This window comes from Arthrobacter sp. Dra40 (assembly GCF_059091905.1).
Map to the genome: position 1 here is coordinate 56,375 of NZ_JBNHHB010000011.1, position 45,122 is coordinate 101,496.

Here is a 45,122-nt window from a genome sequence, read left to right on the forward strand (position 1 = left end):
GTTCCGCCGCTGCAGTCGCTCGCCGTCACCTACCACCGCGACCCTTCCGGCGGCCGCCGACATCCGCTGGACGAGTTCACAGAACTGGTCGGCAAGCTGGCCGGCGGAAAGTTCTGACCGCGGCGGTTACTTCGGGATACCGTGGGCGTAGAACCCAGCGGAATAGAACCACGTGACCGGAGGTTGTCCCAGCGTGTCAATGAACGACGGCGGTGCCTCCTCCCAGCCCTCTGCCCCCGCCGCTGCGGTTGCCAATGCAGGTGCCCGCCGCGGACTCGGCCGGTTCCGCAAGCAGGGCGGCCGTCCCAGCGAGACTGGAGCCGGCATGGCTTTCGGGCTGGCCGCCTACGGGCTCTGGGGCATTCTCCCGCTGTACTTCACCGCCCTGATACCGGCCGGTCCGCTGGAGATCGTGGCCAACCGGATTGTCTGGTCGCTGCTGTTCTGCTTCCTGCTGATCACCGCGCTGCGCGGCTGGCGCACTTTCCGGGCGGCCCTGACCAACTGGCGCACCTTCGCAACCTTGTCCCTGGCCGCCGGGCTCATCGCGGTCAACTGGTTCACCTACACGTTCGCCGTCCTCAGCGGCCAGGCCATCGAAGCCTCACTGGGGTACTTCATCAACCCGCTGGTCTCCGTGCTGCTTGGCGTCATCCTGCTCAAGGAACGGCTGCGCCCGGCACAGTGGGTCGCGATGGGCGTAGCGTTCATCGCGGTGCTGGTGCTGGCGTTCGGCTACGGCAACGTGCCCTGGATTGCACTGATCCTGGCGCTCAGCTTTGGGTTCTACGGCCTGGTCAAGAATCGCGTCGGCGGCCGCGTCGATGCCGTCACCAGCCTCAGCGTGGAAACATTGGTGCTGGCACCGGTCTCCGTGGTGATCATGCTCATCCTGTTGGCCGGCAGCCAGGCGACCCTGCTCTCCGAAGGCACCGGCCACTTCTGGCTGATGGCTGCCAGCGGCCTGATCACCGCCCTGCCGCTGCTGTTCTTCGGCGCCGCCGCCCGCCGGCTGCCGCTCAGCACGGTCGGCATGCTGCAGTATCTGGCGCCGATCCTGCAGTTCATCACCGCCTTGGTCTTCCTGCACGAGCCCATGCCGCTGGAACGTTGGATCGGCTTCAGCCTGGTCTGGCTCTCCCTGGCCATCCTGACGGCCGACATGGTGGTTGCCCTCAAGAGAGCGCCCAAGGCCGGCGCCGCAACCGCCACTGCCCAGGCACGCTAGTAGCGGATCGCGTCGATGACCTTCACCCGGACGGCCACCAGCGCGGGGATCAGGCCGGCCAGCGCGCCGACGGCGGTGGCGGCGCCGATGCCGATCAACGCCGCCTCCACCGGGAACGGCGGCAGTTCGCTGATGCCCTGGGCAATCAGGTCCTGGATCCACGGGCTCTTCACCACCGCGACGGCGAGCATCACCCCGACCACACCGGCCACGAAGGTCGCGACCACCGATTCGAGCATGACGCCGAAGAAGATGCGGCCCGACGTCGCACCGAAGCTGCGCCTGATGCCGATCTCCCGGACCCGGTACTTGACCGTGACCATGGAGATATTGAGCAGCCCCACCGCCCCCAGCAGCAGCACCAAGCCGGCGATGCCGCCCACCGCCCACTGAATGCCCTCGAACGGGTCGCCCCAGGCGGCATAGTCGCTGCGGTAGGCCTGCACGTGGGCATCGGGGAATTGGGCCTGCAGATCGCCGGCGATCGCGGCCGTGAGGCCCGGTTCGGCGTCGACCGGAAGCCACATCTCCAACGTCGGAGGAGGCCCTCCTGCCCCGCCCAAACCCCAGCGTTCGTACTGGGCGGTGAGCATCATGGCTGCCGGCATGGCGTCCTCGTGGCCGTCCGGCGTGACACCCACGACCGTGGCAGCGATCGGCCGCTGCTGGAAAATCTGCACCACCGGGTTCACCGCCAGATCGGGTTCGCCCAACTGGCGGTGGAACGCTTCGTTGATGATCACCGCCGGCGCCAGCGCCGCGGCGTCCGCCTCGGTGAACCAGCGGCCGGCAGCCAAGTTCACCCGCCGCATCTGGCCGTAGCTTCGGTCCACCACCGTGGTTTCGGTCGCCAGCACGCCATGCGGAAACTGGAAGGAGACCTGGCCGAAGGCGCGCCGGCTCGCGTACTCCACGGCGTAGCGTTCCACCAGCGAGTCGAAGGCGGCTTTGAGCACCGCTGGGTCCTCATTTCCTGTCTCCGTGAAAACCTCAACCGACACAGTGGCCGCACGTCCGCCGGATTGCTCCTGCGCCTGCACCATGCCCTCCCGGGCCATGTTGCCGAGCCCCACGACGGTGGTTAGCGCCGCGACCGACAGCGCCACCCCGATCAGTGCCAAGAGGATCCTGGTTTTGTGGATGCGCAGCTCGGCCCACGCCTCGACCAGCAGGGCCACGACGCCGGTCATGCCGCCAACTCCGGGGCGTTGAGGATGCCGTCGCCCAGCCGGTAGTGCCGCTGGGCCAGTGCCGCAACATTCACGTCGTGGGTGATGGTCACCAGCGCCGCGCCCGACTCCAGCGCCACGTCGTCCAACAGCGCCATCACCCGCTGTCCGGTCTCGATGTCCAAGGCGCCGGTGGGCTCGTCCGCCAGGATCAGCTTGGGCGAACGCACCAACGCCCGGGCAATGGCGATCCGCTGCTGCTCGCCGCCGGAGAGCTTGTGCGGCTTCTCGCGCAGCCGGTCGCCCAGGCCAACCCGCTCCAACATCCTGGCGGCCAGCCGCTCGCGCTGCCAGAACTGTGTGCCGCGCGCATAGAGCAGGGGCGTCATGACGTTCTCCAAGGCAGTGCGGCCGGGCAGCAGGTTGAACTGCTGGAAGATGAATCCCACCTGGGCGCCGCGGGCGACGGCGCGCTGCTTCTCCCCCATTGAGGAAACCGGCCGCCCGTCGAAGTACAGCTCGCCCGTGGTGGGCACGTCCAGCAGCCCGAGGATATTCAACAGCGTCGATTTACCGGATCCGGAACGCCCCTGGATCGAGACATGGTCTCCGGTGCTGATACTCAGGTCGATGCCCTGCAGGATGTGCAGCGGGTCGCGGTCCGGGATCTGCACGCTCCGGGTCACACCGTGCAGTTCGAGCAACGGCGCGCCCGTCACCGCGGCACTCATCCGCCGACCATCCCGAAGCCGCCCTCCATACCGGGCATCATTTGCTCCCCGGGAGCCCCCGGGATGAATTGCAGGACCATGTCGCCTTCGGCGATCCCGTCAACGATCTCCACCTGCATGCCGTCGTTCAGGCCCAGGGTGACGGAGCGCTCGACCGGTGCACCGCCGTCGTTCTCCACCACCCAGACCAGCCCGGTGTCCACTGATCCCTGGACGGCCGTGGTGGGTACAACCACCACGTTTTCCGCGGTTCCTGCGGTGATGTCGATGGTGGCGCCCAAGCCGGCGAATACCTTGACGTCCGCGGGTACCGCGCAATTGACCGTCCCGGTTGCCGCGGCCGGAAGTTCCATCGGCCCGAAGGGGTCCATGGGCTTCCCCTGCACCGGCTCCGCGCCGTCGCCGTCCGGCGCTTCCCCGACCGTCACAGCCTTGCAGTCGAACGGCGCCGGACCGCCGTTGACGGTCACGGTGGCCGAGCTGGGGCGGTCCAGCAGCCGGAACTGCTGGTCGGCGGTCAAGGTCCCGGTGACCGAAAACGTGCCGGGCGAAATGGTGGCGGCGTCGGCACCGACCGATACCTGCTGGTCCACCAACACGGACAGCTCGGTGAGCTTGCCCGCCGCCGGGGCCACCACGTTCAGGTACGTGTACACGGGGGCGGGCGGCGGGGCCGGTTCCTCATCAGGGTCCGGCTCAACCGCCAGCCGGGTGGGGTCCGGTTCCACCAGTTTCTGCACCTGGAACAGGGGGTCGCCCTTGGACACGTTCGCACCGGCGTCGACAAACAGGAAGTTGACCGTCCCCTCGGCGGTGCTGCGCACGGCCACGGCCGCGTCGCTGGTCACCGACCCCTCGATCTGCACCACATTGGTCACCGTCCCCAGCGTTGCCGGGATGCTGGGCGTGACCAGTTGGGCCGTGGGCTGCTCGGTGACCGCCTCGGCGCGCATGCCGTCCACGAAGGCGAGCTTGAAGAGTGCGACGGCGATGACGGCGAAAATCGCCAGCCAGGCCACCGGAAAGACGTAGCGCCGCAGAACGCGCATGCAGGATCCCCCTCTATACGATGCGCGCCGCGGCGCACGAGACTGCGGGGTGTTCAGGACAATGCCTGCGACAAACTCCGCTTGTGACGGAGGTTACCATTCACCGGCAGCGCCGCCGCGCCAAGGACACGGCAGCCACCGGGATCGTTACGGCGAGGCCCGGCCATCCATCAGCCCCTCCTCTCGGGTCGATTGATATTCGATAGGAAAGAAGCGATACTCGATGGATGCGAAAGACATATCTTGCGGTCACCGCCCTCAGGGTCCTGCTGGTGGTGGCATTTGCCCTGCTCCTCTTGTTCCAGGTGATGTCGCTGCCGGGACAATTCGCCCACATGGCAGCGGAATCTCCGCAGCTGGCCTACCTGCAGTGGCCGCTGACGCTGTTCTCGATCGTGGAAGTGCTGTGCGTCCAGACCGTGATCGTCAGCACCTGGAAACTGCTCACCCTGGTCAAGCACGACCGGATTTTCAGCAAGGCGTCCCTGGCCTGGGTGGACGTCATCGTATGGGCCGTGGTCGCCGCCTGGATCCTGCTGCTTGGCGTCTTCCTGTTCGTGGGGTTCAATGCCAACGATCCGGGGCTGCCGCTGCTCCTGTTCTTGTTTGTGGTTGCCGGGGCGGTGCTCGGGCTGCTGTTGGTGGTCTTGCGGGCCGTGCTGCGCCAGGCCATCACCCTGAGGACCGACATGGACGCGGTGATCTGATGCCGATCGTGGTGCGCATCGACGTCGAGCTGGCGAAACGAAAGATGAGCGTCGGGGAGTTCGCCGAGCGGGTGGGGCTCACGCCCGCCAACGTGGCAGTGCTGAAGAACGGCCGGGCCAAAGCCGTCCGCTTCAGCACCTTGGACGCGATGTGCCGGGTGCTGGAATGCCAACCCGGCGACTTGCTTGAGTGGGTTGACGAGTGACCGGCATCGGCGCCGCAGCCGCTGCCCCGCCGCTCGCAGCCCTCCGACGCGCCGCGTCAGCCGTGGTCCAGCTGCTCCGGTTCGCCTGGCTGCAGGTGCAATGCTGTCTGTTCGCCGCCGCGATTTTTGCGGGCCTCGCGGTGAGTACGGCAGTGCATCTGCCGCTCCCCCGCTACGATGCCCTGCTGGTTTACGGGTTGGTTCTCACCGCGGTTTTCTACCTGCTGCGGCTGGAAACGGGCCGCGAGGTGGCGGTCATCTTCGGCTTCCACCTGGTCGGGCTGGCGCTGGAAATGTTCAAGGTCCAGATGGGCTCGTGGTCCTACCCGGAGGACGCGTGGACCAAGGTTGCGGGAGTGCCGCTCTACTCCGGGTTCATGTACGCCGCCGTCGGCTCATACATTTGCCAGGCGTTCCGCCGTTTTGACCTGCGGATCAACAGCTTCCCGTGGGTCCCGGCCGCCGCACTGGCCGTGGCCGCCTACGCGAACTTTTACACCCACCACTACCTGCCGGACCTGCGCTGGGTGATTGCCGCCGGCTTCGTTGTGGTGCTGTGGCGCAGCCGGGCGTCCTTCACCGTGGGGCCGCGCCGCTATGCCATGCCGCTGAGCCTGTCCTTTGTCCTCATCGGCTTCTTCCTATGGGTCGCCGAGAACGCCGCCACCCTGCTGGGCGCCTGGCAGTATCCGGACCAGGCCCAGATCTGGCAGATGGTCCACGTGGGCAAGTGGGGATCCTGGGCTCTGCTGGTCAGCCTCAGCTTCGTCCTGGTGGCTGCCGTGAAATCGCAGGAGGGCCGCTTCTACGGCGGGGCCGGCGCGGTGCCCGCTGTTGAACCGCCACGCTGACGGTAGCCTGTTCACACAGGCGCGCCGCTGAGGGCCGCCCGGCCACCAGGAGGGGCAATGCGCGGGACCGGCGGCATTACTGCTTTGACGTTCGGGGTCATCCTGGCCATTGCCGGCCTGCATGTGTCCGGCCACAAAGACTGGGCCGGGTATGGCATCCAAGGCCTGATGATCCTTGCCGTGGTGGTGACCGTGGTCCGCTTGCTCCGGGGCGGCAAGCGCAAGTTGCCCGCCCGATGGCGAATTCGGGAAGCGTGTTCAACGATCTGTACTTGGGCACCGTCTACAACGGGCCGCGGATTGTCGCGCCGCCGCAAGCAAAGCAAGTCGAGCTGGTCATTGATGACGGTGAACGGCGGAAGTTCTTGAAGGCTCTCGACGACGCGGACCCTCGGTCTGATCCGGGACGCGCTCCTGAGGGCAGGCGCTGACCTGAGAATCACGGCTGGCTTGTCCACCACCGGTTTGGGACGATGAAGCATGGTTGACGTCACTACCGAGCTGATGATCGGCGTTCCACGGGAACGTGTTGCCGAGTATGCTGCCGACCCGGACAACGCCCCCGCGTGGTACCAGAACATCGATTCGGTCCGCTGGGAGACTCCCGGGCCTCTGTCGGTAGGGTCCAGCGTTGCCTTTAAGGCCGCCTTCCTTGGCCGGCGTCTCTCCTACACCTACCAAGTCGTAGAGTTCCGTCCGGACGAAAAACTGGTCATGCGGACGACGCAGGGACCCTTTCCCATGCAGACCACCTAACCTTGCTCCGTTCGTCGGATTCATGATGAAGCAGGCCAACCGCAAGGACCTGGCACGGATCAAATCGATTCTGGAGTCGGGCGGACCGGCCGAACGCTAATCCCGCAGCCCGTCGACTTCGCGCGGGACCACCACCATGGGCACCGGCAGCGAGCGGAGGACCTTGTGCGCGGTGGCGCCGAGGAACAGCCGGTTGTGCTGGGCCAGCCGGCTGGAGCCAACGACCACCAACTCTCCGTCGTCCCAGTCCAGCGAGTCGATGGCTTCCTCGATGTTCCGCCCGTGCGCCACGGTCACCGTGGCCTTGCCCGGGGGCAGTTCGGTGGCGGCGGAGGCGAGCACCGAGTTGGCATGCAAGTGGGCACTGTGGATGGCTTCGCCGCTGTCGGAGTCCTCCCGCGTATCCAGTGAGACCAGGGAGACCAGCCGCAACTGCAGGCCGCGGCGGGAGGCCGCGTTCAGGGCCACATCACGCGCGGCCTGGGCGCCTTGCCGCTCGCCGATGAATGCGGTCAGCCGGGTCAAGGGCTCCGTCCGCTGATACCCGCGCGGCGCCAAGGCCACCGGAATTGGCGAGGCATGCAACAGCGCATTGGCCACGCTGCCCACCGTGAAGCGCTTGAACAAACTGTTGCTGCTGGCCCCGATGACGATCAGCCGGGCACCGGCTTCCTCGCCGGCGGCGATCAAGCCTTCGGCGAAAGAGTCGGCTGACCGCACCTTGAATTCGGCATGCACATCTGACGGAATCAATTTCAGGGCCTCGCGGCGTGCGGTGTTGATTTCCTGCTCGCTGGCGCTGACGCGCGTGCCTTCGGGGTTCAGTGCTGCATAAGGAGCGCTGTCGGCCACCACGTAGACAATGTCCAGCCCGGTTCCCTGGGTCCGGGCGATGGCCACGGCCAGCGCCACGGCATCCGCTCCCCGGTCGTCCGGCTGGTAACCCACTACATAGCGCATGCGACTACCCCTCGTCCGTGTCCATGGAGCAGCGGATGCGACGGCGCCGGCACATCCGCATCCCATGAGGCGACTGTGGTTCCGACTCTAGTCTGCGAGCGCCCGTGGCAACAGGGCGGAAACAGGCTGGAGCCGTACGTCCCGCCCGCGCCCGAAACTGTCTGGAACGACCGCGGGGCGGCCACCGGACGCCCGTCCCGCAGGACGAAGGAATCCGGCAGCCGCCCCGGCGGGACGTAACGAGGGCTAGGCCGCAGCTACCTTGCGGATGGCGGCCTCCAGCACGTCCAAAGCGTCGGCCAGCAGCTCGTCGCCGATGACCAGCGGCGGCAGCAGGCGCACCACGTTGCCGTAGGTGCCGCAGGTGAGGATGATGACGCCTTCCTGCAGGCAGGCCGCGGCGATCTCCTTGGTGGCCTCGGCGTTCGGATCCTTGGTGGTCGCGCCGGTTCCCGGCTTGACGAACTCCATCGCCAGCATCGCGCCGCGGCCGCGCAGGTCGCCGATGATGTCGACTTCCTCGGCCAGCTTCCGCAGCCGGCCCATGACCTGCTCCTCGATGTGGCGGGCCTGGGCGCTGAGGTCCTGGGCCTCCATGGTCTCGATCGCGGCCAGCGCGGCCGCACAGGCCACCGGGTTGCCGCCGTACGTGCCGCCCAGCCCGCCCGGGTGCACGGCGTCCATCAGTTCGGCGCGGCCGGTGATGGCGGACAGCGGCATGCCGCCGGCGATGCCCTTGGCCATCGTGATGATGTCGGGCACCACGCCGTCGTGCTCCGAGGCGAACCAGGAACCGGTGCGGCAGAATCCGGACTGGACCTCGTCCGCAATGAAGACCACGCCCTTCTCCTTGGCCCACTCCGCCAGCGCCGGCAGGAAGCCCTCGGCCGGGACAATGAAGCCGCCCTCGCCCTGGATCGGCTCGATCAGGATGGCTGCCACGTTCTCGGCGCCCACCTGCTTCTCGATCATGGCGATCGCGCGGCGGGCTGCGTCCTCGCCCTTGATCTCGGCTTCCTCGCGGTACGGGTAGCTCATCGGCACCCGGTAGATCTCCGGGGCGAACGGACCGAAGCTGCCGGCCGGGCTGGACTTGTACGGGTTGGCCTTGGCGGTCAGACCCATCGTCAGGTTAGTGCGGCCGTGGTAGGCGTGGTCAAAAGCGACGACGGCGGTGCGCCCAGTGGCGATGCGTGCCACCTTCACAGCGTTCTCAACTGCTTCGGCGCCGGAGTTGAACAGCACGGAGCGCTTCTCGTGGTCGCCCGGGGTCAGCTCGGCGAGCTTCTCGGCCACCGCAATGTAGCCCTCGTAAGGGCTGACCATGAAGCAGGTGTGGGTGAACTTGGCGACCTGATCCTGCACCGCGGCGACGACGGCGGGGTCCGAGGCGCCGACGCTGGTGACCGCAATGCCTGAGCCCAGGTCGATGAACGAGTTGCCGTCCACATCGGTGATGATGCCGCCGTCGGCGTCCGCCACGTAGACCGGGACGCTGGAGGCGACGCCACCGGCCACCACGGCGCTGCGGCGGGCGGTCAGTTCAGCGGACTTGGGGCCGGGGAAGCCCGCGGAGACATCGCGCTTCTGTTCAAGCCGGTACTGGGTCGTCTGAGTGGTCATGGTGTGCCTTTCACGTTGGGGTGGTGATGCCGCCGGCAGCCTGGACGCCCGGCGCACGCGCGTCACAGCCGCGGGGCCGTGGTGGAGGTCGTTCAGCCGTCGGACAGCGCGTGCCAAGGGAAGCCGTGCTCTACAGCGAGATTACGGTTTTCGCCCGAATGCTGCCTATGGCGCCCCGCACAGCCAATGCGCCATCACGCCGTGCAATTGGCCAGAGATGGCGACGGTGGCGCCCTCCGGACCATCGGCCGGAGGACGCCACCGGGGAAACGGCAGGCGGGTCAGAGTTCCGGCGCGTGCTCCGCGGGCATGGCGCCATCGTCCTCAGGGTGGCGGTTGAGGTTGACCAGGGCCAGCGCCAACCCGCCCCACACGGTGATGATGGCGATGATCAACATTACGATTGCTGCGGTGTTCATCGTTGTGCCTCCTGCAAGGTTGGGGAATCCAGTTCCGGATCGTTGGCGGCCGAGTTCCTGCCCCACGGAATCAGCGAGAGCAGGAACGCCACGACGATCAGTGCGCCGGCCATCCCCCAGCCGAAGACGCCAACAAACCAGTCGGGCATGGCCGGATCGCCGTAGCCTTCCTGGATCCTCTTGATCACTTCGCTGATCAGGATGTAGCCCAGCACAATCGGGGAGACGATGCCGACCATGATCCGCCACCACCGTCCCAGCTTGATGGACGACACCTCGCTGACGTGCCCGCCCAGCAGCGGCAACTTGCGGAAGCCATAGGTCACCAGCAGCACGGTCACCAGGGCACATGCCATGATGCCGAAGTTGTTGACGAACGCGTCGGTGACATCCAGCAGGTTCAGACCGGTGGTGGTCGGGAACAGCAGGATGGAAATCAACGCCAGCGGGATGCCCACGCACCAGGTGGTCTTGACCCGGCTCATGCCCAGCTTGTCCTGCACCGCCGCGATGATGACTTCAATGATGCTGATCAGCGAGGTGAAGCCGGCGAACACCAGCGAGCCAAAGAAAAGCACTCCCAGCAGTCCGCCCAGCGGCGCCTCGGAAATGATCGTGGGGAACGCGATGAAGGCCAGGCCGATCCCACCGGCGGCAACATCGCCGACCTCGGCACCGGAGCTGAAGGCCATGAAGCCCACCGCGGCGAAAACACCGATGCCGGCCAGGATCTCGAAGCCGGAGTTCGCGAAGCCCACCACGAAGCCGGAGCCGGTCAGGTCCGTCTTGTGCTTGAGGTAGGACGCGTAGGTGACCATGATGCCGAAGGCCACGGACAACGAGAAGAAGATCTGGCCGTAGGCCGCCGCCCAGACGGTGGTGTTCGTGAGCGCACCCCAGTCCGGCGTGAACAAGGCATTCAGCCCATCAGCGGCACCGGGCAGGAACAGCGACTGGACCACCAGGATCAGGAACATGACCAGCAGCAGCGGCAGGAAAATGATGTTCGCCCGGCCGATGCCCTTCTGCACGCCGGCGGCCAGCACCAGCAGGACCACTGCCCAGACGATGATCAGCGGAATGAGGACCATGGGCACGAAATCGAAGCCGATGTTCACGTCCTCGCTCACCTGCAGGAAGGAGCCGAGGAAAAACCCTGCCGGGTCGTCGCCCCACGCCTCCGTGACCGAGAAGATCATGTACATCGCCGCCCACGCGATAATCACCGCGTAGTAGACGCAGATGACAAAGCAGATGGCCACCTGCCACCAGCCCAGCCCTTCGGCGCCGCGGGCCAGCCGGCGGTAGGCCAGCGGGGCGGATCCACGGTGTCGGTGCCCCACGGCGTAGTCCAGGAACAGCAGCGGAATGCCGGCGGTCAGCAGGGCCACCAGATACGGAATGATGAAGGCGCCGCCGCCGTTTTCGTAGGCGACATAGGGGAAGCGCCAGATGTTGCCCAGGCCGACGGCGGACCCGATCGCGGCAAGGATGAACACCTTGCGGGTGGACCACATCTCGCGCTTGGGCTTGGCGCCCGGCGCGGCCTGCGGTGTAGGGGTACTCATAGATGGACCTCAAAGGTAGGGATTCGGTGCTGTGACGGCTGTTACGCCGCCGACAATCCTAACGGCGCTGCCCCGGCGTCGGAAACCGCGAAGGCCGGGCGGCCGCTGCGGCACGCCTATTTCTCCGAGCGGCCAGCTATTGCCCTGTGCGACGCCGGCCGCGTCGGCCCGGCATCATAGTGCACCTGCACAACGGAGGGCCGTATAGTGGGAGCATGGCTGTCACTCTTGCCAAACTTCTGGCTTCCCCTGCGCTTCACCTGAAACTGGTCGGCACCGCGCAGGGCGACCCGGACGCGCCCATTACCTGGGTGGCTTCCACGGAGCTGGAGGATCCACTGCCCTTCCTGAGCGGCGGCGAGGTGGTGCTGACCACCGGCCTGCGGCAGAAGACCGCGGCCGCGCAGCGCAGGTTTGTGGCCCGTGTCCACGAGGCCGGCGCGGTGGGCATGGGCTTCGCGCTGGGGCTCACACACCGCAGGGTCCCGCCGGGGGTGCTGGCGGCAGCCAATGAGCTTGAACTGCCCGTCTTTGAAGTGCCCTACGAGACCCCGTTCGTGGCGATCAGCAAGATGGTGGCCGACGCGATTTCCGCCGACCACTACAACCGGCTGGAGCATCTGCTCAAGGACCACCAGGCGCTGGCGGCCTCGCTGCTGGGCGGTGGAGGTCTCCCCGCGCTGCTGCGTAAGCTCGCCGCGATGGTGGGCACCGACGTCGTGCTTTCCCAGTACGGCACCCGGCTGTACGGAACCGGCGGCGGGCGCACCGATTGGCACGAGGTTCCCATCGCTACCGGGCTGAAGGACCGCTGCACGCTGGCGTTGGCCGAGCCGTACGAGCGCAACGCCATTGTGGACTACGCGCAAAGCCTGATCAGCCTGGAGCTGAGCAACCAGGCCCACCGCCGCGCGGCCGACCGGCGCTCGGTGGGCCAGGTGCTGCTGGATGTGGTGGGCGGCGTGCTGCAGGGCGGGGACGCCTCGCTGCGGCTGAGCAACGTGGGGATCGACGCCGGACGGCGGCAATTGGTGGTCATGGTCCAGGTGGTCGGCACCCAGCGCCGGGCGCTGCCCACGTTGCCGCTGCCGGCCGCATTCGACGGCGTGGTGACCGGCCTGGTGGACGAGCGGCTGGTGCTGGTGGTGCAGGGCGCCGAATCGGCTGAATCGCTGGGCCGGGAGCTGAGCACCTACCTGCAGAGCGCGGGCCTCACCGCAACCGTGGGCGTGGGCGGCAGCTACGCCCAGGCGAACGGGCTGCGCTGGAGCTACTTCGAGGCCAAGGAAGCCGTGGGCCGGGGCGGTCGGCTGAACGCGCCGCAGCGGTTGTCGCTGACCTCCCTCCTGCTGGCCTCGGAGGACGTGCCGCTGGGTGCTCTGGCGGCCGAGGCGCTGGACCCGCTGGCCGACTTCGACGCCGCGCATGATGCCGCCCTGCTGCCCACGCTGCAGACTTATCTGGAACTGAACGGATCGGTAGCCGCGGTGGCGGAGGAGCTGGGGCTGCACCGGAACTCCGTTCGCTACCGGTTGGCCCAGATTGTGGAGCTGACCGGCTACGACCCCGCGCTCACCGCGGATCGGGTGCACCTGTGGCTGGCCCTGACCGTGCGGCGGCTGGGCTCCGACTCGGGGTCGCAAGGCTAGTCCGGGCGGCCGCTCCCGAACCCTTGTCATAAGTGGGCGCAGGCACAAGGCTGGGGGTCATGGGACACGAGACGCACGAGAGCCGCACGGTGACCTGGCTGGGAACCGATGATCCGCGGCGCGCCGACACCGCCACCATCAACCTGGAACCCGAACGGCTCAGCGCGCACGGCGCCTCGCGCACCGCCGACTACGCCGCGAGCTGGGCCCTGACCACCACCGGCAATTGGTTCACCGAGAACCTCACGGTCTCCGTCCACGGGCGGGGCTGGAGCAGGTACCTGGTGTTGGACCGCGCCACCGACGGCAGCTGGCGGGCGGCAACGAAGGTGTCCGGCGACAGCGACTTGCCGGAGCCGGGCATCGTCGATCCGGCGTCGCTGACCGGGGCGGTGGACTGCGATCTGGGTCTGTGCCCGGCCACCAACACCATGCCAATCCTGCGGCTGGGCCTGGTCCACGACGCCGAAGCGGCCGCAGAGCTGACGGTGGCATGGGTGGAGATGCCGAGCCTGCGGGTACTCGGCCGGCAACAGATCTACAGCGGCTCCCGCGCGTACGACGACGGCACCGGCACTGCCGCTGTCACCTACAGTTCCGGCGACTTCAGCGCCGAGATTGTGGTGGACTCCGACGGCATCGTGATCGACTACCCAGGCCTGGCCACGCGCCGTCGGGACTGACGGACGCGAGGTAGGCACCGTCGTCGTCATCGGTTCGAGCCAGCCGGTGCCGCCACATAGGATGGTAGCCAAGCCCGCCTACCAACCGTTCCAGGGAGAAACCATGCCCGAAATGTTCGTGGACAAGTTCCGTGCCCTCGTGCCCAAGTATCTGGACCGGACGTGGACCGAAGACGACGGCATCTCCTATGACGACCTCGAGGGGCTGCTGGGCGAGCACAAGTTCCAGGTTCCGCAGGCGCTGGTGGAGTTCTACCACGCGCTGGGCGGCTGCGAGGACCTGATGGAGGCCCACGACTTCTTCTTCGACCCGGACGAGCTCGAGATCGAGGACGGCTATATGCTGTTCCTGGACGAGATGGACGAAGAAGCAAACTGGGGTTTCAAATCCGAGCACCTGGATGTGCCCGACCCCATTGTCTGGGTCCGCACGAACAGCCCGAAGCCACGGTGGCAGAGCGAAGAGGCGACCTTCAGCGAGTTCGTCTTCGACATGTTCGAGTGGGTCTTCGGGGACGAGGAAGAAGAAGAGTAAGTCCCCCGAGCCGCCGGATGTGCTCGGCCGCTGCGGTTAGCGGGCCTCCGCCGCCAGCGCCACGCCGAAGCCGACCAATACGGTGCCGGTGATCCGGTCGATCGTACGCACCACGGCCGGGGTGCGCAGCCACTGGCGGGCAACATGCGTGCCCCAAATGATGGCCGAGAAGAACACCAGCCCCTCCAGGTTGTGCACCAAGGCCAGCGCGGTGGCCATCAGGGCCGGCGAGACATCCGGCGGAATGAACTGCGGGATCATCGCCATGTAGAACACGCCGACCTTCGGGTTCAGCAGGTTGGTGCCCACACCAGTGAACCAGGCCTTGGCGTACGACGCCGAAGCCTTCGGCTCTGCCGCACCGGGCAGGTGCGCGCCGGACCTGCGGAACGATTTCCACAGCATCCGGCCGCCAAGCCAGACCATGTAGGCCGCGCCGGCAATCTTCAGCACAATGAACGCCATCTCCGAGGCGGCCAGCAGCGCCGAAGCCCCGACCGCTGCCGCAATCCCCCAAACCAAGGCTCCGGTATTGATGCCCAGCGCGGTGGCGTAGGCCCTGCCCCGGCCTTGGCTGACCGCCGAACGGAGCACGAGCGCGGTGTCCATTCCCGGCACCAGGGTCAGCAGACCGGCCACCAGGGCAAAGGACAACAGTGCCTGTTCTACGCTCATCGGCTCACCGGCCGGTCAGAGCGCGCCGCAAGGGTTAGACCTCGCGGTCCACGACGGCTTCGGCGAAGGCCGTCAGCGCAAACTTCACCGTGCTCTCCGGCAGCGGGTCCAGGGCCGCCTTGGCGGCGTCGGCCCATTCGCCGGCGATGGACCAGGCCTTCGCGGTGACCGGGTGTCCGCGCAGTGCGGTGACCGCCTCGGCCAGGGCTTCGTCGGAGGTCAGATCGGCGTCCACCAGTGCCAGCACCGAGGCGGCGGAAGCATCGCCGTCGGCCGCGGCCTGGCGCAGCAAGAGCACCGGCAAGGTGGGCACGCCCTCGCGCAGGTCCGTTCCCGGGGTCTTGCCCGACTTGACCTTGAGCCCGGTCACGTCGATGACGTCGTCGGCCAGCTGGAAGGCAACGCCCACCTTCTCGCCGTATTCCAGCATCACGTTGACAGCCTGCTCGCCGGCGCCGGAGAACATGGCGCCCAGCTGGCCGGAGGTGGCAATCAGCGAGGCAGTCTTGTCCGCGATGACGGACAAGTAGTGTTCCACCGGGTCCTCGTCGTCGCGCGGGCCGACGGTTTCGTGCAGCTGACCCAGGCAGAGCCGTTCGAAGGTCCGGGCCTGGATGCCCACGGCCTCCGGGCCCAGCTGGGAGACCAGCAGCGAGGCGCGGGCAAAGATCAGGTCGCCAGCCAGGATGGCCACCTGGTTGCCCCACACCTCGTGCGCGGTCGGAGCGCCCCGCCGGTACGGGGCGGAGTCCATCACGTCGTCATGGTAGAGCGTGGCCAGGTGCGTCAGTTCAACCACGACGGCGGCCTGCACCACGTCGGGGACCGAGCCGTTGCCCAGCTGCGAGGCGAGGATGGTCAGCAGCGGACGGATCCGCTTTCCGCCGGCTTCCACCAGATGGCGGCTGGTGGCATCGGCGAACGGATCGGAATGCGCAATGGCCGCGCGCAGCTGCTTTTCCACCCGGGCCAGAGCGGTGGAGACCTCGGGACCGAGCACGGCGTCTTGCGCCACCGGGTCGAATCCGACCGGCAGGTTCAAGCTGGTGGCAAGGGCGGCGGTTGCTGTATCCAGCTCCGGCGACTCCGGCGGGTTCTGGCCGGCAGGAGTCCAACTCGGTTTAGCGTCAGTCACGGTTCAACACTAACTAATCGTCGGGGCGGTGTGGCTGGTCGGCTTGCTGCCGCCAGTCTGGTTGGATGCAGGCGGCGTGAGCTGCTCCAGCAGATGAATAACTCTATCCTCAAATCCCTTGCCGCCTGAGTCTGTCAGATTAGCCAGCATCCGCACCACAAAGCGCATCAGCGGCGGGACCGGCATTCCGGTTCGCAGCGCCAGCTTCATGACGGCCGGTTTGCCGATCAGCTGGGCGAAAATCCGGCCCAAGGTGAAGTGGCTGCCCCAATGTCCGCGGATGATTTCCGGGTAAGCGGACAGCGCGGCGTCGAACCCGGCCCGGCTGAGCAACTGGCCGCCGGAACCGGACAAGCGGGCGTGTGCGTCGGCGATCAGTTCCGCGGCGTAGCGGGCCGACTCCATCGCGTAGGAAATGCCCTCGCCATTGAAAGGGCTGACCATGCCGCCGGCGTCGCCCAGGAGCAGCAGACCGGGGCTGTAGTGCGGGGTGCGGTTGAAGCCCATCGGCAGGGCGGCGCCGCGGATCTCGCCGACCTGATTTTCCTCGGTGAAGCCCCAGTCCTCGGGCATTCCGGCGGTCCACTCGCGGAGCACCTGCTTGTAGTCCAGCTTGCCGAAGGACTTGGACGAGTTCAAAATGCCCAGGCCCACGTTGGAGGTGCCGTCCCCCACGCCGAAAACCCAGCCGTAGCCGGGCAGCGGATTACCGGCGGCGTCGGGCAGTTCCAGCCAGCCTTCCATCCAGTCGTCGTCGTGCCGGGGCGAGTTGAAGTAGGTACGGACGGCCACGCCCAGCGGGCGGTCGTCGCGCTTTTCGATGCCCAGGCTCAGCGCGGTGCGGGTGGAGTTGCCATCGGCGGCGAGCACCACGTCGGCGAAGAAGTCCTTGGTCACGCCGGTCTTGCGGCCGCGCTCATCCAGCAGGTTGGCACGCACGCCGATGACCCGTCCGGCGTCGTCCCTTAATGCGGTGGAGACTGAATGGCGTTCCAGCACCACGGCCCCGGCCGACTCGGCATGGCGCGCGAGCGCCTCGTCAAAGCCCAGCCGCGTGCGGATCAGGCCGTAGTCCGGGAAATCGCTCAGCTCCGGCCAGGCCAGCTCAAGCTGCCGGCCGCCGGCAATCAGCCGCAGCCCCCGGTTCCGGCGCCATCCGGCCGATTCCTCGTGCGGCAGACCCAGCAGCTGCACCTCGCGCACGGCGCGCGGCGTCAGCCCGTCACCGCAGACCTTTTCGCGCGGGAAGGCGGTCTTCTCCAGCACGGTCACGTCCACACCGGCCGCGGCCAGGTAGTGCGCCGCGGTGGCTCCTGCCGGACCGGCCCCAACAATCAGAACTGACATGGCTACAGGGTGCGCCGGCTGCTTTGGTGCTTCAGCGCAGCCTGGGCATCGGTGTTGGCCACATCTTCCCGGCCGGGTTTGGTGGCCCGGTGGACGGCCACGATGCCGCCGGACAGGTTGCGGTAGGCCGCGTCCTGCCAGCCTTCGCCGGTAATCCATTCCGCCAACTGGTCCTGGTTCGGCCAGGCGCGGATTGACTCGGCCAGGTAGACATAGGAGTCCGGGTTGGATGAGATCTTGGAGGCGATCGCCGGCAGCGCCCGCATCAGGTATTCGGTATAGACGGTCCGCCACGGCGCGAAGGTCGGCTGCGAGAACTCGGCGATCACCATCCGGCCGCCGGGCTTGGTGACGCGCAGCATCTCGCGCAGTGCCAACTTCGGATCGCTGACGTTGCGCAGGCCGAAGGAAATGGTCACCGCGTCGAAGGAGTTGTCCGCGAACGGGAGATTGGTGGCGTCGCCGGCCACAAAGTCGATGTCCGGGCGGCGGCGCTTGCCCACGCGCAGCATGCCCAGCGAGAAATCACACGCCACCACGTGGATGCCGGCGTCGGCATACGGCTCGCTGGAGGTGCCGGTTCCGGCGGCCAGGTCCAAGACCTTCTGGCCACGCTCGGCGCCCACCGCATCCACCACGATCCGGCGCCACCGGCGGGTCTGGCCCATCGACAGCACATCGTTGACCAGGTCGTATTTCGGCGCCACGTCATCGAACATGGCGGCTACTTCATCCGGGCGCTTCTCCAGCGATGCACGATTCACCGCTTCATTGTCTCAAAGACCGGCCCCCGGCCGCGAACCCGGGCGTGCGGGGCCCGTGCGCGGCCGGTGTCCCCTGCGAGGCAGAGTAGGCTTAATGTCCATGACCTCCGCGCTCTCCCCCTCGTCCGGTCTGCCCGGAACCCGGCCGGCCGCCACTGCCGTCGGCACGGCCCCAGAGGCGGCGGCGCTAGAGGCGGCGGCCCTAGAGTCGGCAGCCCTAGAGTCGGACCGATCGCCTACCGGCACCCTGCGCGGCATTACGGTCGAGTGGCCCGCGGTCCCGGACACCCAAGGGCTGTTGGAATATCTGGTGCGCGACGACGTGCTCTGCTGGGTGCGCCGCGAGGGCGGCCTGGCCGGCTTCGGCGAGGTGGCACGCTTCACGGCCAGCGGGCCGGACCGATTCCAGCAGGCCGCAGCGTGGTGGCGCGGCCTCCAAGCCGGGGCCGACATCGACAACCAGGTGGGCGGACCCGGCACCGGACCGGTCGCCTTCGGCTCCTTCGCGTTCTCCTTCACCTCGGCCCACAGTTCCCGCCTGGTGGTGCCGGAGGTGCTGGTCGGTCTGGATGGGGACCGTGCCTGGCTCACCTATCTCACGTACGACGGCGATGCCCACCTCAGTGCCGCGACCGCCGAAGCTGCCCTGGCAGCGTGGGTTGAGGAAATTTCGGTCGAACGCAGCCCGGATCCGGCCGACTCGTTGGTGCCGGGACAAGTGTCCGAGCAGGCCTACATGGATGCCGTGTCCGCGGGTGTTGAGCGCATCCAGGCCGGGGTATTGAGCAAACTCGTGGTGGCCCGGGACGTGGTGGCCAACCTGTCCACGCCCATCGCCACCGCGCAGGTGCTGCGCGAACTGGCCGCACGATACAAGGACTGCTGGACGTATTCCGTGGACGGGCTGATCGGTTCCACACCGGAGATGCTGATCAAGGTCGAAAACAACGTGGCCCGCGCCCGGGTACTGGCCGGCACCCTGGACCGGTCACGGACGCAGAACCATGGCGGCGAGTCGGACACCGACTACGCCCAGCGGGTGCTGGCCGGCTCGGAGAAGCAGCGGCACGAACACCAGATCGCCATTGACTCGCTGACCCGCAAGCTAGAACCGTTCACCACCGCCATGACATCGCACAGCGAGCCTTTCGTACTGGAACTGCCCAACGTGTGGCATCTGGCCTCGGACGTCTCTGCCGAGCTGGCACACGACGCCGGGCAGCCGCCGTCGTCGTTGGAGCTGGCCGAAGCCGTGCACCCCACGGCAGCCGTCTGCGGGACCCCCACCGAGGTTGCCGGAGCGCTGATCCGCGAGCTGGAACAAATGGACCGCGGACCCTACGCCGGTCCGGTGGGCTGGACCGACGGGGCGGGCAACGGCGAATGGGGAATCGCGCTGCGCGGCGCCGTCGTCGAAAGCCCACAGCAGGTCCGGCTCTATGCCGGATGCGGCGTCGTGGATGGCTCCGACCCGCAGGCCGAACTGGCCGAAACCTGGGCGAAGTTCCGGCCGATGATCGAGGCGCTGGGCCTGCGCCGCTGATAACTATTCACCGACAATCCGCGGGGTTCACTGTTTCCCAATAGGCAATCAATGTAGCCTGTGGTGCATATCACCAGTGACGGATACGTTCCCGCTACACTTAAGCCGGATTTCCAACGAGACAAAGGTAGTAACTATGCGCAAAAAAGCATCCAAGGCGGCCCGGGGGCTCTCCCTCCTGGCCGTGGCGGCACTCGCTTTGACGGCCTGCGGCGGTTCGGACAACGCCGGCAGCAACGGCAGCACCGGCAGCGCCAGCGGCGCGGGTAGCGATCTGCCCCTGGTCCAGGCCGGCACGCTGACCGTTTGCTCCGACATCCCCTACCCGCCGTTTGAGTTCGAAGAGGGCGGGAAGTACACGGGCTTCGACATCGACCTGGTCACCGAGATCGCTTCGGATATGGGCCTCGAAGTGGCCATCCAGGATGTCGGCTTCGACGCCCTGCAGTCGGGCGTCACCCTTGCCGCCGGCCAGTGCGACCTCGGCGCCAGCGCGATGACCATCACCGAGGACCGCAAGAAGAACATCGCCTTCTCCGACCCCTACTACGACTCGCTGCAGTCGCTGCTGGTTCCGGAGGGCTCCGACATCAAGGCAATTGCAGATCTCTCCGGCAAAAAGGTAGGGGTCCAGCAGGGCACCACCGGCGAGACCTACACCCGCGAGAACGCGCCGTCTGACGCGGAAGTTGTCGCTTTCCCGTCCGACGCCGAGATGTTTCAGGCCATCCAGGCCAAGCAGGTCGATGCCCTGCTGCAGGACCTGCCGGTGAACATCGGCCACGCCAAGGACGGCAAGTTCACCTTGGTGGAGGAGTACAAGACCGACGAGGCCTACGGCTTTGCGGCGAAGAAGGAAGGCTCCGAGGCCCTGGTCTCGGCCGTCAATGATGCCCTCTCGACGCTGCGCGACAACGGCAAGTACCAGGAAATCTACGACAAGTACTTCACCGAGTAGTACGCCCTCCGGCCCCCGTTCCGGTGCGCCAGCGCCGGAACGGGGGCCGCCGACTTACAGCTGGAAGGCATCACCAGTGAAACCTTCGACCCGCCGCCGACTTTTCCGCGGGGTCCTCTACGCGATCTTCATAGCCGCCGTGGCCGTCGTTGTCCTGCTCGCCGATTGGCAGGCCATCCAGACGAGCTTCCTTAATCCGGAAGTATTCAGCGAGCAGTTCCCTGAAATCATCACCATCGCGGCAAAGAACACCGTCGTCTACACCATCATCGCCTTTATTGGCGGCCTGCTCCTGGGCCTCCTCCTGGCGCTCATGAAGCTCTCCCCGGTGGCCCCCTATCGCTGGGTGGCGACCGCCTACATTGAACTGTTCCGCGGCCTGCCTGCCCTGCTGGTGATTTTCGGCTTTGCCTTCGCGGTCCCCATCGCCTTCCAGTGGCGTCCGCCGGGTGGCACTGCGGGCGCTGGCCTGATCGCGCTGATCATCGTCTCAGCCGCCTACATGGCGGAGACCATCCGCGCCGGCATCGAGGCCGTTCCGTCGGGCCAGCGCGAGGCTGCCCGCTCGCTGGGCATGAACCCGAGCTGGACCATGGTCTCCGTGGTGCTGCCTCAGGCGGTCCGCATCGTCACCCCGCCGCTGACCAACGAGCTGGTCATCCTGATCAAGGACACCTCCCTGCTCTTCATCGCCGGGATGGCCCTGAGCCAACGCGAACTCACCACCTTTGCGCGCGACGGCGTCTCCCAGTTCGCGAACGCCACTCCCCTGGTTGCCGCGGCCCTCATGTACCTGATCATTACCTTGCCGCTCACCCAGCTGGTTGCCTGGCTGGAGAGACGCAACAAGAGAAGCCGGTAACCCCATGACTGAACAATCCCTGCGCCCGGACCTGCCCGCCATCGAGGTCAGGGACCTCTGCAAGAACTTCGGCAGCAACGAGGTCCTCAAAGGCATCGACTTCCACGTGAACCAAGGCGAAGTGGTCTGCGTGATCGGACCGTCAGGTTCGGGCAAGTCCACCCTGCTGCGTTGCGTGAACCGGCTGGAAGAGCCCACGAGCGGCACCATTTTGGTGGAAGGTGTCGACATCACCGACCAAGAGACGGACCTGGACAAGATCCGTACCCGGATCGGCATGGTGTTCCAGCAGTTCAACCTGTTCCCGCATCTGAACGTCCTGGGCAACCTCACGTTGGCCCAGCGCCGGGCCAAGCGGCGCGGCAAGGCCGAAGCTATGGACGTTGCCCGGAAGAACCTGGAGAAGGTGGGCCTGGCCAACCGCGAGAACGCCTATCCGGCCCAGCTCTCCGGCGGCCAGCAGCAGCGCGTCGCCATCGCACGGGCACTGTCCATGAACCCGGACATGATGCTCTTCGACGAGCCCACCTCCGCGCTGGACCCGGAACTGGTGGGCGATGTCCTCGCGGTCATGCGCCAACTGGCGGACGAAGGCATGACCATGATGGTGGTGACCCACGAGATGGGCTTCGCCCGTGAGGTCGGCGACCGCGTGGTCTTCATGGACGGCGGCGTGGTGGTGGAGCAGGGCAAACCCGAGGACGTCCTGGGGAACCCGCAGCACGAACGCACTAAGGCGTTCCTCTCGAAGGTCCTCTAGCCCGGCTCAGCCAGTAACACAGCCCAGTAGCTACAGCTCAACTAGCTATAACCTCAACCCAACAACTCGGAAGTGGCGGTCGCAATAGCGGCCGCCACTTCTGCGTGGAGGCTGCGCAGCCGGCTTCGGTCCGTCCGAACTTCCACCACGCTGCGCCCGGTCACCGGCTCGGACAGGACGGTGTCCAGCTCATCGGCGTCCTTGACCAGCCGGTGCTGGACCCGGTAGCCAGCCGCCAGCGAGGCGAGGTCCGCCCGGTGCGGGGTGCCGAAGAGGCGTTCGACGGCGGACGCGTACGATGCCTGCTCCCCCACCTTCCCGTGTTCCAGGGTCGAGAAAATCCCGCCGCCGGCATCGTTGACCACCACGATCTGCAGGTCGGGCTCCGGCTCCCCCGGTCCGAGCAACAGCGACCCGGCGTCGTGCAGGAACGTCAGGTCACCCATGAGTGCCCTGGTTCCGGTTCCTGTCCCCAGTGCGATGCCCGACGCCGTGGCCACCGTCCCGTCGATGCCCGCCAGCCCGCGATTGGCGTGCACGAAGGCATCCGGTATGTCGATCGGTGTGCCGGCCAGGTCTACGTCGCGGATTGGGTTGGAGGAACCCAGCACCAGCCGGCCGCGGGTATTCAGCCATACCGACCGGCCCACCCGCAGCCCGGTGAGTGCCGGTTCGGCGTCCAGCACGTGGATCAACGCTACATCGGCGGCCCCGGCTGCCTGTCGCCACAGTTGCAGCCAGCCGTCCGGACCCGATCCGGCGAAAAGGGACAGGTCCTCAGGCTCGGAGATGACACGTTCGCGACGCCGCCCCGGTTCGAACCAGGCGACCGGTTCGGGCTGGTACAGCGCAGTTTGCACGTCTTCGCGCGCCAGCAGCGCGGCGACCGGACGGGACAACGTGGGCCGTCCGAAGACCACCACCCGCTCGATCTGCGTCCCGAATCGGCCCAGCAGCATGCGGTAGGGGCCAACCGCGTTCGGGCCGAAGCGCGCGTTTGAGGAGGGCTCAGCCAGCAGGGGCAGCCGGTGGGCGCGGGCGAAGGCCTCAGCCACGGCTCCGGCACCGTGGCCGGCGACCACTACCGTGCGGCGTTGGTCGGCGGCGTAGACGGCCGGTTCGGACAGGCTCTCCGGCCAGTTGCTGGTCCAGCCAAGTTCCCGCCCATCCGTCGTCGGGGGCGCCGCCGTGGGCGTGCCGCTAGGTTCCGCTGTCAGCGTGACGGAAGCACCGACGTCGTCCTGGCCGGTGAAGTCGAGTTGCTGCCGGTCCGGCGCCGGCTGCCGACCCGGGTCCAGCTGCTGCTCCTGCGCCGGGAACAAGGGATCGCGGAAGGGCAGATTGATGTGCACCGGACCCACCGCGCCCTGGTGCGGGCCGAGGTCGGCCGGCGCCGTGGGCTGTCCAGGCGATGGCGTGGCTGCCAGCGCGCGAAGGTCGGCCGGCGCCGGAGGCAACGGAATGCCTTTGGCACAGAGCAGGCTGGTGCGGATAGCATCCGTCGGATCATCGCCGGCCGGAATGTCGACGGCGGAGCGCACGTGGATGCCGAAGAGGCCGGGTTGGACCGTGGTCTGATTGGCCCCGGTGCCGCGCATTTCCTCCGGCCGGTCGGCGGAGATCACCAGCAGCTCCACCCCGGCGTGGTTGGCTTCCATCACGGCCGGCAGCAGCTCGCCCACGGCTGTTCCGGACGTGGTGACTACGGGGACCGGACGCACCGAGCCCAGCGAGAGCCCGAGCGCGGTGAAGGCCGCCCCGCGCTCGTCAATGCGCACATGCAACCGCAGTTCGTCGCGGGTTTCCGCCTCGGCGAGCGCATAAGCAAGCGGGGCGCTGCGGGAACCAGGGGCGATGACGACGTCGCGCACGCCGCCCCACACCAAGGCCCTCACGGCCAGGCGGGCGGCTTCCATCGAGCTCAGCTGCGCAGTCACCCCCTCATGGTAAGCAGACGGCCACGTCCGGGTGGACATGGCCGTCTGTTAGCTCCGGTCGCGGCAGAGCTCCTGTCGCGACAGCCTGCGTCAGGCCGCCGCTTCACGGCCGTGCAAGGCTAACGCTTCACGTGCCCGTTCTTGCCCTTGAACATCTGGATCACGGCCGGGCGGGGCAGCGCGGCGTCGCCACGCTTGGCGCGGCGGCCTTCCTGGACGTAGTCCGGGAACAGCGAGCGCTGCGCGCCCCAGCTGCCGTCCTCGCCCGGGTGCTGGACCGCGACGAAAACCAGTCCGTCGTCGTCGTGAATCAGCGGCCCGCAGGTCTCGGCATCGATCGGCACGGCCATGAACTGCTCCACCTTGCCGCGTTCGTTTCCTTCCAGTGTGACGCGGAAGAGGGCGTCGTTGCGCTGGATGGTGCCAGGCTGGCCGTCGGTGGAGACCCACAGGTTGCCGGCGGAATCGAAGGCCAGGTTGTCCGGGCAAGAGATCGGCTGCACCTGGTCTGCCGGGTAGCCGCCGAAGTAGACGGATTCGTCCACGGCCGGGTCGCCGGCCACCAGGATCACGCTCCAGGTGAACTCGGTGGAGGTCTGGTCGCCGGTCTCGGTCATTTCGACGATGTGGCCGTGGCGGTTGTTGGCCCGCGGGTTCGGCTCATCCACCTGCGCGCGGGTCCGGGAGGTGTTGTTGGTGCACGCCATGTAGATCTTGCCGGTGGCGGGATTGATCTCAACATCCTCCGGGCGGTCCATCTTGGTGGCGCCCATCGCGTCGGCTGCCAGGCGGGTGTAGACCAGCACCTGGTCGATGCCCATACCCGGCACCAGGGACTTACCGTCGCGGGTCAACTGGATCCAGTGCCCGGTTCCGTCGAACGCGCCGTCGGAGGGCAGCACGCCGGAACCGTCGATCTGGTTCTGCGGCGAGTTGCCCTTGAAGCTGGCCACGAAAAGGTCGCCCTCGGTCAGCAGGGTCATGTTGTGCTTCTTGTCGCCCTCGCGGTATTTGCCCTTGGAGACGAACTTGTACAGGTAGTCGAAGCGCTCGTCGTCGCCGGAGTAGGACACCGCGTGACCGGAGGCTGCGATGGTCACGTTGGCGCCCTCGTGTTTGAAGCGGCCCAGCGCGGTGTGCTTGCGCGGGGTGGACGTCGGATCGAACGGATCGACCTCCACAATCCAGCCGAACCGGTTGTCCTCGTTCTTTCCTTCAGGACGGTCGGTATCAAAGCGCGGTTCCGGAATGTGCCAGCCGCGCGACGGGTTGGCCGAGGTCAGCCCGTACCGGCGCTGCTCGGCGGTCGGCGCCGACACCTTGAAGTACTGGTTGAAGTTCTCTTCGCCCGAGAGGACGGTGCCCCAGGGAGTGGTGCCGCCCGCGCAGTTGTTCTGCGTGCCCAGCACCATGCGGCCCGTGGGATCGGCCTGGGTCTTGAGCAGGTCCGAGCCGGCGGCCGGACCGGTCAGTTCGTATTCGGTGTCCATCAGGAACCGGCGGTTTAGGTCGGCGCCCCGGACGTACCGCCACGGCTGGCCCTTGCCCTTGCGCTCCAACTCCACCACAGACAGTCCGTGCGCGGCCATCGCCACCTCGCGCTGGCGCTCAACCGGCATGTCCGGCGGGAACATGATGCCCTCGTTGGTGTATTCGTGGTTGGCGAACAGCACCGCACGCTTGCCGTTGCTGCCCGGAATCTCGATGATGTCCAGGTAGTCGTTGTTGTAGCCGAACTGGCCCGACTGGGACTCCTTGGTCTGGTTCTCCGGGTCGAACTCCGGGGTGTCATTGAACAGCGGGTCGCCCCAGCGGATTACCGGGTCCCAGTTGTAGCCCTTAGGGACCACCACGTCGTCCACGTTGTTCGGCACAGCCTTGATGCCGTCGAACTTCAGCTTGCTGCGGTTCCCCGCGACCTGTCCGGCCTTGGCGGCCGGGGCGAGCCCGACCTGCGCCTCGGCGGCTGCTGCCCCGCCGCCGAACATCAGCGCCAGCGCGCCCGCGCCGCCCAGCCCCATCATCCGGCGGCGGGAGTACTCGGCCGAGACAATGTCCCGGAAGTAGTTGTTCTCCGAAGTGTTGCAAACGCCCTTGGCGCAGGCGTTGTCGCACTTGAGCGCGCAGGTCACGGCGCTGCGCTTCCCGGACACATGGCCCAGCATCGGCAGGTAGCGCTTCTTGGTATCGGTCACGATTTTCGCCTTCCACATTCAATCTGTCGGTTCCCTCCCTCAGCGTTTCGATTGAAATCGACCGGAAGGCCGAGTGCTGGTGAATTCTCGGCCAACACTGGACAAAAAACCTGACCTTCGCTTCCCGTTGTGCCGCCGGAGAAGCGTTGACCTGTGATACAACGACAGGGTCAGAACGGTGGTGGTGCGTTCGGGTCGGTGTCCTCGTCGTCAGGCAGTTCGATGCCGCCCAGGGTTCGCTTGCCGCCCAGGGTCCGCCTGTGCTTCCCTTCCCCGGTTCCGGCGGTGTTGCGTCTGCTGCTGGCCGCGCCGTCGCCCTCTACTTGGGCTTCGCTCTCACCATCGTGACCGCTCTCGCCATCAACTTCGGCTTCGCCACCGCCGCCCGCGGCGCGGGGCAGGAGTGTGTCCCAGCCTTCATCCGGGAAGGTGGTCTTGCGGTGCCCTGTGCGCGTGGTCCACGTGACTTCACCGTTCGGACCCGCCTCAGCACTGGACTCACCGGCGGTCTTCGCCGCATGATGCGCCGCGCATAGACATTGCAGGTTCTCCAGCACGGTCAAGCCGCCGTCTTCCCACGCGATCACATGATCGATCTCGCAGTATCGTGCTGCCCGGCGGCAGCCGGGGAACCGACAGTGCCGGTCCCGGATGCGGACGAGCCGTTTCAGCCATTCGGGCGGGATCCGCAACTTCCTGGCCGCAGCGATTGCTTGGCCTTGGTCATCTGTCAGCACCAGCAACCAGGATTTCGCCAACTGGGAGAGTTGCCGGCCCATGTCTGGCGGAATCGGTCCGTACCCGGCGAGGTCTCCGGGCTCCTCGCTGAGCCCCAGCATCGTGGTCAGCGGCATCGTGACCAGCATCCCAGGCCCCGCACTGCCGGCACTCCCCCGTGCCGGTTCAGGAACCAACTTCGTGCTATCTGCCGGTGCGGCCTGTTCGCCAACCGGCACCGTGGGTGCAATCGCTGCAGTCGCCACCGCCGCGTCGGACAGCAGCAGATCGGAGAACACATCGGCCCGCAACTGCGGAAGAGTCCGTTTTTCCCCGGGACCTTGGAGGGATCGGGCGGTGGACTGGATCCGGTCGAAGACCAGATGGGCCTTGTCAGCGCTCATGCGGACCCATAGCTCGGCCATGCCGTCGTCCTGATTCGTCAATTGCATGTCCCGGGATTCGTTCGCACGCCGGTGCCGCTCTGATAGCGACTCCGGGTGCAGCCGGTCGCGCATCCTCCGGGCCCGCGACCTCACGGAGTCCATGGTGATGTCCCCGGCGCCAGGTAGCACTGCGGCTTCGAAATCCTCAAGACATTCCGCCGGCAGATCGGCGGAGCCGCGGGCCAGGGCTTTCGCCCGTGCTAGGTCGAGGTCACCGGAGCTCATGGCTTGGAGCGTTCCCGGTAAGTTCGTGCAGATGTGCCGAGCGTCTGCCAGCATTACCCTCGCTGCGGCGTCCCCCGTGGACAAGTGCGCCGAAATCTCCTGCGGCGCGAAACGGGAGAAACCTTCCGGATCCCGGTCCCCGCCCTGCCCGGTCCGCAGCAGCGCGAAGCGGTTCAGCGCCTGTATCTGGCACGATTGCACCCAAGCGTCCACTCGAGCGGCAGCCTTCAGGTAGTCGATCGCCTGCGCATCATCCAGCGCCACAGGATCCACTACGGCGAGCAGACCGGCCAGCTCAGCCGGTATGCCCGCGCCATCCTCCGGTATCAACGGATCATTGCTAGTGTCTTCCGGAGCCGAGGCCCCGAGACCATCAGCGGTTTCGCTGGCTGCGGTGGCGAGGCAGCCTCCGGCGGCTCCGGGCGAGACGCGGTAGCGCCGCAGGAGTGCATCTGCCAGAACGTGTTGCAGCAGCGCTTCCAGCAGCGAACTGTCCGGACGCGCGGGAACACCAAGATCCATCACCAGTCCCTCACCTGGAACCGGAAGCTGGAGCTCTACGTCCTCGCTGTCCACATGTTCACGCTATCGGCTGCCTCGGACGTTTTGGCGGCGGAAAAAATGGCTCTACAGGAGGAGCTGGAGGATGGTTAGCGGGAAACGAAAGGGCGTTTCCCCAATGCTGAGGAGCGCTGGGGGCAGCAGCTAAACGGGGCCGGCGAATGGGCGGCGGCGCCGACAAGTCACCTTTCCTACACAAGGCCCAAAGGTCCCGCAGCCTAGCCGCTCTCGCCACTCTCGCCGCTAGATCAGGCCTCCAGCAGCCGGTAGGTCCGCGCCAGCCGGTCCAGCCACCACTGCCTCCGGTCCTGCGGCGCGGCAAAGCGGTCCAGCAGCGCCGGATCCGGCACCACTTCACGCACCGGCAGCCGCCCGGCCACGGGCACGAGCGATTGCGCGGTGACGTCCCCGCCCATCAGGGACACCGTGGCCAGGCCGCAGGCGTACGGAAGGTCCGGCAGTGCCGCGGCCAGGGCCACGCCGGCGCGGATCCCCACGGAGGAATCCAGGGCAGAGCTGACGACGGCGGGGAGGCCGGCTTGGGCGACGATGTCCAGTGCCCGGCGCACTCCCCCCAGCGGCTGCACTTTGACCACGATCAAATCGGCGGCCTTTTCGCGGGCCACCCGCAGCGGGTCGGAGGCTTTGCGCACGCTTTCGTCGGCGGCGATGGGCGTTTCGATGCCGCGCCGGCGCAGTTCGGTCCGGACGGCGCGCAGGCCGGCGATATCCGGCACCGGTTGCTCGGCGTATTCCAGCGAGTACTCGGCCAATCTGGTCAGCGCGTCGACGGCCGCCGCGACGTCCCATCCGGCGTTGGCATCCACCCGCAGCACGGCGTCGGGAGCGGCGGCCCGCACGGCCGCCACGCGGGCCACATCCTGAGCGATGTCCTGGCCGGTCTCGGCAACCTTGATCTTCACCGTCTGCGCCCCGTCGTAGCGGGCCAGCACGCCGGGCACCTGCTCCGGCGTCACCGCGGGAACGGTGGCGTTGACGGGAACGCTGTCACGGACCGGCGCCGGGAAGCCCTGCCAGCCCGCCTCCACCGCAGCGGCCAGCCACGCGGCGGCCTCGGCGTCGTCGTACTCAAGAAAAGGCGAGAATTCCGCCCAGCCCGCCGGACCTTCCAGCAGCAGCACCTCGCGCTCCGTCACCCCGCGGAAGCGAACTTTCATGGGCAGCGAAACCACGCGTGCGGTGGCCAGCAGATCGGCGAGCTCGGGCAGATCGTGGTGCCTCGAGAGGTCTGGAAGCTGGTGCGGTATCATCATTCCCACTGTACGGCTGGCGGCCCCTCCCCGGACGCTGCCAGCATTGTGTGCGACCCTTGAATCGATGACTTCACAGCGTTCCAGCCTCCGCCCCCGGACCGCCTCCCGCCGTCCGGCAGCGCATGCTCCCGCCCTTTTTTGGCTGGGGGCGCTGTTGTGCGCGGGCGCTTTCGCGCTGAACTATTACGCCTTCGTCCGGACCACCACCGGGCAGTTCGCTGATGAATCAGCCTGGGCGGAGGCGGAGTCCGGCTGGCGGCTGGGCCGGGGAGTTTTCCTCGACTTCCTGGACCTGCTGCCGGACGTCTCCGTGGCCGTGGCGGCCGCCGTGCTGCTGGTAGTGGCATTAGTACGACGGCGGTGGGTCCCCACTGCGGTCGGCGTCGGCGTGGTCGCGGCGTCGGCAGCCACCACCTGGATCCTGAAGAACTTGATCCTCGACCGGCCTGACCGCGGTGTGCCGACGCTGGAACACAATTCGTTGCCGTCCGGGCATACGACCATCGCCGCTGCCGCGGCCCTGGCCATCTTCCTGGTGGTATCGCCCCGCTGGCGCCCGTTCGCCGCGGCGGCGGGCGGTTTGTATGCCGTGCTGGCCGGCGCGGCCACCTTGATCAACGGCTGGCACCGGCCGGCGGATGTGGTCGCGGCCTTTTTGGTGGCCGGTTTCTGGGCCTTGGCTGCCGGTCCCTTCGTGCTGCGGCACGGCAACGACTGGAACGTCTGGTCAGGCTACGGAAGTTTCTGGGCGGCGTCCGTCTGGTGGCCGCGGCTGTGCTGGCTGCTGGCCGTGCTGGGAATCGGCGTGGCCGCCGGCCTGTACCTGCTCGCGCAACAGCTAGGTGCCGCCGCGGTCCCGGGCGAGGGCAGGATCCCGTTCTTCTTCTGGGCCGGCATGGGCCTGATCACCGGCACCGGCATGCTGCTCAGCGCCTTATTGACGTGGCTGTTCGGCTTCCAGTCCCGTAAGCACTGAGGCGGCGCAGGCCATCAACGCCGCTACCTTGAGCTGAGCTGTTGCTTCTGGGTTACCTGCGGTGCGCGCGGGATCCAGTAGCCCAGGGCGACCGCGCCCAGGATGGCGAGCCCCGCCGTCGTCCATATCCCGACGGAGAGCGAGACGAGGGCGGTGACGGCGCTGAGCAGCGCGGGGCCGCCCATGACGCCGGTGTCCGTGACCAGCCGCCACAGGCCCAGGAACTGGGGGCGTCCCGCCGCCGGAGCGTGGTCGGCGCCGAGCGTCATCACGATCCCGGAGCCCATCCCGTTTCCCACGCCCATCAGCAGCGCCGCAAGCAGCAGCGCGGTGAAGCCGGTGGTGAACGGTACCCAGATCAGGCCCGCAGCCATGATGGCCATGCAGGGCACCGCCGTCCAGATCCGACCCTTGACGTCCATCAGCTTGCCGGCCGGGTAGAACAACAGCATTTCCACGGCGCCGGACATGCCGTAGATCAGCGACGCCGCCGAGGCATCCAGGCCCAGGTTCTCGGCCCAGAGCGGCAACACCGCCTGCCGCGAGGCGCGGACGGCACCGACCAACATCACCCCGATGCCTATGGTGGCGAAGGTCCGCCAGTGGCGCGTGAAGGTGCTCCGGATGGTCACCGGCGGTGCGCCCGGCGCCGTCGTCCTCGCCGACTCGAAGTCCGGCACGGTCAGCGAGAGCGCCGCCGCCAGCACCATGGTCACTGCGCCCAGCCAGAACGCCGCGGGGATGCCGCCCAGCGCGATGGCCGCGGCGGCCAGGAACGGGCCGGCGAAGATGCCGATCCGGTGGGTCCCGCCCAGGGTGGACATGGCGCGGGCGCGCAGGTGGTGCGGCACGGCCGCGGTCAGGTAGGACTGCCGGGCCAGATTGAACACGGATCCCGCCATCCCCACCATGAAGATGGCCGCGGCGAAAAGCGGCAAACCGGTGGCGGTCGCGCCGAGCACCATGGCCGCCATCGCCCAGACGGCTGCCGCGACCAGGGCCGTCCGTTCGCCGAACCGTGCGGTGAGGGACGACGCCGGCAGGTTGGTCAGCAGCGAGGCGAGCCCGACGACGGTCGTCATCAGGGCGGCCACCGCGAAGCTGGCGCCGAGGTCGTGGGCCCGCAGCGCGATCACCGGGGCGATGGCGCCCATGCCGACGCCGTACAGCACCGACGGGCCGAAGGCCGGAATCGCTATCTGGCGGAGGCTGAAATCCCCCGGGCCGCTCACCTGTTGGCTTTGAGCCGCTGCAGCAGGGAGCGGGACTGCACCGGACCGTAGGGCAGGATCGGGATGGCCTTGGTGGCGTCCGCGGGGGTGTCACGGCTGGCCTGTTCCCCCATCCGGACGGCCAGGGCCATGGTCTCGCACATGTTCTTCACGAAGGCGTCGCTGACGGTCTGGCCGTGGCCGGGCACCAGCACGTCGTACTCGTGGCGCAGGCCGGAGATCCGCCGCAGCGTCTCGACCCATTCGCGGGGATAGGAGTCCTCGAAAGCCGGCGGCGCGCCTTGCTCCACCAGATCGCCGGCGAACAGCGTGCTGGGCGAGCCGACCAGCAGGTCGCCGTCGGTGTGGCCCAGACCCAGATGGAAAAGCTTGACGCTGACCCCGCCCAAGTCGACGGTGGTCTCCGTGTCCACCAGCCTGGTGGGGATCCTGATGGCGGTGTATTGGCCCTCGGCCGCCGCCATTTCCGGTTCCGTTTCCGCGACGGCTGCCCGTTGCAGCGCACCGTTCTCGGCGATGTCGTGCGCACAACTGCGGTGCGCGTAAAAATCCTGCACGCCCTGGGCTGCGAAGTAGTCGTTGCCGAAGACGTGGTCATAGTGGAAGTGCGTATTGACGACGGCGAGCGGCAGCTTGGTCAAGCGGCGTACCGCTGCGTAGATCCGCCGGGCCTGCCGCGGGCCTGCACCGGTATCCACTACCAGGGCCTTGTTCTTGCCGATGACCAGACCGCTGTTGAGCAGGTACTCCGGGGTCCGGATCACGTAGTTCCCGGGCGCAACCTGCACGGTCTCCGCCGGTTCGCCGGTCGTGTCCTCTGATCGGGCGGCATCGCTCATCCGGCCGTCATCCTCCATCGCCTCGCTTACCGGCCACGCAGATGGCGCGGCCTTTCCCTGCTACCGTACCGCGCCGGCCCCTTCGACCGAACGGTGGCACACTGGGTCGCGGCACCGGCCGCGCCCCCCGCGCAACGAGCCCATTTTTCAGTACTCGTGGGCGTGGCGGACTTCCTCGTGGATTTCGCCGAACGGCACAGAGTCGTCGACGTACGCCTGCACATGCTTGGATCCCATGCCGCGGATCGAGATGCCGTGCTCCCCATCGGCAGCCGATTCAAGGAACACCGGCCGGAGCGCCTCGGCATGGTGTGCAGACAACCCGGCGAGATACTTTTGGTACGCCTCTGGCAGAGTGATCATGCCTAAGGTTAGCGTCCAGCGGAACGGGTCAGCTAGGGAAATTTTCCGAAGCTTTCCCGCAGCACAGGCCGGAACCGGGCCCGCGATCAGCGATAGCGGGCCCGGCAACCGTCAGAGATCGGCGAGCACGCTGCCGGGGTTTTCGATGGCGTCCGCAACGTAGCGCAGGAAGCCGCCGGCCGTGCCGCCGTCGCACACGCGGTGGTCGAAGGCCAGCACCAGTTCGGTGACCTTCCGGACGGCGAGCTCGCCATTGACGACCCACGGCTTGTCGATGATCCGGCCGACGCCGAGGATAGCCACCTCGGGGTAATTGATGATGGCGGCGCTGCCGTCCACACCGAAGACCCCGTAGTTGTTCAGCGTAAAGGTACCGCTGGTCAGCTCGGCGGGTGTGGCCTTGCCATCACGCGCGACGGCGGTGAGCCGCCTGATCTCGGCGTCGAGCTGGCGGGCGCTGAGCTGGTGCGCGTTGCGGACGCTCGGCACCATCAGACCGCGGTCGGTCTGGGCCGCGAAGCCCAGGTTGACTCCGTCGAAGCCGACGATCTCTTCGCCTTCCAGCCGGGTGTTCAGCTCCGGGTACTTGGCCAGGCCGGCCAGCACGAACCGCGCGATGAAGGCCAGCAGCCCCGGGGTGTTCTCCGGGTCGCGGCGCTTCAGGTCTGCACGCATTTGCAGCAGCGCGGTGGCATCCACGTCCACCCAGACGGTGGCTTCGGGGATTTCCGTGCGGCTGCGCGACATCGCCTGCGCCACGGTCTTGCGGACGCCCTTCATCGGCGTGCGGGCCGAGATGCCGAGGCCGGTGCGTGCATCGGTGCCCAGGGCTGTGCCGGCGGTGGTCGATGGAGGCGCGCCAGCGACGAGTAGAGACCGGTCGGCCACCGCGGCACGGTCGGTGCCGAGTGAAGACCGGTCGACCACCGGGGCTTCGGTGAGCGCGGCCTCGACGTCCTTGCGCAGAATCATGCCTTCAGGCCCGGTGCCGGAAATGTCGGTCAGGCGAAGGCCGGCGTCGCGGGCCAGTTTGCGGACCAGCGGCGAGATGACCAGCGGGGCTGTGCCGCGGATCTCCTCGCGGGTCACCACGCGCTCGCTGGCGCTCGCCTGGTCGACCACCGGGGCGCTCGCTTGGTCGACCACCGGGGCGCTGGCCACCGCAACGCGGCCGGTCTTGGGCTTGCGGGTGCGCTTGGAGCCGGCCGACCCGCCGGGGGTTCCGTAGCCGATCAGCACGTTGCCGGAGCCGGATTCTGCCGCTTCTCGATGGGCCGGCTCCTTGATGCCGGCGCGTTCCTCGTTGCGGTAGGCCTCGCCGTCGGGGTGGGCCGGAGTCTCCCCCGCCTGCGGCGCGGCTCCAGCGGGACCCGATGCACCGCCGTCGTGCACGTAGCCCGGCGCATCCACGGAGATGAGGGGCTTGCCCACATCCATGGTGTCCCCGGCGGCTCCGTGCAGCACCGCGACCGTCCCGGCGTAGGGGCTGGGCACCTCCACCATGGACTTGGCGGTCTCCACTTCGGCCACCGGCTGGTCCACGCGGATCTCGTCGCCCACCTTGACCAGCCAGTTGACCAGCTCGGCCTCGGTCAGGCCTTCGCCGAGATCTGGCAGCTTGAATACTTGTCGGGTCATGGCTACGCGTCCTCCCACTGCAGTTCGTCCACGGCGTCCAGGATGCGGTCCACGCTGGGCAGGTAGAAGTGCTCCAGCTTCGGCGCCGGGTACGGAATGTCGAAACCCGTCACGCGCAGGACCGGGGCGGCGAGCGAGTGGAAACAGCGTTCCTGCACCCGAGCCACGATTTCCGACGCGACCGAGGCGAAGCCGGGGGCTTCGGCGACGACGACGGCGCGGCCGGTCTTGCGCACGGAGGCCATCACGGTCTCGTCGTCGAACGGAACGATGGACCGGATGTCGATAACCTCCAGCGAGCGGCCTTCCTCTGCGGCGGCCGCCGCTGCCTTCATCACGGTGGGCACGGACGGTCCGTAGGTGATCAGCGTGGCGTCGGTTCCCTCGCGGGCGATGACTGCTCGGCCAATGCTGGAGTCGGCGGGCGCAGCCGTCGGCTCGGGTCCGTCGGTCCGGTCCAGCGCCGGGGTCCCCCAGCGCGACTGCAGGGCCTCGAGGTCCAACTGCTCTTTGGAGAAGTAGAGCTTCTTCGGCTCCAGGAACACCACCGGGTCCGGGAAGCGGATGGCTTCGCGGAGCATGGTGTAGGCGTCCTCCACGGTGGCCGGCGCCACCACGGTCAGCCCGGGGGTGTGCGCGTAGTACGACTCCGAGGAGTCGCAGTGGTGCTCCACGCCGCCGATCCCACCGGCGTAGGGAATCCGGATGACCATCGGCAGCTTGACCTTGCCGCGGGTGCGGTTCGGCATCTTGGCCACGTGCGAGACCACCTGCTCGAACGCGGGGTAGGCGAAGGCGTCGAACTGCATCTCCACCACCGGGCGCAGTCCGTTCATCGCCATGCCGATGGCCATGCCCATGATGCCGGATTCGGCCAGCGGGGTGTCGAAGCAGCGTTCCTCGCCGAATCGTTGAGTCAGCCCGTCGGTAATGCGGAAAACCCCGCCCAGCGGGCCCACATCTTCACCGAAGACGACGACGGAGCGGTCGGCTTCCATTTCATCGGCCAGTGCCGTGTTCAGCGCCTTGGCGAACGTCATTGTTGTGCTCATGGTGTGTCCTTCGGTGGGCGGCGGTCAGGCCGACTCGCGCGAGAGTTCATCGCGCAGCATGGCGGCCTGCTCGCGCAGCTGGCTGGTCTTTTCGGTGAAGACGAAACGGAACAGGTCCTCCGGGTCCACTTCGGTCTCGGCGTTGAGCCCGTCGCGCATCTGGGCGGCCACCTTTTCGGCCCGGCCAGCGATCTCCTCTTCCAGCTCCTCGGTCAGGACGTTCAGCTCCTTCAGGTAAGCCCGCAGGCGCACCAGCGGGTCCTTGGGCGCCCACTCGGCCACTTCGTCGTCGGTGCGGTAGCGGGTGGCGTCGTCGGCGTTGGTATGCGACTGCATCCGGTACGTGTGCGCCTCCACCAGGGCCGGCCCGCCGCCTTCCCGGGCGCGGTCCACCGCCTTGCCCAGCACGGCCAGCAGCGCGGCGGTGTCGTTGCCGTCCACGCGCTCGCCCGGCATGCCGTAACCGATGGCCTTGTGCGCCAGCGACGGCGCCACGGTCTGCTTGTTCAGCGGGACGGAGATGGCGTACTGGTTGTTCTGCACAAAGAACACCACCGGAAGGTGGAACACTGCGGCAAAGTTCAGCGCCTCGTGAAAGTCGCCTTCGCTGGTGGCCCCGTCACCGCAGAGAGCGACGACGACGGTGTCCTCGCCTTTGAGCTTGGCCGCGTGGGCCACGCCCGCGGCGTGCAGCAGCTGGGTGGCCAGCGGCGTGGCCTGGATGGAGACTTTGTGCTCGTACGGGTCGTAGCCGCCGTGCCAGTCACCCTGCAGCAGGGTCAGGCTCTGCACCGGGTCAACGCCCTTGGCGATCACGGCCACGGTGTCGCGGTAGGTCGGAAACAGCCAGTCGTCCGCGCCGATGCAGAGCGCGGAGGCCACCTGGCAGGCTTCCTGCCCGTGCGAGGACGGGTAGACGGCCAGCCGGCCCTGGCGGACCAGGGCATTGGCCTGGTCGTTGACGCGGCGGCCCACCACCAGCTCGCGGTACGCCTTCAGCAGGGCCTCGCCGTCGGGCAGCGGGTACTTGTCGTTGTGCACGTGCAAGCCATCCGGATCCACCAGCTGCACGGGCTGGCCGGAGGGCAGCATGTAGGCCTCGGCGGTGACCGGATCGTCCATGCCGGCGCGGCGGGACGGATCGGCCATCGATCCCTCGATCGGGTTACCGGTTGAGATAGTCATGGTGTCTCCCTCGAATCCTTGGTCGGCCGCGGCGGTGTTGCCGACCTTGCCGGGCCACCCGGCCATACTGCGGGGGCCGCTGCCTGAAGAAACTGTGTAGCTTTAGTATGGGATTCGGCTACTTTTCGTATCCACTTCTGCGGCAAAACGTGGAAAATTTGCCTGATCCGCCGTAGCCTTGGAGACAAATTGTCAGTGTGAGCTGGATAACCCCACGAGGTGTAGACGTATGGCAGAGAGCGCCGCGGTGAAAGTCCCCCAGTTGGACGATATTGACCGTCGGATCTTGGCGGAGTTGACCCGGGATGGCCGGCTGTCCGTGACCGCGGTGGCCGAGAATGTGCACATCTCCCGCGCCCACGCCTACTCGCGGATCTCGCGCCTGACCGAGGCCGGCGTGCTGACCAAGTTCACCGCCCTGGTGGACCCGATCAAGGCCGGCCTGAAGGCCTCCGCCTACGTGACGTTGAAGCTGCGGCAGCACTCCTGGCGCGAGTTGCGCGAGGCCCTGCGGTCCATCCCCGAGGTGCACCACATCGCCCTGGTCGGCGGGAACTTTGACGTCATCCTGCTGGTCCGCGCGGTGGACAATGTGGACCTGCGCCGGGTCATCTTCGACCAGATCCAGTCCATGCCCGGCATTTTGGACACCCAGACGTTCCTGGTTTTCGAGGACCTGGATACCCGCTGAGCCGGCCAGCGATCTGGTCAGCCGCCCCGCTGGCTGTCAGCCGCCTGGCTGTCAGTCGCCTGGCTGTCAGTTGCCTGGCTGTCAGTTGCCCTGGCTCCTGCGCGCCTCGACCTCTTCAATGTTGCCCGTCTGGACCTCGCCCGCACGCTCGTAGACCAGCCCCACCGCCCCTTTCTCGAAGGTGCGGGCCGGGCCGACCAAGCGGAACGACGCCGGAATAGTGCCGGAGCCAAAAAGCCGCTTCCCGCTGCCCACCGTGACCGGATACAACCAGAGGTTGAGACGGTCCACCACGTCCTCGGTGAACAGCGACTGCAGTAAGTCGCCGCTGCCGAACAAGTGCACCTCATCATGCCGTTCGCGCAGGTGCGCGGCGGCCATGGCGTTGGGCAAGGCGGTGGTGCCCGCCCAGGACGGCTCGGTAAGCGTGGTGGACACGACGTACTTCGGCACCGCGTTGAATTTCACCGCGATCGGAGAGTCCTCGCCCGCCTTCGGCCAGTAGCCCGCGAAGATGTCGTATGTCTTCCGCCCGAGCAGCAGCGCGTCGATGCGGTCGATGACGGCGCCCATCGCTTCCCCGGATTCTTGATCGAAGAACGGCGCTTGCCAGCCGCCATAGCCGAAACCGTCCTCCTGGTCCTCGTCGACCGCGCCCGGCGCCTGGTACACGCCGTCGAGGGTGAGGAACATGTTGGCCACGATGATGCCCATCGGTCATCCCTCCTCCGGCGCTGGGCGGCTGCCCCGACGCGCCGTTCCCATCCTGCTCGCGCCGCCGCACGGTTGTCCAGCCCCCGGCGCTGCGCGGCCGCCCTCGCAACGGACCTCCATGTTTTTGTGAAGCCGGGGCGTGTTTGGCCATGCCCGCGGCGAAGGCCGGTAATCTTCGAAAACACAACGAGCACGTCAGCGGGGCCTTCGGCCCCGCGTCTCGGATCCGGTTTCGAACAGCACGGCTTCGTGGCATGTGAGAGAAAGGCATGATGTGTCAACTGGCGTTGGCCCGCGGCTGGTCGCCGCAGCACGCTTACAAGCCGGAATCGCTCCGTGCCCGCTGCTGTGGGATGTCGCGGAATTCCTCCGCTGCCGATACGCGGCCGAACCGTTGCCGGTGGAGGGCATCACTGATCAGGACTATGCCAACGACGAGCACGTCAATGAGGGTCTCGTCGCTGCCCTGTACACGATCACGGATGAGTCCATCATCCGCAGCATTTCTTCTCCCTTGGAACTGGAGATGTTCGCACCCGATGAGGACGAGCCTGACACCTATCCGGTTAAACCCGGTTTGGAGTTCTACAGCCGGCTGAATGAGGAACACGGCACTCTCCAGCGGGTTACAGTGCTGCTGGAGCACGAGGCCGGCGACCCGGACCGCGTAGGTAACTACCGGGTGTACGGATCGGGTCAGCTGCTCCGGGAGCTGCTGTGGGCCGCTACGGGGGTACTGCCTCTTGACACCGGCGTACCATCTGGAGCGTTGTATACCCAGTCTGTCGAGCACTTCGCCAACCGAGATCCACGCAGCGACGGCTGAATTGCGAGCTCAGTACTCCCACCGTCGCTCGGGGTACTAAGCAAGAATAACAACGACAGAAGGAGCACCATGAACGCTGACGACGTCTGGAACCGCGCGGTGGACTACGACTACGACGGTCCGCTGGCCGAGGGCGACCGAGCACTGCGGGATCTGCTGCTGCTCGACGGCATGGCGCAGAACGGCGGCTTGCTCCATGCCGTGGAAGGTCTGGAGCCCGAAGAGCTGGCCGCGGCGGTGGCCGGCTACCGCTGGTTCGGGCTTGATGTATTGGCGGACGGGATCGAATCGACCGCCGCCGAGGCGGCCCAGGCCAAGACGCTGGCGCAGCAGGAGGTTTTGGAAGAACGAGCCAATGACCTCTACTACGGGGAACACGGTAGCGACCAGATCGACCCGGCGTTCAGCGCCAAGCTGGCCGAGCGTCCCGACGCCTTCGCGGCGACCGCCGGGTAAGACGGGCCACCGCACCGCTTATCCGTCGCCCTGATCCATGCCGGTTGAGTCTCGCCGGAAGCGGCCCGGCTGCACCAGGTTCTGCGGAGCCTCACCGGCGGCGACGGCCGCCAATTGCTCCTGGAGGAGCCGGACGATCCGCGGTTCGAACGCCGTGGTATCGCCGCCCAAGTGCGGGGTGATCAGCGCGTTGCCGGCCCGCCACAACGGGTGGTCCGGTGGCAGCGGTTCGGGATCGGTGACATCCAGGGCGCAGCTCAGCCGGCCGGAGACGACTTCGGCGGTCAAGGCCGCCGTGTCGACCACAGCCCCGCGCGCAACGTTGACCACCAGCGCACCGTCCGGGAGGGCCGCCAGTACCGCGGCATCAATCAACCCGTGGGTGGAGTCGGTCAGCGGTGTGATGACGACCAGCACTTCGTGGAACGCGGCAAGCTGCTCCAGTTCCGCGGTGCCGTGGACGTGGCCCTCGCCGTCGTCGCGGGCGTGGGTTCCGACCCGGGTCAGCTGCACCTCGAAAGGCTTCAGGCGGCGGGCGATTTCCCGGCCGATGCCACCCACGCCCACCAGCAGGACCTTCCGGTCGGCCAGGGAGAGCCGGCGCTCATGGCGCCACCGTGCCTCGGGCTGGTCCCGGGCGGCAATGTCGATTCCGCGCAGCGAGGCGAGCATCAAACCGACGGCGAGTTCGGCGGTCGAGGCGGCATGCACCCCGGCGGCGCTGGCGATCGCGACGTCCGGACCCACCACTGCGGCGATTCCGTCGACGCCGGTGGTCTGGGTCTGCACCAGCTTCAGGTTTTGCAGCTTCGCCAGTTGCGGAAGGGCGCCGGCAGTGTCCGGATACGGCAGGACCACGGCGTCGAATTCGTCTAATCGCGCCCCGTCCGGTTCGCCGTCGAAGTCCCAAGAGACGGCCTTTATTCCGGCCGGAAGCGGTCCCAACGCAGATAGCAAATCCGGGTCCGGGATGGCAACGGTCCAGTCAGCCGCGTTTGCGTCGGTCGGTTTGGCGCTCATGGAGCCATCCTGCCAGAGCCAGCGAGGTCTGGCAGGAGCTGGCCCCTCAGCCCTTGAAGACCGGCTTGCGCTTCTCTTGGAAGGCCTTGAAACCCTCAGCGTAGTCGTCGCTCTTGCAGAGCCGGCCCTGAGCGGCGTTCTCCTCTTCGGTGGCCAGCCAAAGGCCGAGCCGCTGGTCGCGGATGTTGGCCACCAGGTCCTTGGACGCACGGAACGCGCCGGTGGCGCCGTGGGCGACCTTGCCGACGATGCCGCGGGTGGTTTCCAGCAGTTCGTCCGACGGCATGGCGCGGCTGAACAGCCCGGCCCGCACCGCTTCCTCTCCGCTCATCAGCTCGGCGGTGTAGATCAGGTCCAGGGTGCGGTGCGCGCCGAGCCGCTCGGTGAACAGCCAGTGCCCGCCGGAGTCCAGGGTGGCCCCCAGGTTGGCGAACGGGGAACCGATCTTCGCCGAATCGGCAACGTACACCACGTCCGTGGCGATCAGCAGGCCAAGCCCGACGCCGAGGGCGGCACCTTGCGCCGCGGCGAACGTGGGGGCGGGGAATTCCGCCATTTTCCGCAGCACCGGGGTGACGACACCGGATAGGTAGCCGTAGGCATCGTCAGTGGCCGGATTCACCTGGGAGATGTCGCGGCCCGCGCAGAACCCGCGGCCCTCGCCGCGGAGCAGCAGCGCGCGGACGCCGGCGGCAGCGGCGTCGTCGTAGGCCTTGCCCAGATCCATCACCGCCTGCTCATCCAGGGCGTTCATCTTGCCGGGCGCATTAAGCACCACTTCGGCGACGTTGTCCTCGATGGACAGTTCGATCATGCTCATGCGTGGTTCCTCTCGGGTCCGCTCGCGTGGTCTCCACGCGCTCGCTGGCGCTCGCTTGGTCGACCAACGGTATCGTCAGCTCGCTGGGTCGAACCACCGGTATTGTCAGCTTGGTCGACTACCGGGTGAAATCGTTGCTAGGCGTCGTAGTCGACGGTGATCTCTTCGCTGGTCGGGTGGGTCTGGCAGGTGAGTACGTAACCGCGCTCGATCTCGTCCGGCTCCAGCGCGTAGTTCTCCTCCATGGTGAACGTCCCGGAGACCACCTTGGCGCGGCAGGTTCCGCAGACGCCGCCGGCGCAAGCGAAGGGGACGTCCGGGCGGACCCGCAGCGCCGCGTTGAGCACCGACTCGCGGGCGTGCTTGGGCGAGGCGACCTTGCCGGTCAGTCCGTCGAGGGTGAAGGTAATGTCGTAGTTGTCCGCGCCGGGGTCTACCTGCACCGGGCGGCCGATGTTGCCCTGAGGCTTGGTCGGCTCGCCCGTGGAGAACAGCTCGTAGCGGATCTTGTCCGCCGGTACGCCGCGCTCGGCCAAGGTGTCACGGCACAGCTGCACCAGTTCGTACGGGCCGCAGAGGAACCATTCGTCCACGTCGTCGGTGCGCAGCACGTTGTCGAACAGGCTGGTGAGCTTTTCCGCGTCGATGCGGCCGGAGAGCAGCGGCGAGATGCGCTGTTCGCGGGAGAGCACATGGTGCAGCGCGAACCGGGTGGGGTACTTGTCCTTCAGATCCGCCAGTTCCTCCACGAACATCACGTCCATGGCTGCCTTGTTCGCGTACACCAGGTCGAACCGGACGTTGGCGTTGGCGGCCAGCACTGTCCGCGCAATCGAGATCACCGGGGTGATCCCGGAGCCGGCGGCGAACGCCACGAAGGTGGCCTCGACGTCGGTGTTGATCTGTTCCGGATGGTTGATTTCCGTCATCTGGTGCTTGGAAATGAACGCGCCTGCGGGGCTCATCACGTCCAGCACGTCCCCGGCCTTCAGGTTATCGTTGGCCCAATTTGAGAACAGGCCGCCAATGTCGCGTTTGATGGCCACGCGGATCTCGCCCGGCTTCGGTTCCGCGCAGATGGAGTAGCTGCGGCGGATTTCCTGATCCTGCAGCGTGGTCCGCAGCGCCACGTACTGCCCGGGCACGTAGTCGAACTGGCCCTGCAGCTCCTCCGGCACGGCGAACGTGACCTCCACGGCCTCGTCGGTGAGCTTGCGGACCTCGGCGACGGACAGCGGGTGGAACGTGCCGCGGCGCTTGGCCGCCGGGGCCTCCGTGGTGGAAGTAGTCATCTAGAGCACCTTGAAGTAGTCGAAGGGTTCGTGGCAGTCATTGCACTGGTACAGCGCCTTGCAGGACGTGGAGCCGTAGCGGGAAAGCTCGCGGGTGTTGAGCGAATTGCAGAGCGGGCACTTGACGCTCAGCCCCAACTTGACCGGGCCGGTACGGATCGGCGCGGTGCCCGACGGCGGCGCGATGCCGTATTCGTTCAGCTTCGCTTTGCCCTCGGCCGTCATCCAGTCCGTGGTCCAGGCCGGGGCCAGCACCAGCTTCACGCGGACGTCGGCGTAGCCCTGGGTTGCCAGTGCGCTGACGACGTCTTCGCTGATGGCATCCATTGCGGGGCAGCCGGAATAGGTCGGGGTGATGGTCACCTCGACGGCCGGCCGGCCGCCGTCGTCGGTTTCATCCAGCACTGACACGGACCGCAGGATTCCGAGGTCCTCGATGGTCAGCACCGGGATCTCCGGGTCGCAGACGGTGGCCGCGACATCCCAGGCGCGGGCCGCCTCGGTTTCGGCGGGCCGCTGCGCGGTGTTAGTGGACATGAATCGCTCCGTTGTTCCGAAAAGTACCGTTCCGAAAGGACCGGCCCGGCGTTACCAGGTGGCGCCGGGATGTTCGCGGGCCAGCACCTGCATCTCGGCCAGCAGGTAGCCCAGGTGCTCGCTGTGCTTGACGCGGGTCTTGTCCGTCATCGCGGGCTGGACGTCCGGGACCTCCAGGGTGGCCTCCGCGAAGACTGCGGCGATGTAGGCATCGAAGCTTTCGCGCAGTTCCGAGGGCCGCACGGCGATGCCGCCCAGGCGGTCGATCAGGTCGTCGTCCTCGAACAGCTGCTGCACGTACGGCCAGACGGACATGAATCCGGCGGCGATCCGGCGGTGCGACTCTTCGGTGCCGTCGCCCAGGCGCAGGGTCCACTGCTCGGCGTGGTCGCGGTGGTAATCCACTTCCTTGACCGCCTTGGCCGCGATGGCCGCCAGGGTTTCGTCCTGCGAATCGACCAGCCGTGAGTACAGTTCGTGCTGGTAGGCGGCGATGACCAACTGGCGGGCGATGGTCCTGCCAAAGTCGCCGTTGGGCTGTTCCACCAGGTAGCTGGAGCGGAACTCGCTCTCGCCTCGCCAGTAGGCCAGATCGTCTTCAGACTTGCCCCAGGCGGAGCCTGCGTAGGTCAGGAAGGACCGGGCGTGGCCGATCTGGTCCAGGGCAATGTTGCCCAGCGCGACGTCTTCTTCCAGCTCCGGTGCGCGCGAGATCCACCAGCCCAGGCGCTGCGCCAGGATCAGGGCGTCATCGCCCAGGCGCAGAGCGTATTCGGCGACGTCCTCGCTGGCCTTGTTGCCTTCGGTCACCTGCTGGGCAATGTCTTCCGGCCGCAGGGCATTGCCCGGCGTGATCCGGGTAGCGCTTTCGCCGCTCACAGGTGCTTCACCCCTTCGCTCTTGGTGTAGTACGTGGCGTGGCGGTAGTCCTTGCCCTTGGGCGACTCAAAGAATTCGCCCTTCGCGTCCGGATCGCTGGCCACAATGGCCGACGCCGGCACCACCCAGAGCGAAACGCCTTCGTTGCGCCGGGTGTACAGGTCCCGGGCGTTGCGAACGGCCATCTCGGCGTCCGGGGCGTGCAGCGAACCCGCGTGCACGTGGGAGAGCCCGCGGGAAGAGCGGACGAAAACTTCCCACAGCGGCCAAGGCTGCTTGTCCGACAAAGCCGGATTCTCCTCGGGCGCCGGTTTGACCGGCTGGGCCATCGAGGTCTGGTCTCCTGTTGCCATCTAGGCCACCTGTGCTTTCTGTGCCTTCTTGGCCGCGTAGGCCGCTGCTGCTTCGCGCACCCAGGCGCCGTTCTCATGTGCCTCGCGGCGGCGTTCCATCCGCTGCGCGTTGCAGGGGCCGCGGCCGGCGAGGACTTCGTAGAATTCGTCCCAGTTGAGTTCGCCGTGTTCCCACAGGCCGGTTTCCTCGTTGTAGCGGATCTCGTCGTCCGGCAGGGTCAGGCCCAGGACCTTTACCTGTTCCTGGATCATGCCGACAAACCGCGAGCGCAGCTCGTCGTTGGAGAAGCGCTTGATGTTCCAGGCCATCGACTGCTGCGAGTTCGGCGAATCGGTGTCGGTGGGGCCGAACATCATCAGCGCCGGAGCGTAGAAGCGGTTGACCGCATCCTGGGCCATCTGCTTCTGCGCCGGAGTGCCGTTAGCCAGTTCCAGCAGGATCTCGAAACCCTGCCGCTGGTGGAAGGACTCTTCCTTGCAGATGCGGACCATCGCGCGGCCGTACGGGCCGTAGGAAGCGCGGCAGAGCGGCACCTGGTTGGCGATAGCGGCGCCGTCGACCAGCCAACCGATGGCACCCATGTCAGCCCAGCTGTTCGCCGGGTAGTTGAAGATGGAGGAGTACTTGGCCTTGCCCGACATCAGCTGCTCGTTGAGCACGTGGCGCGGGGTGCCCAGCGTCTCCGTGGCGGAGTAGAGGTAGAGCCCGTGGCCGG

47 protein-coding genes (1 of these 47 cut by a window edge) are annotated in these 45,122 nt (G+C 67.2%); 18 read left to right on the forward strand and 29 right to left on the reverse strand.

Going from position 1 to position 45,122, the window contains the following annotated elements:
- On the forward strand, positions 1-117 hold the end of the coding sequence (locus tag AC5RWT_RS08005) for a DUF6177 family protein (RefSeq protein ID WP_494079818.1). The gene continues 882 nt to the left of window position 1, outside the view; only the last 117 of its 999 coding nucleotides appear in the window; its start codon lies off the left edge, out of view; the stop codon is at positions 115-117.
- 82 nt (positions 118-199) lie between these two features.
- Positions 200-1,228 carry an EamA family transporter RarD gene (rarD, locus tag AC5RWT_RS08010; protein WP_494079855.1) on the forward strand — a complete coding sequence of 343 codons (1,029 nt, stop codon included), beginning with the start codon at positions 200-202 and terminating at the stop codon, positions 1,226-1,228.
- Here the strand turns inward: rarD and AC5RWT_RS08015 are convergent.
- The 3 genes from AC5RWT_RS08015 to AC5RWT_RS08025 are packed head-to-tail and all read right to left on the reverse strand — an operon-like array spanning position 1,225 to position 4,177.
- Positions 1,225-2,418 (reverse strand): ABC transporter permease, encoded by a 1,194-nt coding sequence (locus AC5RWT_RS08015; protein ID WP_494079819.1) that lies wholly within the window; start codon positions 2,416-2,418, stop codon positions 1,225-1,227. The genes rarD and AC5RWT_RS08015 overlap by 4 nt on opposite strands.
- Entirely contained in the window at positions 2,415-3,128 is a 714-nt protein-coding gene (locus AC5RWT_RS08020) for an ABC transporter ATP-binding protein (RefSeq protein ID WP_494042631.1), read from the reverse strand. Before AC5RWT_RS08020 ends, AC5RWT_RS08015 begins: the two co-directional genes overlap by 4 nt.
- Positions 3,125-4,177 (reverse strand): efflux RND transporter periplasmic adaptor subunit, encoded by a 1,053-nt coding sequence (locus AC5RWT_RS08025; RefSeq protein ID WP_494079820.1) that lies wholly within the window; start codon positions 4,175-4,177, stop codon positions 3,125-3,127. The genes AC5RWT_RS08020 and AC5RWT_RS08025 overlap by 4 nt, the downstream gene beginning before the upstream one ends.
- 227 nt (positions 4,178-4,404) lie before the next feature.
- Here AC5RWT_RS08025 and AC5RWT_RS08030 point away from each other — a divergent pair, with 227 nt between their 5' ends.
- The 5 genes from AC5RWT_RS08030 to AC5RWT_RS08050 all read left to right on the forward strand — a co-directional run bounded on the left by AC5RWT_RS08030 (position 4,405) and on the right by AC5RWT_RS08050 (position 6,697).
- Positions 4,405-4,884, forward strand: a complete 480-nt coding sequence (locus tag AC5RWT_RS08030; protein ID WP_494042633.1) for a DUF2975 domain-containing protein — start codon at positions 4,405-4,407, stop codon at positions 4,882-4,884.
- Entirely contained in the window at positions 4,884-5,090 is a 207-nt protein-coding gene (locus tag AC5RWT_RS08035; RefSeq protein ID WP_494042634.1) for a helix-turn-helix domain-containing protein, read from the forward strand. The genes AC5RWT_RS08030 and AC5RWT_RS08035 overlap by 1 nt, the downstream gene beginning before the upstream one ends.
- Entirely contained in the window at positions 5,087-5,941 is an 855-nt protein-coding gene (locus tag AC5RWT_RS08040; RefSeq protein ID WP_494079821.1) for a DUF817 domain-containing protein, read from the forward strand. The genes AC5RWT_RS08035 and AC5RWT_RS08040 overlap by 4 nt, the downstream gene beginning before the upstream one ends.
- Before the next feature lie 57 nt (positions 5,942-5,998).
- Positions 5,999-6,310: a hypothetical protein gene (locus AC5RWT_RS08045; protein ID WP_494079822.1), complete on the forward strand. Its 312-nt coding sequence runs from the start codon at positions 5,999-6,001 to the stop codon at positions 6,308-6,310.
- A 111-nt stretch (positions 6,311-6,421) separates the two neighbouring features.
- On the forward strand, positions 6,422-6,697 hold the full coding sequence (locus tag AC5RWT_RS08050) for an SRPBCC family protein (protein WP_494079823.1): 276 nt from the start codon (positions 6,422-6,424) through the stop codon (positions 6,695-6,697).
- A gap of 96 nt (positions 6,698-6,793) precedes the next feature.
- On the opposite strand, the gene AC5RWT_RS08055 is transcribed toward AC5RWT_RS08050, so the two are convergent.
- The 4 genes from AC5RWT_RS08055 to AC5RWT_RS08070 all read right to left on the reverse strand — a co-directional run bounded on the left by AC5RWT_RS08055 (position 6,794) and on the right by AC5RWT_RS08070 (position 11,267).
- Entirely contained in the window at positions 6,794-7,657 is an 864-nt protein-coding gene (locus tag AC5RWT_RS08055) for a universal stress protein (RefSeq protein ID WP_494079824.1), read from the reverse strand.
- A 246-nt stretch (positions 7,658-7,903) separates the two neighbouring features.
- Entirely contained in the window at positions 7,904-9,280 is a 1,377-nt protein-coding gene (gene gabT, locus AC5RWT_RS08060; protein ID WP_494079825.1) for a 4-aminobutyrate--2-oxoglutarate transaminase, read from the reverse strand.
- A gap of 281 nt (positions 9,281-9,561) precedes the next feature.
- Complete coding sequence (locus AC5RWT_RS08065) at positions 9,562-9,699, reverse strand: methionine/alanine import family NSS transporter small subunit (RefSeq protein ID WP_494079826.1); 138 nt, start codon at positions 9,697-9,699, stop codon at positions 9,562-9,564.
- The gene (locus AC5RWT_RS08070; protein WP_494079827.1) at positions 9,696-11,267 is read right to left on the reverse strand and encodes a sodium-dependent transporter; all 1,572 of its coding nucleotides are present in this window, start codon (positions 11,265-11,267) and stop codon (positions 9,696-9,698) included. The genes AC5RWT_RS08065 and AC5RWT_RS08070 overlap by 4 nt, the downstream gene beginning before the upstream one ends.
- Positions 11,268-11,482: 215 nt before the next feature.
- Here AC5RWT_RS08070 and AC5RWT_RS08075 point away from each other — a divergent pair, with 215 nt between their 5' ends.
- The 3 genes from AC5RWT_RS08075 to AC5RWT_RS08085 all read left to right on the forward strand — a co-directional run bounded on the left by AC5RWT_RS08075 (position 11,483) and on the right by AC5RWT_RS08085 (position 14,134).
- On the forward strand, positions 11,483-12,916 hold the full coding sequence (locus AC5RWT_RS08075) for a PucR family transcriptional regulator (RefSeq protein WP_494079828.1): 1,434 nt from the start codon (positions 11,483-11,485) through the stop codon (positions 12,914-12,916).
- A gap of 59 nt (positions 12,917-12,975) precedes the next feature.
- Positions 12,976-13,599, forward strand: coding sequence for a putative glycolipid-binding domain-containing protein (locus tag AC5RWT_RS08080; protein WP_494042642.1), 624 nt, complete (start codon positions 12,976-12,978; stop codon positions 13,597-13,599).
- Positions 13,600-13,702: 103 nt separating this feature from the next.
- The gene (locus tag AC5RWT_RS08085; protein ID WP_494079829.1) at positions 13,703-14,134 is read left to right on the forward strand and encodes a hypothetical protein; all 432 of its coding nucleotides are present in this window, start codon (positions 13,703-13,705) and stop codon (positions 14,132-14,134) included.
- Between the two features lie 36 nt (positions 14,135-14,170).
- Here AC5RWT_RS08085 and AC5RWT_RS08090 read toward each other — a convergent pair whose 3' ends face one another.
- Genes AC5RWT_RS08090 through AC5RWT_RS08105 form a run of 4 tightly spaced genes read right to left on the reverse strand, consistent with a single transcriptional unit; the run spans position 14,171 to position 18,055 of the window.
- On the reverse strand, positions 14,171-14,809 hold the full coding sequence (locus AC5RWT_RS08090) for a LysE family translocator (RefSeq protein ID WP_494079830.1): 639 nt from the start codon (positions 14,807-14,809) through the stop codon (positions 14,171-14,173).
- Positions 14,810-14,843: 34 nt separating this feature from the next.
- Complete coding sequence (locus AC5RWT_RS08095; RefSeq protein ID WP_494079831.1) at positions 14,844-15,944, reverse strand: polyprenyl synthetase family protein; 1,101 nt, start codon at positions 15,942-15,944, stop codon at positions 14,844-14,846.
- A gap of 9 nt (positions 15,945-15,953) precedes the next feature.
- Positions 15,954-17,291, reverse strand: coding sequence for a geranylgeranyl reductase family protein (locus AC5RWT_RS08100; RefSeq protein ID WP_494079832.1), 1,338 nt, complete (start codon positions 17,289-17,291; stop codon positions 15,954-15,956).
- Between the two features lie 2 nt (positions 17,292-17,293).
- A complete protein-coding gene (locus AC5RWT_RS08105) occupies positions 17,294-18,055 on the reverse strand; it encodes a demethylmenaquinone methyltransferase (protein ID WP_494079833.1) in 762 nt (253 codons plus the stop codon).
- Positions 18,056-18,149: 94 nt separating this feature from the next.
- On the opposite strand from AC5RWT_RS08105, the gene AC5RWT_RS08110 reads away from it, so the two are divergent.
- The 4 genes from AC5RWT_RS08110 (at position 18,150) to AC5RWT_RS08125 (ending at position 22,178) form a co-directional block, all read left to right on the forward strand.
- Positions 18,150-19,598: an isochorismate synthase gene (locus AC5RWT_RS08110; RefSeq protein WP_494079834.1), complete on the forward strand. Its 1,449-nt coding sequence runs from the start codon at positions 18,150-18,152 to the stop codon at positions 19,596-19,598.
- A 136-nt stretch (positions 19,599-19,734) separates the two neighbouring features.
- Positions 19,735-20,556, forward strand: coding sequence for a basic amino acid ABC transporter substrate-binding protein (locus tag AC5RWT_RS08115; protein ID WP_494079835.1), 822 nt, complete (start codon positions 19,735-19,737; stop codon positions 20,554-20,556).
- Between the two features lie 76 nt (positions 20,557-20,632).
- On the forward strand, positions 20,633-21,418 hold the full coding sequence (locus AC5RWT_RS08120; RefSeq protein WP_494079836.1) for an amino acid ABC transporter permease: 786 nt from the start codon (positions 20,633-20,635) through the stop codon (positions 21,416-21,418).
- A 4-nt stretch (positions 21,419-21,422) separates the two neighbouring features.
- Positions 21,423-22,178, forward strand: coding sequence for an amino acid ABC transporter ATP-binding protein (locus tag AC5RWT_RS08125; protein WP_494042650.1), 756 nt, complete (start codon positions 21,423-21,425; stop codon positions 22,176-22,178).
- A gap of 53 nt (positions 22,179-22,231) precedes the next feature.
- Here the strand turns inward: AC5RWT_RS08125 and menD are convergent, their stop codons facing one another.
- From menD to AC5RWT_RS08145, 4 genes are all read right to left on the reverse strand, one after another.
- On the reverse strand, positions 22,232-24,115 hold the full coding sequence (menD, locus tag AC5RWT_RS08130) for a 2-succinyl-5-enolpyruvyl-6-hydroxy-3-cyclohexene-1-carboxylate synthase (protein WP_494079837.1): 1,884 nt from the start codon (positions 24,113-24,115) through the stop codon (positions 22,232-22,234).
- 119 nt (positions 24,116-24,234) lie between these two features.
- Complete coding sequence (locus AC5RWT_RS08135) at positions 24,235-26,328, reverse strand: PhoX family protein (protein WP_494079838.1); 2,094 nt, start codon at positions 26,326-26,328, stop codon at positions 24,235-24,237.
- 152 nt (positions 26,329-26,480) lie between these two features.
- Complete coding sequence (locus AC5RWT_RS08140; RefSeq protein WP_494079839.1) at positions 26,481-28,274, reverse strand: HNH endonuclease signature motif containing protein; 1,794 nt, start codon at positions 28,272-28,274, stop codon at positions 26,481-26,483.
- 233 nt (positions 28,275-28,507) lie between these two features.
- On the reverse strand, positions 28,508-29,530 hold the full coding sequence (locus AC5RWT_RS08145; RefSeq protein WP_494079840.1) for an o-succinylbenzoate synthase: 1,023 nt from the start codon (positions 29,528-29,530) through the stop codon (positions 28,508-28,510).
- A 67-nt stretch (positions 29,531-29,597) separates the two neighbouring features.
- Between AC5RWT_RS08145 and AC5RWT_RS08150 the strand changes: the two genes are divergently transcribed.
- The gene (locus AC5RWT_RS08150) at positions 29,598-30,509 is read left to right on the forward strand and encodes a phosphatase PAP2 family protein (RefSeq protein WP_494079841.1); all 912 of its coding nucleotides are present in this window, start codon (positions 29,598-29,600) and stop codon (positions 30,507-30,509) included.
- A 23-nt stretch (positions 30,510-30,532) separates the two neighbouring features.
- Here AC5RWT_RS08150 and AC5RWT_RS08155 read toward each other — a convergent pair whose 3' ends face one another.
- The 6 genes from AC5RWT_RS08155 to pdhA all read right to left on the reverse strand — a co-directional run bounded on the left by AC5RWT_RS08155 (position 30,533) and on the right by pdhA (position 36,818).
- Positions 30,533-31,741 carry an MFS transporter gene (locus AC5RWT_RS08155; RefSeq protein WP_494079842.1) on the reverse strand — a complete coding sequence of 403 codons (1,209 nt, stop codon included), beginning with the start codon at positions 31,739-31,741 and terminating at the stop codon, positions 30,533-30,535.
- Positions 31,738-32,580 (reverse strand): MBL fold metallo-hydrolase, encoded by an 843-nt coding sequence (locus AC5RWT_RS08160; RefSeq protein ID WP_494079843.1) that lies wholly within the window; start codon positions 32,578-32,580, stop codon positions 31,738-31,740. The genes AC5RWT_RS08155 and AC5RWT_RS08160 overlap by 4 nt, the downstream gene beginning before the upstream one ends.
- Before the next feature lie 147 nt (positions 32,581-32,727).
- Positions 32,728-32,943 (reverse strand): hypothetical protein, encoded by a 216-nt coding sequence (locus AC5RWT_RS08165; protein ID WP_494079844.1) that lies wholly within the window; start codon positions 32,941-32,943, stop codon positions 32,728-32,730.
- 111 nt (positions 32,944-33,054) lie between these two features.
- On the reverse strand, positions 33,055-34,581 hold the full coding sequence (locus tag AC5RWT_RS08170; RefSeq protein ID WP_494079845.1) for a dihydrolipoamide acetyltransferase family protein: 1,527 nt from the start codon (positions 34,579-34,581) through the stop codon (positions 33,055-33,057).
- Positions 34,582-34,583: 2 nt separating this feature from the next.
- Positions 34,584-35,633: an alpha-ketoacid dehydrogenase subunit beta gene (locus tag AC5RWT_RS08175; protein ID WP_241914596.1), complete on the reverse strand. Its 1,050-nt coding sequence runs from the start codon at positions 35,631-35,633 to the stop codon at positions 34,584-34,586.
- 24 nt (positions 35,634-35,657) lie between these two features.
- Positions 35,658-36,818 carry a pyruvate dehydrogenase (acetyl-transferring) E1 component subunit alpha gene (gene pdhA, locus AC5RWT_RS08180; RefSeq protein ID WP_494079846.1) on the reverse strand — a complete coding sequence of 387 codons (1,161 nt, stop codon included), beginning with the start codon at positions 36,816-36,818 and terminating at the stop codon, positions 35,658-35,660.
- A gap of 229 nt (positions 36,819-37,047) precedes the next feature.
- On the opposite strand from pdhA, the gene AC5RWT_RS08185 reads away from it, so the two are divergent.
- Entirely contained in the window at positions 37,048-37,509 is a 462-nt protein-coding gene (locus tag AC5RWT_RS08185; RefSeq protein WP_494042661.1) for an Lrp/AsnC family transcriptional regulator, read from the forward strand.
- 81 nt (positions 37,510-37,590) lie between these two features.
- Here AC5RWT_RS08185 and AC5RWT_RS08190 read toward each other — a convergent pair whose 3' ends face one another.
- Positions 37,591-38,223 carry a dihydrofolate reductase family protein gene (locus tag AC5RWT_RS08190; RefSeq protein ID WP_494079847.1) on the reverse strand — a complete coding sequence of 211 codons (633 nt, stop codon included), beginning with the start codon at positions 38,221-38,223 and terminating at the stop codon, positions 37,591-37,593.
- 274 nt (positions 38,224-38,497) lie between these two features.
- On the opposite strand from AC5RWT_RS08190, the gene AC5RWT_RS08195 reads away from it, so the two are divergent.
- Together AC5RWT_RS08195 and AC5RWT_RS08200 are read left to right on the forward strand one after the other, a co-directional pair.
- On the forward strand, positions 38,498-39,049 hold the full coding sequence (locus tag AC5RWT_RS08195) for a hypothetical protein (protein ID WP_494079848.1): 552 nt from the start codon (positions 38,498-38,500) through the stop codon (positions 39,047-39,049).
- A 69-nt stretch (positions 39,050-39,118) separates the two neighbouring features.
- Positions 39,119-39,505, forward strand: a complete 387-nt coding sequence (locus AC5RWT_RS08200; protein ID WP_494079849.1) for a hypothetical protein — start codon at positions 39,119-39,121, stop codon at positions 39,503-39,505.
- Positions 39,506-39,523: 18 nt separating this feature from the next.
- On the opposite strand, the gene AC5RWT_RS08205 is transcribed toward AC5RWT_RS08200, so the two are convergent.
- The 7 genes from AC5RWT_RS08205 to paaA all read right to left on the reverse strand — a co-directional run.
- Positions 39,524-40,525 (reverse strand): 2-hydroxyacid dehydrogenase, encoded by a 1,002-nt coding sequence (locus AC5RWT_RS08205; RefSeq protein WP_494079850.1) that lies wholly within the window; start codon positions 40,523-40,525, stop codon positions 39,524-39,526.
- Between the two features lie 46 nt (positions 40,526-40,571).
- Positions 40,572-41,339, reverse strand: a complete 768-nt coding sequence (locus AC5RWT_RS08210; RefSeq protein WP_494043472.1) for an enoyl-CoA hydratase/isomerase family protein — start codon at positions 41,337-41,339, stop codon at positions 40,572-40,574.
- Between the two features lie 143 nt (positions 41,340-41,482).
- Positions 41,483-42,637, reverse strand: coding sequence for a 1,2-phenylacetyl-CoA epoxidase subunit PaaE (gene paaE, locus AC5RWT_RS08215; RefSeq protein ID WP_494079851.1), 1,155 nt, complete (start codon positions 42,635-42,637; stop codon positions 41,483-41,485).
- The gene (gene paaD, locus AC5RWT_RS08220) at positions 42,638-43,174 is read right to left on the reverse strand and encodes a 1,2-phenylacetyl-CoA epoxidase subunit PaaD (protein ID WP_494042666.1); all 537 of its coding nucleotides are present in this window, start codon (positions 43,172-43,174) and stop codon (positions 42,638-42,640) included. It lies immediately after the preceding gene.
- A 51-nt stretch (positions 43,175-43,225) separates the two neighbouring features.
- Positions 43,226-44,053 (reverse strand): 1,2-phenylacetyl-CoA epoxidase subunit PaaC, encoded by an 828-nt coding sequence (paaC, locus tag AC5RWT_RS08225; protein WP_494042667.1) that lies wholly within the window; start codon positions 44,051-44,053, stop codon positions 43,226-43,228.
- Complete coding sequence (gene paaB, locus AC5RWT_RS08230; RefSeq protein ID WP_494043473.1) at positions 44,050-44,382, reverse strand: 1,2-phenylacetyl-CoA epoxidase subunit PaaB; 333 nt, start codon at positions 44,380-44,382, stop codon at positions 44,050-44,052. Before paaB ends, paaC begins: the two co-directional genes overlap by 4 nt.
- A 24-nt stretch (positions 44,383-44,406) precedes the next feature.
- A partial coding sequence (paaA, locus tag AC5RWT_RS08235; RefSeq protein WP_494079852.1) for a 1,2-phenylacetyl-CoA epoxidase subunit PaaA occupies positions 44,407-45,122 on the reverse strand: 716 nt, incomplete at its 5' end.

Excerpts from the sequence above, each read along its gene's own strand:
- rarD (WP_494079855.1), top strand. The coding sequence starts at position 200 with ATGAACGACGGCGGTGCCTCCTCCCAGCCCTCTGCCCCCGCCGCTGCG.
- AC5RWT_RS08015 (WP_494079819.1), bottom strand. The coding sequence starts at position 2,418 with ATGACCGGCGTCGTGGCCCTGCTGGTCGAGGCGTGGGCCGAGCTGCGC.
- AC5RWT_RS08020 (WP_494042631.1), bottom strand. The coding sequence starts at position 3,128 with ATGAGTGCCGCGGTGACGGGCGCGCCGTTGCTCGAACTGCACGGTGTG.
- AC5RWT_RS08025 (WP_494079820.1), bottom strand. The coding sequence starts at position 4,177 with ATGCGCGTTCTGCGGCGCTACGTCTTTCCGGTGGCCTGGCTGGCGATT.
- AC5RWT_RS08030 (WP_494042633.1), top strand. The coding sequence starts at position 4,405 with ATGCGAAAGACATATCTTGCGGTCACCGCCCTCAGGGTCCTGCTGGTG.
- AC5RWT_RS08035 (WP_494042634.1), top strand. The coding sequence starts at position 4,884 with ATGCCGATCGTGGTGCGCATCGACGTCGAGCTGGCGAAACGAAAGATG.
- AC5RWT_RS08045 (WP_494079822.1), top strand. The coding sequence starts at position 5,999 with ATGCGCGGGACCGGCGGCATTACTGCTTTGACGTTCGGGGTCATCCTG.
- AC5RWT_RS08050 (WP_494079823.1), top strand. The coding sequence starts at position 6,422 with ATGGTTGACGTCACTACCGAGCTGATGATCGGCGTTCCACGGGAACGT.
- AC5RWT_RS08055 (WP_494079824.1), bottom strand. The coding sequence starts at position 7,657 with ATGCGCTATGTAGTGGGTTACCAGCCGGACGACCGGGGAGCGGATGCC.
- gabT (WP_494079825.1), bottom strand. The coding sequence starts at position 9,280 with ATGACCACTCAGACGACCCAGTACCGGCTTGAACAGAAGCGCGATGTC.
- AC5RWT_RS08065 (WP_494079826.1), bottom strand. The coding sequence starts at position 9,699 with ATGAACACCGCAGCAATCGTAATGTTGATCATCGCCATCATCACCGTG.
- AC5RWT_RS08070 (WP_494079827.1), bottom strand. The coding sequence starts at position 11,267 with ATGAGTACCCCTACACCGCAGGCCGCGCCGGGCGCCAAGCCCAAGCGC.
- AC5RWT_RS08075 (WP_494079828.1), top strand. The coding sequence starts at position 11,483 with ATGGCTGTCACTCTTGCCAAACTTCTGGCTTCCCCTGCGCTTCACCTG.
- AC5RWT_RS08080 (WP_494042642.1), top strand. The coding sequence starts at position 12,976 with ATGGGACACGAGACGCACGAGAGCCGCACGGTGACCTGGCTGGGAACC.
- AC5RWT_RS08085 (WP_494079829.1), top strand. The coding sequence starts at position 13,703 with ATGCCCGAAATGTTCGTGGACAAGTTCCGTGCCCTCGTGCCCAAGTAT.
- AC5RWT_RS08090 (WP_494079830.1), bottom strand. The coding sequence starts at position 14,809 with ATGAGCGTAGAACAGGCACTGTTGTCCTTTGCCCTGGTGGCCGGTCTG.
- AC5RWT_RS08100 (WP_494079832.1), bottom strand. The coding sequence starts at position 17,291 with ATGTCAGTTCTGATTGTTGGGGCCGGTCCGGCAGGAGCCACCGCGGCG.
- AC5RWT_RS08110 (WP_494079834.1), top strand. The coding sequence starts at position 18,150 with ATGTCCATGACCTCCGCGCTCTCCCCCTCGTCCGGTCTGCCCGGAACC.
- AC5RWT_RS08115 (WP_494079835.1), top strand. The coding sequence starts at position 19,735 with ATGCGCAAAAAAGCATCCAAGGCGGCCCGGGGGCTCTCCCTCCTGGCC.
- AC5RWT_RS08125 (WP_494042650.1), top strand. The coding sequence starts at position 21,423 with ATGACTGAACAATCCCTGCGCCCGGACCTGCCCGCCATCGAGGTCAGG.
- AC5RWT_RS08135 (WP_494079838.1), bottom strand. The coding sequence starts at position 26,328 with ATGTGGAAGGCGAAAATCGTGACCGATACCAAGAAGCGCTACCTGCCG.
- AC5RWT_RS08145 (WP_494079840.1), bottom strand. The coding sequence starts at position 29,530 with ATGATACCGCACCAGCTTCCAGACCTCTCGAGGCACCACGATCTGCCC.
- AC5RWT_RS08150 (WP_494079841.1), top strand. The coding sequence starts at position 29,598 with ATGACTTCACAGCGTTCCAGCCTCCGCCCCCGGACCGCCTCCCGCCGT.
- AC5RWT_RS08160 (WP_494079843.1), bottom strand. The coding sequence starts at position 32,580 with ATGAGCGATGCCGCCCGATCAGAGGACACGACCGGCGAACCGGCGGAG.
- AC5RWT_RS08165 (WP_494079844.1), bottom strand. The coding sequence starts at position 32,943 with ATGATCACTCTGCCAGAGGCGTACCAAAAGTATCTCGCCGGGTTGTCT.
- AC5RWT_RS08170 (WP_494079845.1), bottom strand. The coding sequence starts at position 34,581 with ATGACCCGACAAGTATTCAAGCTGCCAGATCTCGGCGAAGGCCTGACC.
- AC5RWT_RS08175 (WP_241914596.1), bottom strand. The coding sequence starts at position 35,633 with ATGAGCACAACAATGACGTTCGCCAAGGCGCTGAACACGGCACTGGCC.
- pdhA (WP_494079846.1), bottom strand. The coding sequence starts at position 36,818 with ATGACTATCTCAACCGGTAACCCGATCGAGGGATCGATGGCCGATCCG.
- AC5RWT_RS08185 (WP_494042661.1), top strand. The coding sequence starts at position 37,048 with ATGGCAGAGAGCGCCGCGGTGAAAGTCCCCCAGTTGGACGATATTGAC.
- AC5RWT_RS08190 (WP_494079847.1), bottom strand. The coding sequence starts at position 38,223 with ATGGGCATCATCGTGGCCAACATGTTCCTCACCCTCGACGGCGTGTAC.
- AC5RWT_RS08200 (WP_494079849.1), top strand. The coding sequence starts at position 39,119 with ATGAACGCTGACGACGTCTGGAACCGCGCGGTGGACTACGACTACGAC.
- AC5RWT_RS08205 (WP_494079850.1), bottom strand. The coding sequence starts at position 40,525 with ATGAGCGCCAAACCGACCGACGCAAACGCGGCTGACTGGACCGTTGCC.
- AC5RWT_RS08210 (WP_494043472.1), bottom strand. The coding sequence starts at position 41,339 with ATGATCGAACTGTCCATCGAGGACAACGTCGCCGAAGTGGTGCTTAAT.
- paaE (WP_494079851.1), bottom strand. The coding sequence starts at position 42,637 with ATGACTACTTCCACCACGGAGGCCCCGGCGGCCAAGCGCCGCGGCACG.
- paaD (WP_494042666.1), bottom strand. The coding sequence starts at position 43,174 with ATGTCCACTAACACCGCGCAGCGGCCCGCCGAAACCGAGGCGGCCCGC.
- paaB (WP_494043473.1), bottom strand. The coding sequence starts at position 44,382 with ATGGCCCAGCCGGTCAAACCGGCGCCCGAGGAGAATCCGGCTTTGTCG.